At 73.6% G+C, this 56,881-nt stretch carries 48 protein-coding genes and 1 pseudogene (1 of these 49 running past the window's edge); 21 read left to right on the forward strand and 28 right to left on the reverse strand.

The annotated features are described in order from the left end of the window. Positions 1-127: 127 nt before the first annotated feature. Complete coding sequence (locus ACFV0O_RS24045) at positions 128-1,756, reverse strand: alpha/beta hydrolase (protein ID WP_380345148.1); 1,629 nt, start codon at positions 1,754-1,756, stop codon at positions 128-130. A 442-nt stretch (positions 1,757-2,198) separates the two neighbouring features. On the opposite strand from ACFV0O_RS24045, the gene ACFV0O_RS24050 reads away from it, so the two are divergent. After that, positions 2,199-2,402 (forward strand): cold-shock protein, encoded by a 204-nt coding sequence (locus tag ACFV0O_RS24050; RefSeq protein ID WP_360268486.1) that lies wholly within the window; start codon positions 2,199-2,201, stop codon positions 2,400-2,402. A gap of 186 nt (positions 2,403-2,588) precedes the next feature. Here ACFV0O_RS24050 and ACFV0O_RS24055 read toward each other — a convergent pair whose 3' ends face one another. Further along, positions 2,589-3,410, reverse strand: coding sequence for a hypothetical protein (locus tag ACFV0O_RS24055; RefSeq protein ID WP_380345150.1), 822 nt, complete (start codon positions 3,408-3,410; stop codon positions 2,589-2,591). Positions 3,411-3,548: 138 nt separating this feature from the next. Then, complete coding sequence (locus tag ACFV0O_RS24060; protein WP_380345152.1) at positions 3,549-3,749, reverse strand: hypothetical protein; 201 nt, start codon at positions 3,747-3,749, stop codon at positions 3,549-3,551. A gap of 102 nt (positions 3,750-3,851) precedes the next feature. Here ACFV0O_RS24060 and ACFV0O_RS24065 point away from each other — a divergent pair, with 102 nt between their 5' ends. After that, positions 3,852-6,686 carry a LuxR C-terminal-related transcriptional regulator gene (locus tag ACFV0O_RS24065; protein WP_380345154.1) on the forward strand — a complete coding sequence of 945 codons (2,835 nt, stop codon included), beginning with the start codon at positions 3,852-3,854 and terminating at the stop codon, positions 6,684-6,686. Between the two features lie 30 nt (positions 6,687-6,716). Here ACFV0O_RS24065 and ACFV0O_RS24070 read toward each other — a convergent pair whose 3' ends face one another. Together ACFV0O_RS24070 and ACFV0O_RS24075 are read right to left on the reverse strand one after the other, a co-directional pair. After that, positions 6,717-7,841, reverse strand: a complete 1,125-nt coding sequence (locus ACFV0O_RS24070) for a GNAT family N-acetyltransferase (RefSeq protein ID WP_380345156.1) — start codon at positions 7,839-7,841, stop codon at positions 6,717-6,719. 220 nt (positions 7,842-8,061) lie between these two features. Further along, the gene (locus tag ACFV0O_RS24075) at positions 8,062-10,539 is read right to left on the reverse strand and encodes a DUF3376 domain-containing protein (protein WP_380345158.1); all 2,478 of its coding nucleotides are present in this window, start codon (positions 10,537-10,539) and stop codon (positions 8,062-8,064) included. 324 nt (positions 10,540-10,863) lie between these two features. Here ACFV0O_RS24075 and ACFV0O_RS24080 point away from each other — a divergent pair, with 324 nt between their 5' ends. From ACFV0O_RS24080 to ACFV0O_RS24090, 3 genes are all read left to right on the forward strand, one after another. After that, on the forward strand, positions 10,864-11,919 hold the full coding sequence (locus tag ACFV0O_RS24080; RefSeq protein ID WP_380345160.1) for a hypothetical protein: 1,056 nt from the start codon (positions 10,864-10,866) through the stop codon (positions 11,917-11,919). A gap of 308 nt (positions 11,920-12,227) precedes the next feature. Further along, positions 12,228-12,599, forward strand: coding sequence for a fibronectin type III domain-containing protein (locus ACFV0O_RS24085; RefSeq protein ID WP_380345162.1), 372 nt, complete (start codon positions 12,228-12,230; stop codon positions 12,597-12,599). A gap of 805 nt (positions 12,600-13,404) precedes the next feature. Beyond that, complete coding sequence (locus ACFV0O_RS24090) at positions 13,405-14,715, forward strand: hypothetical protein (RefSeq protein ID WP_380345164.1); 1,311 nt, start codon at positions 13,405-13,407, stop codon at positions 14,713-14,715. Between the two features lie 251 nt (positions 14,716-14,966). On the opposite strand, the gene ACFV0O_RS24095 is transcribed toward ACFV0O_RS24090, so the two are convergent. Further along, complete coding sequence (locus ACFV0O_RS24095; RefSeq protein WP_380345165.1) at positions 14,967-15,146, reverse strand: hypothetical protein; 180 nt, start codon at positions 15,144-15,146, stop codon at positions 14,967-14,969. 368 nt (positions 15,147-15,514) lie between these two features. Between ACFV0O_RS24095 and ACFV0O_RS24100 the strand changes: the two genes are divergently transcribed. After that, the gene (locus ACFV0O_RS24100) at positions 15,515-16,156 is read left to right on the forward strand and encodes a DedA family protein (protein ID WP_380345167.1); all 642 of its coding nucleotides are present in this window, start codon (positions 15,515-15,517) and stop codon (positions 16,154-16,156) included. A gap of 837 nt (positions 16,157-16,993) precedes the next feature. Beyond that, the gene (locus tag ACFV0O_RS24105; RefSeq protein WP_380345169.1) at positions 16,994-19,303 is read left to right on the forward strand and encodes a CRISPR-associated endonuclease Cas3''; all 2,310 of its coding nucleotides are present in this window, start codon (positions 16,994-16,996) and stop codon (positions 19,301-19,303) included. Positions 19,304-19,630: 327 nt separating this feature from the next. Here the strand turns inward: ACFV0O_RS24105 and ACFV0O_RS24110 are convergent, their stop codons facing one another. Beyond that, positions 19,631-19,954: a hypothetical protein gene (locus tag ACFV0O_RS24110; protein ID WP_380345171.1), complete on the reverse strand. Its 324-nt coding sequence runs from the start codon at positions 19,952-19,954 to the stop codon at positions 19,631-19,633. 148 nt (positions 19,955-20,102) lie between these two features. Between ACFV0O_RS24110 and ACFV0O_RS24115 the strand changes: the two are divergent. Continuing rightward, positions 20,103-20,648: pseudogene (locus tag ACFV0O_RS24115) on the forward strand (transposase family protein); the annotation flags it as partial. 63 nt (positions 20,649-20,711) lie between these two features. Here ACFV0O_RS24115 and ACFV0O_RS24120 read toward each other — a convergent pair. Both ACFV0O_RS24120 and ACFV0O_RS24125 read right to left on the reverse strand, forming a co-directional pair. Beyond that, positions 20,712-21,281 (reverse strand): SMI1/KNR4 family protein, encoded by a 570-nt coding sequence (locus tag ACFV0O_RS24120; RefSeq protein ID WP_380345172.1) that lies wholly within the window; start codon positions 21,279-21,281, stop codon positions 20,712-20,714. Between the two features lie 500 nt (positions 21,282-21,781). Further along, entirely contained in the window at positions 21,782-22,675 is an 894-nt protein-coding gene (locus ACFV0O_RS24125) for a LysR family transcriptional regulator (RefSeq protein ID WP_380345174.1), read from the reverse strand. A gap of 102 nt (positions 22,676-22,777) precedes the next feature. Between ACFV0O_RS24125 and ACFV0O_RS24130 the strand changes: the two genes are divergently transcribed. Both ACFV0O_RS24130 and ACFV0O_RS24135 read left to right on the forward strand, forming a co-directional pair. Beyond that, complete coding sequence (locus tag ACFV0O_RS24130) at positions 22,778-23,866, forward strand: alcohol dehydrogenase catalytic domain-containing protein (protein ID WP_380345176.1); 1,089 nt, start codon at positions 22,778-22,780, stop codon at positions 23,864-23,866. 404 nt (positions 23,867-24,270) lie between these two features. Then, positions 24,271-25,980, forward strand: coding sequence for an Imm49 family immunity protein (locus ACFV0O_RS24135; protein WP_380345178.1), 1,710 nt, complete (start codon positions 24,271-24,273; stop codon positions 25,978-25,980). A 164-nt stretch (positions 25,981-26,144) separates the two neighbouring features. On the opposite strand, the gene ACFV0O_RS24140 is transcribed toward ACFV0O_RS24135, so the two are convergent. Together ACFV0O_RS24140 and ACFV0O_RS24145 are read right to left on the reverse strand one after the other, a co-directional pair. Then, complete coding sequence (locus tag ACFV0O_RS24140; protein WP_380345180.1) at positions 26,145-26,849, reverse strand: DUF5995 family protein; 705 nt, start codon at positions 26,847-26,849, stop codon at positions 26,145-26,147. 1,073 nt (positions 26,850-27,922) lie between these two features. Then, positions 27,923-29,131: a phosphodiester glycosidase family protein gene (locus ACFV0O_RS24145; protein ID WP_380345182.1), complete on the reverse strand. Its 1,209-nt coding sequence runs from the start codon at positions 29,129-29,131 to the stop codon at positions 27,923-27,925. A 907-nt stretch (positions 29,132-30,038) separates the two neighbouring features. On the opposite strand from ACFV0O_RS24145, the gene ACFV0O_RS24150 reads away from it, so the two are divergent. Together ACFV0O_RS24150 and ACFV0O_RS24155 are read left to right on the forward strand one after the other, a co-directional pair. Continuing rightward, positions 30,039-30,386 carry a hypothetical protein gene (locus ACFV0O_RS24150; protein WP_380345184.1) on the forward strand — a complete coding sequence of 116 codons (348 nt, stop codon included), beginning with the start codon at positions 30,039-30,041 and terminating at the stop codon, positions 30,384-30,386. 149 nt (positions 30,387-30,535) lie between these two features. Further along, positions 30,536-30,940 carry a hypothetical protein gene (locus ACFV0O_RS24155; RefSeq protein WP_360267467.1) on the forward strand — a complete coding sequence of 135 codons (405 nt, stop codon included), beginning with the start codon at positions 30,536-30,538 and terminating at the stop codon, positions 30,938-30,940. 329 nt (positions 30,941-31,269) lie between these two features. Here the strand turns inward: ACFV0O_RS24155 and ACFV0O_RS24160 are convergent, their stop codons facing one another. Then, positions 31,270-31,644: a peptidoglycan-binding protein gene (locus tag ACFV0O_RS24160; protein ID WP_380345186.1), complete on the reverse strand. Its 375-nt coding sequence runs from the start codon at positions 31,642-31,644 to the stop codon at positions 31,270-31,272. Positions 31,645-31,673: 29 nt separating this feature from the next. On the opposite strand from ACFV0O_RS24160, the gene ACFV0O_RS24165 reads away from it, so the two are divergent. Then, positions 31,674-34,157, forward strand: coding sequence for a hypothetical protein (locus ACFV0O_RS24165; protein WP_380345188.1), 2,484 nt, complete (start codon positions 31,674-31,676; stop codon positions 34,155-34,157). 549 nt (positions 34,158-34,706) lie between these two features. Here ACFV0O_RS24165 and ACFV0O_RS24170 read toward each other — a convergent pair. The 6 genes from ACFV0O_RS24170 to ACFV0O_RS24195 all read right to left on the reverse strand — a co-directional run bounded on the left by ACFV0O_RS24170 (position 34,707) and on the right by ACFV0O_RS24195 (position 40,410). Further along, positions 34,707-35,396 carry a hypothetical protein gene (locus ACFV0O_RS24170; RefSeq protein ID WP_380345190.1) on the reverse strand — a complete coding sequence of 230 codons (690 nt, stop codon included), beginning with the start codon at positions 35,394-35,396 and terminating at the stop codon, positions 34,707-34,709. Between the two features lie 346 nt (positions 35,397-35,742). Then, complete coding sequence (locus ACFV0O_RS24175) at positions 35,743-36,495, reverse strand: aminoglycoside phosphotransferase family protein (RefSeq protein WP_380345192.1); 753 nt, start codon at positions 36,493-36,495, stop codon at positions 35,743-35,745. Between the two features lie 186 nt (positions 36,496-36,681). Next, positions 36,682-37,410 carry a DUF1275 family protein gene (locus tag ACFV0O_RS24180; protein ID WP_380345194.1) on the reverse strand — a complete coding sequence of 243 codons (729 nt, stop codon included), beginning with the start codon at positions 37,408-37,410 and terminating at the stop codon, positions 36,682-36,684. Between the two features lie 356 nt (positions 37,411-37,766). Further along, positions 37,767-38,612: an alpha/beta fold hydrolase gene (locus ACFV0O_RS24185; protein ID WP_380345196.1), complete on the reverse strand. Its 846-nt coding sequence runs from the start codon at positions 38,610-38,612 to the stop codon at positions 37,767-37,769. Between the two features lie 168 nt (positions 38,613-38,780). Then, positions 38,781-39,413 (reverse strand): dihydrofolate reductase family protein, encoded by a 633-nt coding sequence (locus tag ACFV0O_RS24190; protein ID WP_380345198.1) that lies wholly within the window; start codon positions 39,411-39,413, stop codon positions 38,781-38,783. A 214-nt stretch (positions 39,414-39,627) separates the two neighbouring features. After that, positions 39,628-40,410: a hypothetical protein gene (locus ACFV0O_RS24195; RefSeq protein WP_380345200.1), complete on the reverse strand. Its 783-nt coding sequence runs from the start codon at positions 40,408-40,410 to the stop codon at positions 39,628-39,630. Between the two features lie 181 nt (positions 40,411-40,591). Here ACFV0O_RS24195 and thpR point away from each other — a divergent pair, with 181 nt between their 5' ends. Then, the gene (gene thpR, locus ACFV0O_RS24200; RefSeq protein WP_380345202.1) at positions 40,592-41,209 is read left to right on the forward strand and encodes an RNA 2',3'-cyclic phosphodiesterase; all 618 of its coding nucleotides are present in this window, start codon (positions 40,592-40,594) and stop codon (positions 41,207-41,209) included. A gap of 97 nt (positions 41,210-41,306) precedes the next feature. Here thpR and ACFV0O_RS24205 read toward each other — a convergent pair whose 3' ends face one another. Continuing rightward, a complete protein-coding gene (locus tag ACFV0O_RS24205; protein ID WP_380345204.1) occupies positions 41,307-42,041 on the reverse strand; it encodes a L,D-transpeptidase family protein in 735 nt (244 codons plus the stop codon). Positions 42,042-42,250: 209 nt separating this feature from the next. Between ACFV0O_RS24205 and ACFV0O_RS24210 the strand changes: the two genes are divergently transcribed. Continuing rightward, entirely contained in the window at positions 42,251-42,469 is a 219-nt protein-coding gene (locus ACFV0O_RS24210; protein WP_380345206.1) for a hypothetical protein, read from the forward strand. A gap of 85 nt (positions 42,470-42,554) precedes the next feature. Beyond that, positions 42,555-43,118 carry a hypothetical protein gene (locus ACFV0O_RS24215; RefSeq protein WP_380345208.1) on the forward strand — a complete coding sequence of 188 codons (564 nt, stop codon included), beginning with the start codon at positions 42,555-42,557 and terminating at the stop codon, positions 43,116-43,118. 123 nt (positions 43,119-43,241) lie between these two features. On the opposite strand, the gene ACFV0O_RS24220 is transcribed toward ACFV0O_RS24215, so the two are convergent. From ACFV0O_RS24220 to ACFV0O_RS24240, 5 genes are all read right to left on the reverse strand, one after another. Then, on the reverse strand, positions 43,242-43,757 hold the full coding sequence (locus ACFV0O_RS24220; protein ID WP_380345210.1) for a GNAT family N-acetyltransferase: 516 nt from the start codon (positions 43,755-43,757) through the stop codon (positions 43,242-43,244). Positions 43,758-43,882: 125 nt separating this feature from the next. After that, positions 43,883-44,551: a VC0807 family protein gene (locus ACFV0O_RS24225; RefSeq protein WP_380345212.1), complete on the reverse strand. Its 669-nt coding sequence runs from the start codon at positions 44,549-44,551 to the stop codon at positions 43,883-43,885. A gap of 325 nt (positions 44,552-44,876) precedes the next feature. Continuing rightward, positions 44,877-45,305 carry a hypothetical protein gene (locus tag ACFV0O_RS24230; protein ID WP_380345214.1) on the reverse strand — a complete coding sequence of 143 codons (429 nt, stop codon included), beginning with the start codon at positions 45,303-45,305 and terminating at the stop codon, positions 44,877-44,879. Between the two features lie 233 nt (positions 45,306-45,538). Further along, on the reverse strand, positions 45,539-46,021 hold the full coding sequence (locus tag ACFV0O_RS24235; protein WP_380345216.1) for a hypothetical protein: 483 nt from the start codon (positions 46,019-46,021) through the stop codon (positions 45,539-45,541). A gap of 107 nt (positions 46,022-46,128) precedes the next feature. Then, positions 46,129-46,398, reverse strand: coding sequence for a hypothetical protein (locus ACFV0O_RS24240; protein ID WP_380345218.1), 270 nt, complete (start codon positions 46,396-46,398; stop codon positions 46,129-46,131). A 679-nt stretch (positions 46,399-47,077) separates the two neighbouring features. On the opposite strand from ACFV0O_RS24240, the gene ACFV0O_RS24245 reads away from it, so the two are divergent. Then, complete coding sequence (locus ACFV0O_RS24245) at positions 47,078-47,638, forward strand: ribosome-inactivating family protein (protein ID WP_380345220.1); 561 nt, start codon at positions 47,078-47,080, stop codon at positions 47,636-47,638. 102 nt (positions 47,639-47,740) lie between these two features. Here ACFV0O_RS24245 and ACFV0O_RS24250 read toward each other — a convergent pair whose 3' ends face one another. Further along, positions 47,741-48,031, reverse strand: a complete 291-nt coding sequence (locus ACFV0O_RS24250; protein WP_380345221.1) for a DUF4287 domain-containing protein — start codon at positions 48,029-48,031, stop codon at positions 47,741-47,743. Between the two features lie 288 nt (positions 48,032-48,319). Between ACFV0O_RS24250 and ACFV0O_RS24255 the strand changes: the two genes are divergently transcribed. After that, the gene (locus ACFV0O_RS24255; RefSeq protein WP_380345223.1) at positions 48,320-48,622 is read left to right on the forward strand and encodes a putative quinol monooxygenase; all 303 of its coding nucleotides are present in this window, start codon (positions 48,320-48,322) and stop codon (positions 48,620-48,622) included. A 402-nt stretch (positions 48,623-49,024) separates the two neighbouring features. On the opposite strand, the gene ACFV0O_RS24260 is transcribed toward ACFV0O_RS24255, so the two are convergent. Next, entirely contained in the window at positions 49,025-49,960 is a 936-nt protein-coding gene (locus ACFV0O_RS24260; protein WP_380345225.1) for a LysR family transcriptional regulator, read from the reverse strand. A 109-nt stretch (positions 49,961-50,069) separates the two neighbouring features. On the opposite strand from ACFV0O_RS24260, the gene ACFV0O_RS24265 reads away from it, so the two are divergent. Continuing rightward, positions 50,070-51,113 (forward strand): zinc-dependent alcohol dehydrogenase family protein, encoded by a 1,044-nt coding sequence (locus tag ACFV0O_RS24265; RefSeq protein ID WP_380345227.1) that lies wholly within the window; start codon positions 50,070-50,072, stop codon positions 51,111-51,113. Between the two features lie 473 nt (positions 51,114-51,586). Next, complete coding sequence (locus ACFV0O_RS24270; RefSeq protein WP_380345229.1) at positions 51,587-52,861, forward strand: Ig-like domain repeat protein; 1,275 nt, start codon at positions 51,587-51,589, stop codon at positions 52,859-52,861. 147 nt (positions 52,862-53,008) lie between these two features. Here ACFV0O_RS24270 and htpG read toward each other — a convergent pair whose 3' ends face one another. Then, positions 53,009-54,949, reverse strand: coding sequence for a molecular chaperone HtpG (gene htpG / locus ACFV0O_RS24275; RefSeq protein WP_380345231.1), 1,941 nt, complete (start codon positions 54,947-54,949; stop codon positions 53,009-53,011). Between the two features lie 260 nt (positions 54,950-55,209). Then, on the reverse strand, positions 55,210-55,896 hold the full coding sequence (locus tag ACFV0O_RS24280; protein ID WP_380345232.1) for a type III effector protein: 687 nt from the start codon (positions 55,894-55,896) through the stop codon (positions 55,210-55,212). 584 nt (positions 55,897-56,480) lie between these two features. Between ACFV0O_RS24280 and ACFV0O_RS24285 the strand changes: the two genes are divergently transcribed. After that, a protein-coding gene (locus tag ACFV0O_RS24285) for a hypothetical protein (RefSeq protein ID WP_380345234.1) crosses the window boundary here: on the forward strand, positions 56,481-56,881 show its 5' portion. 82 nt of this gene lie beyond the right edge of the window; only the first 401 of its 483 coding nucleotides appear in the window; the start codon lies at positions 56,481-56,483; its stop codon lies off the right edge, out of view.

Genomic DNA, 56,881 nt, shown 5'->3' on the forward strand with positions numbered 1-56,881 from the left:
GCGGGGGGGGCGGGGTTTGCGCGGGGCCTTACGGGTCTTCGGTGCGCAAATTAGCACCTCCCGCCGGGGGGGCGCGCGCGCCGCCCCCCCCCCGGGGGGGGGGGCCCGCGGCAGGGCGGACGCGCGATCAGCCGCCGAACGGCCGGTGGTCGGGTGCGCAGACCGTACCGGGGGCGGGCAGGACACCGTCGATCAGGTAGCGGGCCTCGTGCCGGGCGGCACAGTCACTGGGGTTGGCCAGCACGGTGTGGCCGTAGCCGTCGACGGTCAGCAGCTGCGCGCGGGCGAGCGAACGGGCCATCGCGCGGGACCCTTCGTAGGGCATGGCCGGGTCGCCGGTGTTGGCGACGACCAGGATCGGTCGCGCGGTCGGGTGGTTCCAGGGGCCGTCGTACCGGTCGCGGTCACGGGCCGGCCAGTCGGCGCAGCGCTCGTCCGCCCAGGCGAAGTACGGGCCGACCTCGCCGGAGCGGGCCCGCGCGGACGCCGCCAGGGCCGGGTAGTCGGCCCGGGCCGGCGGATCGGCACTGTCCGAGCACGCCACCGCGAGCGCCTGGTCCGGCGACCGGTGGAGGACGGGCGGCAGCGGCGCGGACGGTGCGGCGGGCGCCTCGGTCGCGGCCCACAGCGTCTGGAGCGTCGCGCCGAGCCCGGTCCAGCCGGTGCCGAGGAAGCCCGGGACGGGATTCGCGGCGTACAGCGAGAGGATCGTCGCCTCCACGGCCGCGCCGGCGGTGAAGGTCGCGCCACCGACCGCGACCGGCCGCACACGCAGCCGGCGGAGCAACTCGTCGTACCTGGCTCGGGTGGCGGCAGCCGTCCCGGCGGAGAACGCGCAGGCCCCGGAGCCGACCTGGGCGCACTGGTCGAGGAAGGCGTCGAGGACGCGGCCGGCGGCCAGGTCACTGCCGTTGCGCAGCAGGGCGCCCGTGGTGGCGGCTTGCCCGCCGTGGCCGGTCGACCAGGCCACCGGGTCCGGGGCGCTGTCGAGGATCACGGCGCGGACCCGGTCGGGGAACAGGCCGGCGTAGGCGGCGCCGAGGTAGCTGCCGTACGAGGTGCCCAGGTAGGTGAGGCGACGGTCGCCGACCGCGCGGCGGAGCAGGTCCATGTCCCGGGCGACGTTCGCCGTGGAGACGTGCGGCAGCAGGTCCGGGTTGCGGGCCGCGCACTGCCGGGCGAGGCGCTGGTACGCGGTGACCCAGGCCGACTGCTGGTCCGCATCCTCGGGGTAGCCGGCGGCGGTGCCGGCCAGCAGGGCCTGCTCGTCCGCCGGGTCGTCGAAGCACCGGACGGGAGCGCTGCCGCCGGTGCCGCGCGGGTCGAAGCTGACGATGTCGAAGCGCTTGCGCACCTCCTCGGGGAACCGGTCGAGCATCACGGGCAGGGCCGCGGTGCCGGGCACGGCCGGGCCGCCGGGGTTGTAGAACAGCGAGCCGATCCGGTGCGCCGGGTCGTCCGCCGGGTGGCGGATGACGGAGAGGTCGATCCCGGCGCCGCGCGGGTCGTCGTGGTCGAGCGGCACCCGGGCGGTCGCGCACTCGAAGCCGTCCCCGCACGTGGCCCACGCGAGCCGCGGTACCGGGGCGGTGTCGGGCGCGGCGACGGCGGTCGCCGGACACACGGCGGCCAGCAGCGCGGCCGCGGCGGCGCCCGCGCCGAGCCTCCACGAGGCCGCGCGTCGGGTGGCGGTGCGGGACGCCCCGGGGCGGCGCGGACCGGGGGCGGAGCCGGTGGGAGGGGAGGTGCGAGTCACGCGAGAGCCCTTTCGTCAACGGGCCGGGCGGTCGTCCGCGCTCCTCGGTCGCGGCGCACCCCCGGCTCGTCCGACGGTTCCGCACCCCGCTGGCAATGCGCTGGCAGACCGCTGGCACCCCCGGGCAGACCCCGGGCAGACCCCTGGCAGACGACTGGCAGACCCCGGGCGGCGGGTCTGACGCCGTCCGGAAACGCGCCGGCAGCGCCCGTCGAACCGGGAGGTGTGGCGGCGGATCTGCCCGGCGCGGGGTCCGGTTCTCATCCCTGGCCGTTCGATCCACCGCGGTGTAACGTTTTGATCAAGCAGTCGTGGTTCCGAAGTTCTCGCCCGCGGTTACGTGCCGTGGGCGTTCTTGCTGTTCAGCGCGTCTCCGGACCAAGGCGATCACCTCCGGGCCCGCACCAGTGGAGCCCGATCAGTGCCCACGAAGGAGAAGCGCATGGCTACCGGCACGGTGAAGTGGTTCAACGCCGAGAAGGGCTTCGGCTTCATCGAGCAGGACGGCGGCGGGCCCGACGTCTTCGCTCACTACTCGAACATCGACGCCCAGGGCTTCCGTGAACTCCAGGAAGGCCAGAAGGTGGCCTTCGACGTCGTGCAGGGCCAGAGAGGCCTGCAGGCGGAGCACATCCGCCCTGCCTGACCCCGCGCACACGAACGGGCGCCCCGCACACACCCGTGCGCGGGGCGCCCGTCCGTCTCCACCGGCACGGAGGCCGCGTACCGCTTCCTCCGCGGCTCCCGGGTGCAGGGCGGTCAGCTCCACGTTCCGGACCTGACGGACCTGACGGACCTGACGGACCTGACGGGTCCGACGTGCCGGGTCCCGCTACGACGGCCGGCCGGCCGCCTCGGGACCGGCCGGCCTGGTGAGGAAGTGCTGCCGCACCCGGTCGGTGACGACCCGCCGCAGTGTCGGCTGCACCACCTCCGAGGTCGGGAGCGCATCCCACCTCGTGTACGGCCACCACCGATCGTGCGCAGCCAGCAGCATCCGTTCGCCGCCGGCGAGGTCACCCTCGACGGCGTACCAGCCGGCGAGCCACAGGCAGAGGTAGTACTGCTCCGGGAGTTCGCCGAGCGACCCGACCAGCGCGCGGCCGCGGGCGAAGTCGTTGGTTTGGGCGATCGCCTCCCAGGCGACCCGCTTCTCCCGCGGCTCCAGCGCCGCGAAGTCGCGGTCCAGCAGCCACTCGCCGATCACGCCCTCCCGGGGGACGAGCGGCCCGCCCCAGTCGTAGTGGCACGGCAGCAACTCCTCGACCGGCCGGTGATCGAGCTGCTCGGCCAGCCAGAGCAGCCGGTCCCGCAGGATCCGGCCTTCCGGGACGCGGTCGGCCGCGGCGCGCAGCCGGGGCTGTGCGGGCACGTCCGCGTACAGCTGGGCGACCAGGAACGCCTCGTCGAACGGCATGTCCTGGTCGCACAGGGCGCCGCCGCCCGGGCCTTGACGTCCGATCAGCAGCTCCGCCAGCTCGCCGGCCTCCGCGAAGCGGTCCTCCCAGCAGAGGATCTGGACGGCCGCCGCTCCGGCCTTCCACGCCGGGTCGGGTCGCGCGGCGGGATCGGTGGCCGACGCGAGCAGTTCGGGGAGCAGCTCCCGGTGTCCGCCGTGCCGCGCTCGGGAGATCAGACGTTCCGCAGATGTCACCGCACCACCCAAGCACAGTCGGCTCCGGCCACCTGAAGCGCGTCCTCGGTGGCCGGCGTCCGAACCCGGCGGTCCTGCTCCGCGGGGGGTGCCGAGGCCGGGGGTCCGTCCGGTCGGACGGGCCCCCGGACACCGGGATCAGCGCAGGACGCCGAGGTCCTTCGGGGTGGTGACGCCGTCGAAGGTCAGCAGGTGCCGGTCGGCGGGGACGGCGTACAGGTCGGGCTGTCCGTCGCCGTTGCCGTCACCCGGGGCGCCCGGGGCGAACCGGGGTCGGCACTCCGGTGACGGCCACTTCGGCGCTCCGAGCGGGGACCCCGAAGTCCGGCGGGACGGCATCGGTGCCTGATGAGAGGATCACCGGGGCGGTCTCCGGCCGCCCCCGTACGGCGCCGGGTGGCCCGGGCGGAGGACGATCGGTACACGGGAGCAGGGCACATCGTGCGGGGGCGCAACACGGAGCGGGACCGGATCGGGCGACTGCTGGCGGACGCCCGGCAGGGGACCGGCGGCGCGCTGCTGCTCCACGGCGAGGCCGGGATCGGCAAGACCGCCCTGCTCGACTGGGCCACCGGGCAGGCCGACGGCGCGCGCGTGCTGAGCGTCGAGGGCATCGAGTCGGAGATGGAGCTGGCCTACGGCGGGCTGCACCAGTTGTTCCTGCCCGTGCTGGACCTCGTCGACGCGCTGCCGGGGCCGCAGGCGGCCGCCCTGCGGGCGGTCTTCGGGCTGACGGCCGACGGCGTCCGCGACGGCTTCACCGTCGGCCTCGCCGTCCTCACGCTGCTGTCGGAGGCCGCCGCCGACGGCCCGCTGCTCTGCCTGGTCGACGACGCCCAGTGGGTCGACCAGCCCTCGGTGGACATGCTGACCTTCGCCGCCCGCCGACTTCGGGCGGAAGGCGTCGTGATGCTGTTCGCGGTCCGCGACGGCGCGCCGGGCGCGACCGTGAAGGGACTCCCCGGGCTGCTCGTCGAGGGACTGGAACGCACCGCCGCCGCCGAGCTGCTTCCGGGTCTTCCTCCGTACGTCGTGGACCGGGTGATCGAGGAGGCCGGCGGCAACCCGTTGGCCCTGATCGAGCTGTCGGCCTCGCTCACCCCGGCCCAACGGGCCGGTCGGATCGGCCCGTTGGCGCTGCCGGAGGCGGCCACCGGGAGGCCGAGCCGCATCCAGGACGGGTTCCTGGAGCAGATCCGGCGGCTGCCGGAGGCCACCCGACAGGTGCTGCTGGTCGCCGCCGCCGACGACACCGGCAGTCTCGCCGTGGTGCTGCGGGCCGCCCGGGAGCCGGGCACGGCCCTGGACCATCTCGAACCCGCCGAACGGGCCGGGCTGGTGGTCCTGTCCGGGGAACTGCTGCGCTTCCGGCATCCGCTGGTGCGCTACGCCGCCTACCGGAGCGCCCCGCTCGCCCGGCGGATCGCCGCGCACCGGGCGCTCGCCGAGGCCCTGGGGGCGGTCGGCCAGGCCCACCGGCGGGCCTGGCACCTGGCCGCCGCGTCGACGGGACCGGACGAGCAGGTCGCCGAGGAACTGGAGCGGGTCGCCGAGTGGGCCGGGAACCGGCAGGCGATGGCGTCCGCGTCCGCCGCGTACGAACGCGCGGCGCAGCTCACCGCGGATCCGGACCGGCGGGCGCGCCGCCTGGTCCAGGCGGCCCGGAAGGCCGCCGACGCCGGCCAGGACGAGCGGTGCGGTGCGCTGGCCGACCAGGTGCGGCTGCCGCTGGCGGACCCGGGTGTGGCGGCGGACTTCGCGCGCGCCCGGGCGGCGGTCGAGCTGGGCTACCGCAGCCCGGACCGGGCCGCCCGGATCCTGCTCGACAGCGCCGACCCGACCGGTGTCGACCTGACCCGCGTCGACCCGACCCGCGTCGACCTGACCGGTGTTGACCCGACCCGCGTCGACCTGACCGGTGTCGACCCGACCCGCGTCGACCTGACCGGTGTCGACCCGACCTGCGTCGACCCGACCCGCGTCGACCTGACCCGCGTCGACCGCCCGGACACGACGGCCTCACTGCTGACCGACGCGGTCCACGCGGCCTGGTCCGGCGGGAACGCCGCGCTGATCGAGGAGGTCGCCTCCCGCGCCCCCGACCTGCCCGTACTGGCCGTGCCCGCCCGGCTGTTCGGCGGTGAGGTGCCCGGCGCGCTCGACGCGCTGCGGCAGCTCGTGGAGCGCAGCCGGGACGCCGGCACCGGCGTGATGGACCGGCTGATGACCGGGATCTACTGTCAGCTGACGGGGGATCACCAGGCCGCGCGGCAGGCCGCTGCCGGAGCGGTCGCCCACTGCCGGGAGCAGGGCATCAGCGGTTGGCTGCCCACCACGCTGGACCTGCTGGTCAGGGCGGAGCTGGCGCTCGGCCACCACGACGAGGCGACGGCCCGGGGCACCGAGGCGCTCGGGCTGGCCGAGTACTACGACCTCGCCCACCGGGCCGCCCACCTGCGCGCCGTCCTGGCGATGGCGGCGGCCCTCCGGGGCGAGGAGGAGCAGGTCCGTGCGCTGACCGACGAGGCCCTGGCCTACGCCCGGCCGCGTGGCGTGGGCCGGGCCACGGCGGACGCCCGGTGGGCGCTGGGCCTGCTCGAACTCGGCCTGGGCCGGGCGGAAGCGGCCCTGGAGGAGTTGGAGGCGGCCCGGCGCGAGGTGGCCCATCCGCTGCTCTCGCTGCCCCTGCTGCCGGACCTGGTGGAGGCGGCCGTCCGGGCGGGCCGCCCGGAGCGGGCGGCGGACGCCGCCCGGCAGCTCGACGCGTGGGCCACCGCGCTGGGACGGCCCGCGCTCGCCGCCCTGGCCGCCCGGTGCCGGGCGCTGACCGGCCCCGACGGCGCGGCCGAGGAGCACTTCACCACGGCACTGGCCCTGCACGAGGGCGGCAGTGCGTTCGACCGGGCCCGCACCGCGCTGCTGTACGGGGAGTGGCTGCGTCGCCTGCGCCGCCGGATCGACGCCCGGGACCGGCTGCGCGCCGCCCGGGAGGACTTCGAACGGCTCGGTGCCCGGCCCTGGGCGGACCGGGCCAGGGCGGAGCTGGGCGCCGCCGGGGGAGAGACCGCGCTGACCACCCGCCAGGACGGGCCGATCAGCCTGCTCAGCCCGCAGGAGCGCGAGGTGGTCCGGCTGGCCGCGACCGGGGCGAGCAACCGGGAGATCGCCGCGCAGCTGTTCCTCAGCCCCCGCACGGTCGGGCACCACCTGTACCGGGCCTTCCCCAAGCTGGGCATCGGCTCCCGCACCGAACTGGCCGGCCTGCTGGCCTCGTGAGGCGGGCCGGGCCCGGCGCCGGGCCGGGGTTCAGGAGGCGGGGGCCGACTCCGGCGCCGACCAGACCAGCCGGGTCTGGGCGATCCGGTAGCCGGCCCGGGCGAAGGCGGCCGCCATCGGCGCGTTGTCGGTGTCCGTGGTGGCCGTGATCAGCTCCGCCCCCGCCTGCGCCTGCACCCGGGTGATCTCGGCCAGCACCTCGTCGACGTACCCCTGACCGCGCAGCTCGGGGACCACCCCGAGGTAGCCGACGTTGCGGTTGTACGGCGTCGCCGACGGGAGGGCCAGCCCGGCGACCTCGCCGTCGAGGGTGCGGGCCAGCCGCCACCACGAGCGCTCCCCGGGGCAGCCGAGGTAGAAGTCCATCTCCTCCCGGGCCGTGGCCTCGGCGCCCATCAGCGCGAGGGTGCGGCGGGTCTCGCCGTCCAGGCTGCCGACCGCGATCCGGCGGAAGACGTCGAGGAACTCCTCGTCCGTGCCCTCGGTGAAGACCAGCCGTCCGCCGGCGGTGGGCAGCCCGGCCTCCGGGGTCCACTCCAGGCGCAGCCGTTCCACCACGTCGGTGAGCCCGGCGGCCAGCGCGGCGTCGCGGCGCCAGTCGGTGGCCGCGACCACGGCCGGGTCCTCGCGCCGGCCCGGAGGCAGCGTCAGGTTGTAGAGCGGGGGCTTGGCCGCGCCCTGCTCGGCGAAGGCCCGCAGGCCGGCGCGGATCAGCCCGGCCCCGACCGCCGCCCGGTCGGCGACCGAGGGATCGACGTACAGGCAGTCCAGCGCGACGGGGTGCTCGCTGCTCGCCTGCCCCCACCACAGGGCGCGGGCCACCACCCGGCCGTCCTGCTCGGCGATCCAGGTCCACTCCGGGCGGTACATGCCCTCCCCGAGCTCCTCCAGGTAGCGGTCGGCGTCGATCCATCCGACGGGCTCGTCCACCGTCACGGCGGTGACCCGGTCGAGGTCGGCTTCGGTGGTGGGGCGGAACAGCATCCGGGTCTCCTCGGTGTACGTGGTGACGGTGGCGCCGGTGTCGAAGACCCGGGAGTCGGTCAGGGTGAACCCGGTGGGGAGGAAGGGGGCCCGGGACAAGTCGAACCGGCCGTCGGGGCAGGCGATGTAGCCGTCGAGCGTGGTGTCGACGTAGGAGGTGAGCCGGCGCAAGGTCCTGCTTTCGTTCTGCTGCGGGGTGACGTCACCGACGCTACGGCGACGGCCGTCCGGCGGGCATCGGTCACCCCGACGTAATGTGACCGGTCACCGGCCCGCCGGTCACCGGTCATGGGGCGCCCACCGGCGGCCCCGCCGCCCTGCTCCGCGCCCCGGCGGCCTGACGCCCCCGGCCCGGCGGTCGGACGGTCGGACGGGCGGTCGGGCCCGACGCCTACCGCACCAGCGGAAGCGCGATCGCGAGCGCGACCCCGGCTCCGAGCACCGCGCACAGGACCGCGAGGCCGATGCCGACCCGCCGGACCCCGGCGAGGTCACGGCGGACGGCCTGCCGCAGGTCGGTCGGCATCGGCCGGGTGTGGAGCTGGGCGCGAGTCCGCCGGAGCAGGAAGCGCAGCACCTTCTGCGAGAACCCGGCGGGCCGGTGGTCGGCGTCGAGTGCGGCCCGCAGGGCGGGCCTGACCCGGTGCAGGACGCGCTGGGTGGAGCCCTGGCGCTCGGTCACCGGGGGCTCGCTCAGCACCAGCCGGAGGGCGGACTCGGTGGTCTTCCTCAGTGCGTGCGTGCCCTCCTCGGTCCTGATGAAGTCGTCCAGGAGGACGGAGTCCTCCCCCTTGAGCTGGTCGAGGTTGGCTTCCATCTGCTCGCCGTCGATCTCCCCGGCGAGGATGGCGGTGTGGAGGTCCTTCTCCCACCGCCGGCGCTCGGACGAGGAGTGCTCGATCAGGACGCGCAGGAGGTGGTGCGCCGCGTCGAGGCGTCCCCAGGTGAAGTCGGAGGCCCGCCAGGCCTCGTTGACGAAGGCGCCGAAGTGGTTGAGCCGCAGCCCGTACAGCTTGCGCGCGCCGATGTCGGCGTACTGGTCCTTCCAGAAGAGCGGACCGAGGTCGTCCGGGCCGAGCCGCAGGAACCTGAACCGTGGGGTGAGCGGCTCGACGACCCGGGAGACGGGGGCGAAGGCGTCGGTGAGCACCTCGACGGCCAGGCAGCAGGAGACCAGCTCCTCCGGCGTGTCCCAGCGGGTGTCGCCCATCAGCCGCAGGGCCTCGTGGTACGCGCGGGCGGCGGTCCGCACGGCCGCGCCGAGCGTCTCCGGGAGCTTCATCTCCTCGAAGACCCTGCAGACCTCGTCGGCGACGCCGACGTCGGAGTCCTGGGCGTGCGCGAGCTCGCAGAGGTCGGCCCGGACGGCATCCATCACGGCGAGGGTGATGCGCAGCTGCTCGCTGATCTCGCCCACCGTGGGGCGGAACCGGTCCTGCCGCTGCGGGCAGGCACGGACCCGGTCGTGCAGGGCGACCATCAGCAGCCGGATGACCCGCTCGGCCGGGCTGATCCCCCACCGCCAGTGGTCGTGGAAGGGCGTGGCGACGGCGTCCACGGGTTCGGCGCGGGCGGGCGGGAGCCAGCTGACGCACTGGTCCAGGACGCGTTCGGGGTTGGCCTGGGGCAGTGAGACCAGCGAGGTGGCACGCTGGGAGCTCGCCATCATCTGCCGGGCGTCCCAGATCACGGCTGCGGCCCGGCCGCGGCGGTACTCGTCGATGAGCGCGGAGGCGTGGTACAGCAGCTGATCGGCGAGTTCCCCGGCGCCCTGGCCGCTCAGGCGCTCGAACAGCCGGTCCTGGACGTCACCGACGCTGGTCCTCAGGCGGTTGGAGAGGTCCTCGGCGCTGGAACGGAGGTTGCTCTCGCGGGGGTAGGCCATCGCGTTCGTCGCGGCCTCGGTCCACAGGATGTCGTGACACGCCGTCTGGCCGATCTTCTCCTGCGGAACCAGTCCGGAGGAGGGGGCGACGTAGACCAGGATGCGCTCCACCTGACCGTCCATGCGGCGGGAACCGATGGCGTCCAGCACGGGCCGGAACGGCTCGTTGGTCAGCACCCCGCCGTCCATGACGCAACTGGTCGGGATGCCCTTGGGCTGCTCGCGGTACTCGCGCATCGGGAACTCGTGGACGGGGGCGAAGGCGACCGGGAACCCGGCGGTGGCGCGGGCGGCCTGCACCAGGGCGGAGTTCCGCTCGCCGATGTCGCCGGCGAAGTCCGTGCGCGGGCGCCTCTCGATCCGCCAGGCGCGGTCGGGCCCGCGCCGGTAGGTCAGCCACTGCGGGTCGTGCTGGAAGCGGTAGATCCGGCGGTGGTCCCGGACGTCGAACTCGCCGCCGTAGCCGTCGGCGTAGGTTTGCGGCCGGCCGTCCAGCGCGGTCGCGGTGAGGAAGAGCGTGACCGGCTCGGCCTGCCCGGAGTCCTGACCCATGTCCCGGACCACCTTGGCCAGGGTCTCCTCGATCACCTCGCCGCGCATCAGACTGCCGGAGGCGTCGGTGGCCAGCAGCCGGTCCAGCTCGGCCGCCTCGCGCCAGGTCTTGCGGAGGTCGGCCTGCCCGGCGCCGCGGCCGATCGAGGCGGCCAGCAGCATGCCGTTCAGCCCGCCGGCCGAGGTGCCGGCGATGACGTCGATCAGGACGCGCTTGCCCTTCTCCGCGGTGAGCCGCTGCCAGAGGAGGAACGACGACCGGTCCTTGAGGTCGACGGACTCCACGGGGTCGCCGCGGGAGGCCCGCCGCAGCAGGTCGAGCTCATGGGTCACACCGCCCATCCAGACGGCGAGGCTGACCCCGCCGTTGAGGACCAGGGCGAGGCGAACCTCTTCCGCGGTGCCGACCGTGTCGCTGCGCGTGTCTGCCATGGCGGACAGAATAGGGACCATCTGTCAACGAACTACCCGGCTGGCGCGTCGAACCGACCCCATCGGGTCACCGGACTGCTCCGATCGCCGCAGGTGGCGATCGGGACGATAGGCCGGACGGGACTCCGCAGCTGCCACCCCACCACCCGAGCACAGTCGGCTCCGGCCACCCGAAGCGCGCCCCCGGTGGGCGGCGCCCGACACCCCGGGCCCTCCGGTCGTCCACAGGGGCCGGACCGTCCGGAGATCGCTCCCCCGGCCGGGGGAGGCGGATCGTCCCGGCCGTCGATGCCGCACAGTGGCGGTCGGTGCGAGCTTCGAGGCATGACTGGTGATGGACGGACGTTGACGTGGTGGCAGGCATGGCCGCGGTGGGCCGGCCGGGCGACGGTGCTGTGGGCAACGGTGTACGGCGCCTTCGGCCTTGCGTGCACCCTGAGCGGGACTCCGCTGCTGCACTACGGAGTCATCCGGGGAGCCGCAGCCCTCGACGCGGTCTTCGTGGCGGTGGCCGTACTGGCGGCCCTGGTCTGCGGGGCGGTGGTGCGCCACGGGCTGCGGCCGGCCCTGCGGGTGCTGCTGTGGGTGCTCTGCGGGCTGACCGGGATCGCCGCGTTCGGTCTGCTGATGAACGTGATCACGCTGATGACCGGCGAAGGAGTGGACAGCCCGGCAGCCGCGGCGAACCAGGCGCTGACGGCCGTCGGCGCACTCCTGCTGGCGGCGACCGCCCGGGCCGACCACCGCCCGACCGGCGGCGCCCTCGTGCCCGCACCCTCCCCCGCACCTCGGCCGGTCCAACTCGCCGCCGTCGCCGGCACCGTGGCCTTCCTCCCGTACGCCGGGATGAAACTGGTGTGGGCCACGGGCGGCACCTTCGCCGGGATCAGCAGCGAGGAGAACATCGCGGTCTCCGAACGCAACGGGGCCTCGGGGATCTGGCTCACCCTCGAATCCCGGGGCCTGGACGTCACCGTGCTGCTGGCCGCACTCGGCGTCTTCCTGCTGTGGGGACTGGTCCGCCCATGGGGTCAGGTCTTCCCGCGCTGGACGCTCCTCCTGCACCGCCGACGTGTTCCCCGCTGGCTCCCACTGACCCCGGCCCTGATCGGCGCCGCCACCCTCACCCCGTACGGACTGCTCGGGCTCGGCTACTGCACCCTCGCCGCGACCGGCGTGGTGACGATGCGGCAAGGCGACGCCCCTTCCCCGGAGGACGCGCTGCAGATGGGCTGGATCGGCATGATCGCGTTCGCCGCGTACGGAGTCGCGCTGACCATCGCCGCCCGCTCGTACTGGCACCGGACGCGTCCGGTGGCCCAGGAACCCGCACACCCGGTGACATCAGCGGCCGGCCGGTCCCCGGCTGCCGGTTCCTGACGTCCCGGCGTCATGAGCACGACGATCAGCGGCCCCGGCGGTAGCGGCTTCCGGCAGGACCTCCAGGAGATCAACAGGCTTGGGTGGCGGGATTGCTGTGGTTCCGGGCCCCTGCCGAAAACGGCAATTCTGTGGTGTCCTGGAGATAGCCGAACATGAATGTGGAGAATCAGGGCTCCACGTGCTACGCGAACCGGCTCGGACGCGCAGTTACGGTGACTCCACGAAGTCAGAACCCTGGACCGGCCTGAATTTACCTACTGTGCGTGATGGTGGAGGCGTCGGCGGAACACCGAGGAATTGTGATCATGCATCCGAAGAAGAGTGGAAGAACCTACCTGATGTTGACAGCGGCAGCCGCCATTGCGACTGTCACCATCCCTGCCGGGTCGGCATCGGCGCAATCCGCCCCGGCGCCGCCCTCAAACCTCAGGGTCACTCCGACGGCGAACAATACCTTTCTTCTCACATGGCAAGACAACTCGAACAATGAATCCGGCTTCGAGATCACCGACGGCATCTCGTTCCGCCTGGCCGGCGCGAATGCGACAGCAGACAACTGGCACGTCACTCCGAACACGTACAAGTGCTTCCGGGTTCGCGCGTACAACGCTGCCGGCGCTTCGGCGTGGTACCCGAGTGCCGCACCGTATTACGTGTGCGGAACAACACCTGCCTAGCGCCTCGCGCTCCGGTCGGCGGGCCACGCTGACCGGGTGTTCGGGCGCGGGTGTGGTCGACCGTGCCGTGTACGTGGCCGCTCCTTGCCGTGATCGCAGAGCCGTGAGCACCTGCTGGTGCGGGCGTCAGCGGTATGCCGGTGACGGCGAGCCGAGGTCCCGGTGTCCCGTCAGAACGAAGTCGAGCCACCGCTCGTACCAGGAAATGGAGTTGGAGTCGGAGGGGAAGTGAGGGGAGGCGCCGCGCAGGCGCCGTCGTGACGACCGCCGACAAGCGGAAGGTGTCCTCACGACGCCGCCGGCCCCTGCCCGCGACGGAGCGAGTTCACACCTGCTCAGGGCATCCCGGTCGGATGCCCGTCGGCGCACCGGCTCGGCGGTCGCCGGCCGAACAATCGGCTTGCGGCGGGCGATGGCATTCGGACATGATCCTCCCCATGCGCGACCTCAACAGGAAGGGCGGCCACCGCCCGAGCAGGTGAGCCCCATCCGCCGCCGACGACCGGCGGCCGGCTCCCTCGCCACCACTCACCGGGCACCCGTAGCCGGCTCCGCCGCCACGGCCCGGCCGCCGCCCCTGTTCCGCGCGCCCTGCCACGGACAGCACCACGGTCGCGGCCGCGTGCACCACCGCGACCCGCGTGCGTGACCGTGCACGCGCCGGCGCCGCCGCCGGTCGCACCGGTGCCACGCACCCCGCCCCCGCACCCCGCACGCCCGTGGCCTGTGCCGGTCACCGCCCGCTGCCTCTGATCCCCGACGACGACACCGACCCACCCTGACAACCCGCCCCGGAGGAAACCCTGTGACGACGACCTCGCTCGACACCGCCTGGAGCCTCGTGGAGTCCGGTGACCCGGGCGCCGCGATGCGCGAACTGCGCTCGGTCGCACGCGACTTGCCGGCTGCCCAGGTGGCCCCGCTGGTCGAGCGGCTGGCCGCCGACGGCGGCTTCGACGACCTCGTCGAGGCCGCCCGCGCCCTGGCCGCCAAGCCCGCCCACCCCGGCGCGCTCTACCAGTACGGCTACGCCTGCGTCGGGCGCGGCGCCGCCTTCCTCGCCGTCCCCGCCCTCACCGAGGCGCTGCGCGCGGCCGACGCACCGCCACGCGGCCTGCTCGCCAAGGTCCGCGGCCGCACCGACCAGCGGCTCCCGATCATCGCCGAACTCGCCATCGCCCTTGAGGACGAGGAGCGCCACGCCGAAGCCGCCGGCCTGCTGCGCGACCACGACGCGCTGCTCCGCGACTGGCCCGAGCGCTACCTGCTCGCCTACAACACCCTGATGGCCGGCGACGCCACCGCGGCCCGCACCGCCTTCGACCGCCTGCCGGCCGAAGCCGGCCAGTGGCAACCGGCCGCCGACCGGCTGCGCCGCTCCCTCGACCGCGCCGCGTCCGTCGCCGCCACCGCGCAGCCCGGCGACCCCGACCCGCTCCACCACCAGGCCCTGCGCGCCTGGCACTTCACCCTCACCGGCGGCCTGCTCACCAGCCTGTCCCCGTACGGCTGGGACGCGGGCATGACCGGCCGCTACGCCTTCCTCCAGGACAGCTACGCGCTCTGCCGGCAAGGCCTGGAACGGCTGCGGCTGATCCTGGAGGCGACCGGGACACGCCCGCAGTCGGTCTCCCTGCTGCCCGGCCGCGCGGACCGCGCGCTCGGCCTGGCCGCCGCAGACCTGTTCCGCCTGCCCGCCCAGCCCTACCGCCCGGGCACGGCGAACACCGTGGTGGTGGCCTACGACCTGAGCGAGGCGGACGGCGACCTGCTCTCCCTCCTGAACGAACGCGCACCGGGCGAGGTGCTGTACGAGCACGCGACCTGCTGGACCGAGACGCCCGGCGTCACCGCCGACGTCTGCGGCGTGCTCGGCCAGACCGTCCTCGCGCCCTGGGAGCCGCTCGGCGGCGAGCCGGACGAGCGGACCGCCGAGGAACTGGCGGCCGACATCCGCACCGCCGACCCGACCCCGGACCCCGGCGACGGCGAGACCCCGGCCGACCCCGACGAGGCCCTGGCCGCCTTCGCCCGCGCGGTCGCCCCCCGCTGGCTGACCGGCCCCCGCGACCGCTGCCGCTCCGCCGGCCCGGTGCGCAGCTCCCGCTTCGCCTGAGCGACGGGAGGTCAGGCCTGGCAGCGGACGAGTGTCAGCCGGAGGCCTGGTGACTGCCCTGATGTGACCGGGGCCGCCGCAGCCGAGCGGCGGCCCCGATCTGCCGGGCGGTGGTGCTGTGGGAGAGGCCGGGGGCGTGTCGGTCCGGCAGCCGTCCAGGACGAAGCCGCCCGCGACGCCGGGCCGATGGGGAGCCGTGGACGAATTTCTTGCGGGCCCGCTCGTCCGTTCCGGAGGTCGTCCGGCGCGCGTCAGTTCCACGGCTCCCGGTAGGGGTTCTCGCCCAGCAGCTTCGCCGCGGCCACACAGAGGTCCTCGCCGTAGAGCTGGTTGCCGCCCCCTTCGGAGCCCCACAGGTCGGACGCGGCCTGGGCCACCGCGCGCCAGGAGTAGTCCTCATCGCATCGCCACGTGCGGATCTGATCAGCCATCTCCGGCGTGATCGTCGCCGGATCCACGGTGTCGTGTGTCATTCCGCCGACCCTAGGGACGTCGCAGGGACCGCGGCCACCGGATTACGCCCTCGTCTGCCCGTCCGTCGGTCCGCCCGTCGCACGGCCGCCCGCTCACCGTGATCCACCCGGCCGTCGCCGGCCCTTCAGTCCTGCTCGGGAAGCCGAGCGCTCCGGGTGACGGCGGATACCTGTGAGTGACGGCAGGTGGCGGTGGGTGACGGCGTCGTCGGTTCCCGGGGCAGTGTCGTCGGCCGCCCCGCCGCCTCCCCGCCCGACGGGGCCGGTCGGGGGACAAGCGTTACATTGGAGCGAAAAGAGGCACGATCGCCGACGGGGTGTGGCCGATGCACTCGATCACCGACTGGCTGCGCGGCCTGTCCGGCCCGGTCGTGTACGCGGTCATCGGTGGCATGGTCTTCGCCGAGGACGCCCTGTTCTTCAGCTTCTTCATCCCCGGCGAGACCGCTGCCGTCCTCGGCGGCTTCCTCGCCCACCAGGGCCGTGTCTCGCTCGGCTGGATGGTCCTGGTCGTGGTCTGCGCGGCCGTCCTCGGCGATTCCGCCGGCTACGAGATCGGCCGCCACCTCGGCCCGCCGATCCTTCGCACCCGCCCGCTGCGACGTCATGTCAAGCAGGTCGGCACGGCGCAGGACCTGATCCGCCGGCGCGGACCGGCCGCCGTCTTCGTGGGCCGGTTCGTCGCCTTCTTCCGGCCGCTGGTGCCCTCGCTGGCGGGGATGTCCCGTATGCCGTACCGCCGGTTCCTGCTCTACAACGCCCTCGGGGGGATCGCCTGGGGCGTCGGCTTCACCCTCCTCGGCTACTTCGCCGGGGCCGCCTACACCAGGGTGGAGGGCACGGTCGGCCGGGTCGCCGCGATCGCGATCGCCGTGATCATCGCTGCTGCCCTCCTGCTCTGGTACCTGCGGCGGCACCGCTCGCGGGGCAGTGAGCCGTCGGACGACGGCGACGGGCGGAATCCCTGAACCGTGCCGCCCCGACCGGCCGTACGGACGGAACGGTCCGTGCCGGGCCGACGGCCGTGGCTGCGACCTGTCCACCGTGCCGGGCGCCGTCGGCGTGCACCGGACCGGCGCCGTCACGGTCGTCAGGCGCTCCCGGCCCGCTTCCGGCCCGCTCCCGGCCCCCGATCGGTCGCGTGCTGCTCCGCTCCGGCCGCCGCTGACCAGGTCAGCGGTGAAGTCCCGGGCCGCCCCGACACCGGGGGACTGGGCAGGCCCAGCGCGAGCGCCCCGCCCGCAGCGACGGCACCGCCCCCGCCCGGCGCGCCGCCCGTCTCCTCCGGGCGGCCGCGGGCCGGCAGCGGCCTGCGGGGCCGGTGCCCGTCGCGGAGGTGTTCCACGCCTTGGTCGTCGTCCACGGCGGGAGGCCGGGCATCGGCGGCGGAGGCCTGTGCCATCACTGGCCCCCGACCGTCGGCCACGCCGCCGCCCCGCCGGTACCTGGGCCGAACCCTCACCCTTCGAGCAGTTGTGGCCCGGTACCCGCGACGGCCGTCGACGTCCGGGTCGGCTCCGCCCCGCCGTACCGCACGACCAGGAGTACGGCGACCGCCGTGCCCACGCCGTGCCCCGCACCGCCCGCAGGCCCGCGACCCTCCGTGGTGCGGCGTGACCGCAGGGTGAAGTGGACGGAGGCACGGGCAGGCACGGTGCCTCCACCGGGTTCGGTGTCGGGTATCGGGCCTCGGGCCGTCGGGTGGTCAGCTCCGGCCGACGTGATCGACCCGAGGCCGGGACGACCGGCTGCCCGCCCCCGTCCCCGTCCTACCCACCGGGCCCGCTTGGCCGTAGGTTGGGCCGATGACGGCCGAGTTCGAGACCTTCACGCGCACCGCCACCGGCTTCACCCCCTACCCCTACCAGTCGGCGCTGGCCGCCGACGGCCTGCCCACGCTGCTCGAAGCGCCCACCGGGGCCGGCAAGACCGTGGCCGCCGTGCTGCCGTGGCTGTACCGGCGGCTGATCGCCGCGCCGGGGGCCACGCCGCGTCGGCTGGTGTTCGTGCTGCCCCGGCACAGCCTCGCCGGGCAGGCCTTCGGCCGGATCGGGACGTGGCTGGAGCGGCTGGGCCTCACGGGTGAGGTGGGGCTGCACCTGCTCGCGGGCGCCGCGGCGCAGGAGGGCGGCTGGCGGCGGCGCCCCGAGCGCAGCGCGATCCTGGTCGGCACCCACGACATGGTGCTCAGCCGGGCGTTGATGCGCGGCTACGCGGACGCGCGGACGATGGCGCCGGTCTCGTACGCGCTGCTGCACACCGACGCCCAGTGGGTGTTCGACGAGGCGCACCTGCTCGGTCCGGGCCTGTCCACCGGCAGGCAACTCCAGCTTCTCAGAGACGAGTTGGGAACGGCGGCGGCGACCGGGACGATGTGGATGTCGTCGGTGCGGGGGCCGGGCGGTCTCGGCGGGAGGACGGTGCACGCACCGGACACGACCGGGACGGTGCGGCGCATCGGCCGTCTCGACCTCCCGCCCGGACGGTACGTCGCCGCCCTCGTCGAGGCCGTCACCGCCGCGCACGTGCCGGGCACCCGGACCGTCGTGGTGATCGACTCCCCGGCACGGGCGCGGGCCGTGCACGCCGGCCTGGCCGCCCGGGGGCGCGAGGCGCTGCTGCTGCACCCGCACTTCCGGGCCGCCGACCTCGACCGTGTCCTGGCCGCCGCCGAGGGCGGGAACGACCTCGTCCTCGTCGCCACCCCCGCCGTGGAGGCCGGGCTCGACCTCTCCAGCCGCACACTGGTCACCGAACTCGCGCCCTGGGCCTCGCTCGTGCAGCGCGCCGGTCGCTGCAACCGCCACGGCGAGCACCCGGACGGCGGCGACCTGCTGTGGTGCACGCCCCCCGAGGGCGGCGATGCGGCCACCGCGCGCTGGCTGACCGCCCACGAGGGCCGGGCCGTCACCCCCGGCGAGCTGCTGGCGGCCCGCGTCGACACGCCGCCCGCACTGGCCGGGCCGCCCGCACCGGCTGGGCCAGGGCGCGAGGACGTTCTGGCCCTCTTCGATTCACCTGCCGAGGACACCGTCGGCGGCACCGGCAAGGACGCCAGCAAGGACACCGTCGGCGTGGACCATTGGATCTGCGACCCGTCGCAGACCGGCTCGCTCCCGGCGCTGGTCGCCTGGCGCGCCTGGGACGCCGCCGGGCCGGGCGAGAGCGGGCCGGGCGGGGACGGGCCGGGCGAGGACGAGCCGGATCCGGGCGGCGCCGAACTCTGCCCGGTGCCGCTCGACGAACTCCGGCGGCTGCCCGCCGGGCGGGCCTGGCTGCGCGACACCCTGGACCGCCGGTGGCGCCCCGCGCGGCCGGGGGACCTGCGGCCCGGCGTCCGGCTGCTCCTGGACACCCGCACCGGCGGCTACCTCCCGGACCGCGGCTGGAGCCCGGAGAGTCCGGTCCCCGTGGCGTGCGAGGCCGCCGCCCCCGGGCGGCCCGCCTATGGCTGCACGGCCTGGGTCGGCCTCGACCAGCACCTCCAGGAGACCGCGCAGGAGGCGCAGTCGCTGCTGGCCGCGCTGCCCGCGCTGCCGACCGACCTGCGGGAGGCCGTCGTCGAGGCGGCCCGCTTCCACGACCTCGGCAAGTGCCACGACGCTTTCCAGGCCAAGCTGCGGGCCGGCCGCACCGACCCGCCCGGCGGTCTGCTCGCCAAGTCCAGGAACGGCGCAGACGCCGACCTCCTGCCGCCGTACCGCTCTCCGCGCCCCCACCTGCGGCACGAGTTCGTCAGCGCCCTCCTGCTCTGGCAGGGCGGCCATGACCCGCTCGTCACCTACCTCGCCGCCGCCCACCACGGCCACGTCCGGCTCACCGTGCGCCCGCGCGGCGACGAGGCCCCGCTGCTGCTCGGCGTCGCGGACGGCGACCGTACCCCGTCCGTCCGGCTGTCCACCGGCGAGCACTTCCCTGCCCGGACCCTGCACACCGCCGCCTTCCCGGCGGCCTGGACCGCGCAGGCCGTGTCCCTGCGTGACGCCCCCGGCCTCGGCCCGTTCCGCCTCGCCTTCCTCGAAACCCTGGTACGCGTCGCCGACTGGCGCGCCAGCGCCCGCCATGACGGTCCCCTGGCCCCGGTGTCGGCCCCGGTGCCGGCCCCGGCGGGGTAGGCGGAAGCGGGGAGCAGGTCCTCGGCGGACGCCGCATGTCCGGTGCTGGAGCGCAGGCGACGGCGACCCTGGACGACGAGTGCATGTCCGCCGTGCCCGTCGAACCTCGCCCACTGAACGACTCCGAGCGAGCCGTACCGAGTCATGTCCGCTCGGCAGACTCCGTCGGCGCCGCGGCGCTGCGCGCCCGACTGGACCGAACCGAAGGGGGATCCGGCTCACGGCCGAGTGAGGTCATGGCACCGGCACCGGCACCGGCGCTCGCCCGCTGCGCGCCCCGACATGCAGCACCCCCGAGGGGCTGCCCGGAAAGCCGTGCGCACCGACTCAGATGAAGGCGATGACGAGTACGACCGCCGCCAGCAGGAGGACCACCGTCAGCGCCGGCGCACCGGGGCGCCCGTCGGGGCCGGAAGTGACGGCGATCCACGAGACGAGGGGGACCGCCGGCGACAGGGCGGCCGCCAACCACCCCACCGTGCCGCTGGGAACCCCGGCGACCTCGGCCCACCAGACGGTCGTGAACATCACCACCAGCCAGGCGGTCGCGGTCAACACCACCCAGGCCGCGCGCGCGGTCCACCGCTCGACCCGGTCGGCCGCATGGAAGTTGGCGCGGGTCATCGTCAGGATCCGGGTCAGGTTCGCCACCGGACCATCCTGTCGAACAACACCGCCGGGCACCAGGACTCGACGTTCATCGCCGACGGCGGTGGAGACCTGGGTAGCCACCCACCGAGACTGCCTTCGCATGCACGCCACCACGGCGATGACCGGGACCACGCCGTTGCCAACGACCGTCACGGCCGTCGTCGATCACCTGTCCCGCCGGGCACCCGGTCTGCTGCGCGTCCTGCGCGAGACGGATCCTGATCACGTCCTGCTCGACGGGACGCTCGCCGAGTGCGACCGGGTCGGCGACAGTCGGGCCGACTTCTCCCAGAAGCACCGCCGTCACGGCGTGAACGTGCAGGTTGTGGCCGATCCCACCGGCAAGCTGCTGTGGATCTCACCCGCCCTGCCCGGCCGCACCAACGACCTGACCGCGGCCCGCAGCCACCGCATCATCCGGATCTGCGAACGCCAGGGCGTTCCCGTGCTCGCCGACCGTGCCTACATCGGGGCCGGCCCCTGGGTAACCACACCCATCAGACGTCTTCCCGGCCAAGACCTCACCACAACCCAGCGGGCGATCAACCGAGCCCTGTCAGCGGCACGAGCACCGGTGGAACGAAGCATCGCGCGACTCAAGTCCTGGCAGATCCTCCGCCGGGCCCGCTGCAGCCCCAACCGGATGACTTTCATCGCCGCAGCCATCTTCACCTTGGAACGTCAATGCTGCTGAATCCCATTGCCGTTCCAGGGTGGGGACGGATTGGCCATGGCCGTCATCCAGTTGGGAGCCGTCTCACGACCAGACAAGTCGACCTTCGGTGAACCTACAGACCGGTGAGCTTCCATCGGCGATCCTCGTCAGCGTCTCCGCCACGGAGTCGAAATACTGGGCCATCGATTCGTACTCGCCCGTGACCGTGGGGTCACCCACGAACCAGCTGCCGACGCGCCCGTCCCGCACATCGACGAACTTTCCCATCCAGCCGTCCTGGTCCGACAGGAACGGGATCCACTCATTCCGCCAGAACGGGGAGTCCGGCTGGTCCGGAGGGTCGAATCCGCAGGACGTGGAGCGGTTCGCGTGGAGCCTCTCCATCGCCCGGATGCCCAGAAAGAAGCTTCCCTCGTCGGGGAACCCGTCGAAGCCGCAGCATGCCACTTCGTCGTCGACGTCTCCCTCTGGCAGATCCAGATTGTTCTGCAACAGCCACGTCCGCAGGTCCCCATGCAGGGAGATCCCCATCCGTTCCTCGGCTGCCGCGAGCATCTGCTCCGTAGCGGGCCCCGGCAGATCTGCGTGATCGGCCGGTGCGTGCTCCCGAAGAAGAGTCATCACACGCGACCAACTCTCAGTCACACTCATCGCCCTTTGCCCTCCGTCCTCTCTACAGGGATGTCTCCGCCCGACCACGCCACTGTGGGTTGGGAAGTATCGGCCGAAGAACCTTGCAGGGATGGTACTTCGAGCGTGTGTTCCTCCTCTCCCCGTGATCATCTTCCCGTCCCGAAGTGCGGGGTCGGCCCCTCAGTGAAGTGACCGCCCGCGACTTTTCACAGACAACCCACTGTGTCCGGCGGGCCCAGCCGATGAGCTTCCAGGACTCAAGCGAGGGCCACGGCGTCACCCTGGGGTGGCGAAGCTGAAAACGCTCAGTCAGCCCTCCACGGAAAGTGAGCCAGAACCCGAGTTTCGACGTCACTGGGGTACTTGCGCGGGCAGCAGCGGGGTGCTCCCGCTGAAGGGGCCCTGGCCGACGCCGGGGTGCTCCCGCTGAAGGGGCCCTGGCCGACGCCGGGGTGCACGTGCTGGCGCGCGCCCTCGGCGGGCGACGGCACCGAATCTGACCGCCTCGGCGGCACGTATCAGGTGGTCGAGGCGATTGCTCGGGTGACGGCGGTGATCGCCGGGGTGGGGCGGCCGGGAAGTCGAGCCACGAGAACCCGGCGGATCTCGGGAGGTGCGCCTTCGACGTGCAGCAGGCTCACCCCGGGCGGCAGCACCGGCGAGAGCCGCGAGGGCACAGTTGTCACCCCGAAACCACTGGCAACCAGTTGGAGCTTCGTCAGCCAGTCGCGCGTGGAGTGGATGACGCGCGGCCGTCCGGGCAGGCCGGGCCAGACGCCGAGCAGTGGCTCGGCGTGCGACGCCGGGGTGGCGATCCACGGAGCGTCGACCAGTTCATCGACGTGCACCGTGGTACGGCCGGCGAACTCTCCGGCCGAAGAACCCGCCACGACCAGTTCGGTGTCCGCAACGGTCTCGACGTGCAGGCGCGGCGACTCGCCGTCCAAAGGCCGGTGGGGCGGACGGGACGTCAGCACGGCGAGGTCGATCGAGCCCGCGCGCAGTGCCCGGATCAGGGAGGGCGTGGTGCCCTCGGTGGTCGTGACCGTGATCTGCGGGTCGGTCGCCGCGAGGCGGGTGAGTGAGGGAGGCAGGATGGCCGCGCCCGCGCTCAGGAACAGCCCGAGCCGCACCAGTTCGGTCCGCGGGACGGTGCCGGTGAGGTCGCGCTCGGCCGCGGTCAGGCAGTCCAGGATCGTGCGAGCGTGGCGCAGCAGGGTCAGACCCGCGGGGGTGAGCCGCACTCCGTCCGGGCGGCGTTCGAACAGGGCGGTGCCCGCGCTTTGTTCGAGGGAGGCGGCCTGGCGTGAGACCGCAGACTGGGTGTAGCCGAGCCGGGTGGCTGCTGCGGTGAAGCTGCCGGACTCGGCGATCTGCCGCAGGACCCGCAGGCCTGTGCTGGAGATGTCCATGCGGCCTACGCATACCACGGATGCGTGATCGTCGCTTCCCGCATGTCCGCCGGGCTCCTAGGGTCGATCCCGTCGAGCACGGACGAACACGGAGGTCATCACGTGCGAGCAGCAGTTCTGACGCGGTTCGGCGCCCCGCTCACGGTGCGGGAGGTGCCCGACCCCGAGGCCGGCGGCGGTGAGGCGGTGGTCGAGGTCCTCGCCGCCAGCGTGGCGCCCTACGCGGCCGAGGTCTTCAGCGGCAAGCGGAACTACCCCCTGGTCCCTCCCGTCGTGCCCGGGACCGGCGGTGTGGGACGGGTCGTCCACGTGGGCCCGGACGCCACCCGGCTGCGCCCCGGCGATCTGGTGTGGTGCGACTGTACGGTGCGCTCGCGGGACGACGCCCTGACGCCCGACATCACGCTCCAGGGCTGGAGCTCTCGCGGTGAGGGCGGCGCGCGGCTCGCCCGGTACCTGCACGACGGATCGTTCGCCGAGCTCATGCGGGTTCCGACGGAGAACGTGTTCCCGCTGCCCGCGGCGGCGGGGGAGGACCCGGCCCGCTGGGCCGCGCTCGGCGTGCACGTCATCCCTTACGGCGGGCTGCTGGCCGGCGGGCTCGCAGCCGGTGAGACGCTGCTCGTCAGCGGGGCCACCGGCAACCTCGGCAGCAGTGCGGTCGCGGTCGCGCTCGCCATGGGGGCGGGCCGTGTGGTCGCCCCAGGCCGCAACCGGGCCGCGCTCGATCTGCTCGCCGACCGGTTCGGTCCGCTCGTGCGCCCAGTCCCGCTCACCGGGGACGAGGCCGGCGACCGCGCGGCGATGTCCGCGGCGGCCGACGGCCCGATCGACATGGCGATCGACCTGCTCCCGCCGAGCGCACCCAGCTTGGCAGCGCGCACGGCAGCCATGACCGTGCGCGAATACGGCCGCGTCGTCCTCATGGGCGGCATCGGCATGCTCGGTGGCGACGACCTCGCACTCCCGTATCCATGGATCATGCGCAACTCGATCACCGTACGCGGGCAGTGGATGTACCCGCGTACAGCGAACGTCGGCATCATCCGGCTCCTTGCCTCGGGCCGCCTCGACCTTGCCCCCGAACGGGTCCGGTCGTTCGACCTCGCTGCCGTCAACGACGCCATCACGTACGCCGCCGCGCACGCCAGCCCGTTCGACCGCACCAGCCTCACCCCATCGGCTCGCTGACAAGACCGACTGATCCCCACACGTCAGCACCACGCCCCCGCCATACAGCTGTTGCCATTTCTCGTGAACAACCACGAGTCTCAAGATCACCAACTGCTGCCCGCACGGACGAACAATCGCTGCTATGTGAAGCCGCCCCGGACGGCTCGCCCGGCGGGGAACCGGAGGCCTGACGCGTCCCCGGCCACACCGGCGGCGAGGGCACCACCGGGACCGCCCGGTCCGGCGAGCCGGACCGCCGGGCGACCTGGGTGCGGCGTCCGGTGAGGGCGGCCACCGTGCCGACCGCCGTCCCGGGCGCCCGGGACGGTGTGCGGTGTGTGGGGTGTGGTGTGACCCGCGGACCGTGATGTCAGACCCACTGCCTAGGCTGGGGCCAGGCCAGTGATCAAGGGGGCAGGACCGTGCGGATCGAACGTCACCAGGTGGACGCGGCGAGGGTGGAGAAGGCCCGTGAGGACTTCGTGAACCGGATCGGGAGGCAGGTCCACTCCTACTCCCGCGCCGGCCTGATGACCACCACCGAGTGGCAGCTGATCTCCGAGTCCTTCCTCGACTACCTCGGAGCCCTCTCCACGACCCGGCCCGACCTGGACTCCGCGGAGGCCAAGGCCGTCCTCAAGGACGCTGCCGAGGCCGCCGCCGGCGCCGTCACCTTCGCCGCCTACTACCCGCACGACCGCTTCCACGTCTTCCTCGACTACCCGAACTTCGGAATGAGCTACGACCCCGAGTACGGGCAGGAACGCGACCCCCGCCACCGGGTCACCGCCGGGGAGTGGCTCGACGCCTTCTGTCTCGCCATCGTCGCGGACAAGGTCTTCGCCCACGGCGAGGCCTTCTCCTGGGCCCGGCAGTTGATGCCCGACGGGCCGGTCACGCCCACCCGCGAGCTCGTCGACGGGTTCGCGGCGCACTTCTTCGAGGAGGTCGACTTCCCCGACCCCGCCGAAGCTGCCGCAGCCTCCAACGCCTCCGCAGCAACCGCAGCCCCCGCTGCCGGACCGCAGCCCGGCCTGCGGGCTCTGCGCGCCCTCACCGACGGGGACCGCGAGGCCTTCGACGCCGCCCTGCTCGCGCTTCTCCAGGACGGCCCGCACGGCACCGGACCCGACAGCCTCCTGCCGCTGGTCCCGATCGCCCTCGCCGCGCTCGCGTACCGCACCCACGGCTGGACCCCGGCGGTCGACACCGACTACCTCCCCCACGCCCTGGTCACCGGCTTCGAGACTCCCGGCCCGCGCGTCCACGGCCTCGGCCGCGACCCGCGCCCCGACGCCGTGGCCCGTCTCGCCGCAGGGCCCGTCGACCTCGACCGGCCGACCCCGGCCCGGCCGCTCAGCCCGGACAGCGAGGCACGGTTCGAACGGCGCACCCTGGAGGCCATCACGCCCAAGGAGGGCGAGCCGCTGGACGCGTGGGAGCTCACCGGCGCCCTGCGCTACCAGACGTACCTCCTCTCGGCGCGTGCCTCGGAGACCTCCGACGCCACCGACGCCCAGCTCGCCAACCTGCGGCTCGGTTCCGGCCTCGGGGCCGCCGCGTTCCGGGCCGCCCTCGCCGAGCCGGGCACCGAGGTCGAGGTGACGATCGACGGCCGCCCGCTCCGCTTCCCGGCCTGCCGGGACACGGACTTCGGCCCGGTCTTCTGGGAGACGGCCCTCTCGTACGCCCTGATCACCGGAAGCTCCGAGGACCTGGAGCCGCTCGTCCTGGCCGGCCCCACGATCGCCGCCGAGGACCGTTCCGCGTTCGCCTCGTACCGCACCGCCCTGCACGACCACCTGCGCGGCGCCGACCCGCTCCCGGCCACCGAACGGGCCCTGAAGGCGGTGGAGCGGGCCAGGGACCAGGGCTTCCTCCCGCCCCCGGTCGTCCTGTTCTCGCAGCTCGTCGAGGGCGATGAGACCAGCTTCAACCTCGCCCTGCTGGACGCCCTGGAAGCCCACCGCGACCACCACTGCGTCGCCGACCGGGCCACCGACACCACGGCCGCGCTCAGCCTCGACATCCTCGCCCTCGCCTGCCACGCCCGCCGCACCCGCGGCTGGGCCGTCCACCTCCGGTCGCCCTACCTCCCGCCGCGCCTGCTCGCGGCTGCCGGGCGTGCCTGAGGTCGACGGACGGCCGCTCCGTCGCCGTGGCGCCCCCGCGGTCGGGCCGGCCGCCGCGCTGCGCCCTGCTCGCGCTCCCGGAGCGCGGGCAGGGAGGGTGATCGGTTGAGGGCAGTGCCCTTGCCCCGGGTGTGCCGGGGTGGTGCGGTACCGGGGTGGTGCGGTCACTCGGCCGGGGGCGGGACGACCGGAGTGAGGATCAGCAGGCCCGCGGTTCCGACCGCGCGGGAGACGAAGTCGAGCTTCGCCTGGTAGACGGGGCCCATGGTGCGCACGGCCCAGAGGTCGTTGGCGTTGGCCCAGGAGACCTCGCGGGCCGAGGAGATGCTGAAGGAGGAGACGAAGTGCTTGAGGCTCTCGGCGTCCTTCGTGGCGAGCTTGACGACCTGTAGCTCGAAGTCGGCCCGGATCTCGGCCTCGACGCTTGCGAGCAGGTCGTTGACCTTCTCGTAGTCCTCGTGGACGGGCGGGGTCCGGGGCGAGGTGTGCCGCTCCTTGCAGGTCTCGACCACGGCCACGGCGAGGTCGTGGTTGATGTGCGCGTTCATTCCCGCCAGGGCGAACTGGATCGGCCAGATCGTCCGGTTGCCGCGCCGTTCGAAGAGCGGCTGCCAACAGGGCTCCACCGACCGTCCGGCCTTCGCGGCGTCGATGTCGGCGAGGTAGAGCCCGGCGAAGATCACGTCCATCCGCTCAAGGAACTCGCTGTCCTTGAAGGTGCCGGCGGTGACGTGCTCCTTGACCAGTTTCGTCACCTTCAGGTACACGCGGTTGAAGCAGGCGACGCCGTCGTGGGGGTCGAGTTCGGCGTCGATCTCCTCCATGCGGTCGATCACCGCGTCGATCGTTCCGGGCAGTTGAGTGGTCATGACGTCCTTCTTTCGCGACTCGGGGTGGCGTGGGCGTGCGCTTGTGCGCAGGGGAGGCCCCGTGGACGACAGGCCTCCCGTGCGCGGCCTCCCGTGCGCGGCCTGTCGGCTCGGGCCGGTTCGGGCCGTGACGTGGATGCCGCCGCGGGCGGTGGCACCGTCCGCGTGGGGGACTTCCTCGTGTTCGGCGACGTGGGCGGAGCCGGGCGCGGAGACCGTCGACCGCCGGTCGGAGACGCACCGCCCGGTGCTGAGCACCGGCCGGAGACGTGTCGGCCGGGGAGCAGCAGCCCGGCTGGTGAAGCGTTGCGATGCCGGCGGGGCGTTGCTCGCGGTACCCGGGCCCTTCCTGCCCGACGGGCGGGAACACGGCCCGGCGCGCAGGCCTTCGGGGCAGCGCGGGCGGGCGGAACCGGCCCGCTGCTCACCACCGGTGTCGGCGGCCGACGGCCCGGAAGGTCCGCGCCCCGACGACATTGTCTGCATGCAATCTTGCGGATGTCCACGCGGAGAATCGCACTGCGTCACGGACCCCGGCCTGCGCGCGCCGGACCGGGACGTCGGCGGTGCCGCACCGCCGGGCCGCCGCGTGCGCCGTCGACACCGGCAGGCCGGGAGAGAAGGACACCGCCGCTGTCGAACCCGCCGCGTCGAGCGGAGCCGCGTGGGTGCCGCACCCGTCCGGGTGGCCGACGTACGGGGCGTGATCGACGCGCGGGGCGTGATCAGCGCTGGGGGAGGGGGCGGATCGTCGCGCTGTCCTGCCCGCTGACGAACGCCTTCTCGCCGACGACCACACGCACGGGGGTACGTCGATGCCACGGGCCCCCACGGGCCGGCCGCGTTCGTGACCCCCGCCCCCCGACGGCAGGACCGCACCGGCGGAGGCCCCACCGCCTGCGCCGCCCCACCCGACGCCGAGTCCCGGGTCGGGCCGTTCATGAGAGGGTCCGGTGGCCCTCGACGGTCTGGATCATCGGCCACGGAGACACACGGACTCGGAGGTCTCCTCCGCCGTCCGCACGGCCTGGCGGTGGGTTGCGGCTGCCAATAGGAGGGCCGGACCGCCGGCGCTACCCGGCGAAGATGCCCAGCGCGTTGGGGACCGGTCGTTCCTGGCCGTGGTCGAGGTGGTTGCGCACTGTCAGCTCGCCGGTGGCGCGGTCGCGGGCGACGAGTGTGGCGGAGGCGCCGCCGTCCAGGTAGACGCCGTCCGGGCAGCCCAGATCGCGCACCGCTTCGGCGAGTTCCGTCAGCGTCAGGCCCGTCGAGGTGCCCTCGCGTCCGTCCGTGGACAGCAGCGTCAGTACCCGCCCGCCGTCCGCGAGGCCGACCGCGCTGCGCGGTTCGACGGCCGTGGTGTCCAACCCGGCCGGCGCCGCCCCGCCGCGCAGCAGCCGGTAGGCGCCCAGCGCGAAGCGGAAGGGCACCGGCTCGTCCGACGCGAGACGGTAGTCCACGGCGACCGGCGTGCCGACGGGCAGGCCCGCCAGCACGCGGGCACCCGCCTCACGGCCGAGCAGCACCGTGCTCCCCGCGGGGATCGGACCGGTGCCCGGGGTGGCGGAGACCGCCGCCACCCTGCCCCGGCGGACCGTCACCTCCCACGTGTCCGCGGTGCAGGGGGCACTGCGGGACTCGTCGTTCCCGCACGCGGCGCGGGCCCGCGAGACCTCGCCCCAGTCGGAGGTGAACACACCGATCGAACCGACCGGGAGGGCGTACTGGTTCAGCCCGCCCAGCGGCCACACACCGCCCGCGGCCAGCAGATCGCCCCGCAGCACCAGGCGTCCCAGGCGGGCCACGCCGTCCACCCCGACCCCGAGCACGTCCTGGTCCGTGCCACCCGGCGGTGGCCACCATCCGAACCGCTGCGCCTGCGGCACCGCCGCTTTCAACGCCCGCCCCCGGTACACGGCAGGACCGGAGGCCGCCCCGGTGGCCGCCACACCCGGGTGCTGCTCCTCGCTGATGTCGAAGAAGTCCCCGTTCACCGCCGCCACCGCACCGCGCGCGCCGGCCAGCCGGGTCAGCGGGGCCCGGGCCGCCACCGCGCCGGGGAAGAGCAGGTCCGCCCGCACGCCGGGCCCGCGCAGGTCGGCGCGGACGGCGTACACCCGCGCGTCGCCGTGCGGGGTGCTCACCGTCAGCTCCCGGTACCCGACCCCGGGCGCGAGTTCCGCCCAGCCCGGGGCGGCCTCGGCACGAACCGGCGAGGCGACCAGACCCGCCGGGCCCACGGCCAGCACCAGGGCGACCGCACACCGCAGAACAGTCTTCATGCCCACCATGCTGACGACCCCCACCACGGCACCCCCGCAGCGCCGTCGGCGCGTCGCACCGCCGTCACGAGATGTGACGCGCCGACCCGTCATCCGTCCAGGACGTCCCTCCGGACGTTGCCGCCTCGGCCCGGATCCGGAACCACGTCCGCAACGACGCGGTCGCACGACGAAGGCCGTCGTGCGGAGTCGTGACCCACCCCGGCTCCCAGCCGTCGTGGTCGTGGAGCAGCAAGAGCAGCACCGGATGTCGATGGCCGCCGACGTCCTGCGCGACCTCGACCCCGGCGAGACGGCGAGCAACGAGACGCACCAGGACGGCGGGTACCCGGCCGCGCAGTTCAGCCTCCGGGAGGCCGTCGGGGAGCCTTCCGGACGATCGTCGGCCTCAAGCCGCCGCTGGACGCGCTCGCCGCTCGGCTGGGCCCGAGCGTGCAGCGCAGTCGGGGGCAACTCGGCGAGGTGGACGCCGCGTTGTCCACGATCGACCGGCGGCACTTCGCGCTCGGCCCCATGCCGTACGGGCAGAGCGAGACGTGGGGGTGGCTGCAGACGGAGCCCACCGGGGACCGCTTTCCCGTGCACGGGAAAGCCGTTGGCCGGCGAGGCCTGCTTCAGGCGGGCCGGCCGCTGCCGTGGTACTGGGAGCCGTGTCCGGGCCGCCGCTGAACACCACGGGCGGTGTCCCGCCGGGCCTTCGCGGCGCGCGGGCACGGGTGACCGGTACCGGTCTCGGGCCTCCGGATTCCGGGTGTTCGCGCGGGTCCAGGTGGTGACAGGGACTGAAGCGACCGGGATTCGGGAGCGGGCTGCGCCCCGGATGGCCGGGGGCCGCTGGGTATCTGATCCGTCCTGGCTGAGTAGTCGCGCTCATGTGTGGTCCGGCTCGGCACGGTGGGATCGGTCCATGGACAACACCCCGGCCGTTCCCGCATCGTCACCGCACGACCGCCACGCGTGGAGGTTTCCGCTCGCCGCGACGGTGCTGCTGGCGCTCTGCCGGATCCTCTACTGGTTCTGCGTACTCGTGCGCGCGGTCGAGGTCGACCAGTGCGTGCCTCGGGGTTCCTGCGGGCGGGACTGGGGTCCGCAGTACGACGCCGCCTACGGCCTGATGGGCGCACAGGTGGCGCTCGTCGCGGCTGCCTGGGTCCTGCCGCCCCGGATGCGCTGGGCGCCGTGGCGCTCCGTCGCATCCGCGGTGAGCGTGATGTGTGGTCTGGCGTGCAGTGTGGTGATCCAGAACTTCGGCTGAGGGTGCGTCCCACCGCCTGGTCCGTCGGCCGTCGGCGTCCGGCCGCGGTGGTCTCGACCAGGAGCACCCGAGCAGGGGTGCCCGAGCGACACGCGCCGAGTAGCATGTGGCGCCACGGCAGAAGAGGGGTTGCGACCATGGGGGGCGGCGTGACGGAGTCCACGGGGTTCGGGTGTGCGGCGTGCTGCGCCGAGGACGCCGCGGTGGCGAGGGCGCACCACCAGAGTCACACCGGGGTCCGGGTCGAGCAGATGATCCAGGACGACTCGCACTTCATCGTCTCGGTCCAGCGCTGCGGCCTCTGCTCGCAGGCCTTCGTCAGCGTGTTCACCGAGTACGTCGACTGGGTCGCCTCGCGGGACGCGCAGTACCGGACCGTGCTGCCGATCACCGACGCCGAAGCGGAGGAGCTGAAGACGGGGCGGTTGAGCCCGCACCGCGCCGGGGCCCTGGGGCACGGTCGCCGCCACCTGCAGAGCGACTGGCCGAGCGAGGCCGACGAGCCGTCCGTGTACTGGGACAGTGGCGTGTTCGAGGTGCGCGAGGGGCGCTGACCCGGCCGGGCTCCGCGAGCCGGACGCCTGCACCCGACCGGGCGGTTCGTTGGCGCTCCGGCGTCCGCGACGGTGAAGTCGGGTGCAAGGCGGCGGAGTTCGTCCGGAATCCCACCGGTGATGTCGGACGGACCGCGGATCCGACACCGTGGTGGGACGCCTCGGTGGTGGACCGCCGACGTCCGACCGGTGAGTTCCGGCGGTGGTGCGGTGCACTCTTCGACGAAGGAGCGCACCGTGCGCACGGTCATCGTCGTCCGGGGCAGGTCCTGCTCGGCGGACGAGCACTGCCTGCCCCGGGGACGGGAGCGGCCGGCGTGGGGGGACCGCTACGGGGTCGGAATGTAGTCGAAGCAGTCGGTGTACCAGCGCGGCTGGCTGTACGTCATCTCCCACAGGGCGCCACCGGTCTCCCTGCCGACGACGCCGTCGATGTCCAGCCGGCCGTGCGCCCGCTGGAAGTCCTCCACCAAGCCCTTGGTGGCGGGCCCGAACTTGCCGTCGACGGCGATGCTGTGCCCGAGTCCGGCCCGGTTGAGCAGGATCTGAACGCACTCGACCCCGTGACCGGAGGACCCGTACCGCAGGGTGGGGGCCATGTGGTCCGCCTGCGCGGTCCCGCTGAGGCCGATCACCGTCGTCACCGAGAGAGCCAGGACCGCGGCAACCCGCGCGGTCCTCGAACCGATCTTCACGTAGGACACCCACCCTTGAGTCTGCATCGAATGCGGTGATGGAGGCGCGACAGCGCCCACCACCGGCGCCCGTGGCCGCCGGCTGCGGGAGCGACGTCAGCCGGCAGACCCGGGCCGACGGAACCTCCGCCGTCCTGTCCGACCAGCGCCTGCGCTACGACGGCCAGGCGTACGGCGCCGCGCCCACCAAGGGCGACGTCACGCTCGCCCAGACGCTCAAGTCGCAGACCGGCAACAGCGCGGCCTTCCTGGACAACGCCTTCGCGTACGACGTCTACGGACGCACCCTGACCGCCACCACCCTGGCCTCCACCACGGTCGTCGACGTCACGGGCGCGACCGGCCCGGTCACCACCGCCTCGCCGGAGGCCCGGACCACCACCACGGCCTCCACCCCGGCCACCGGCCGACCCACCAGGACCGCGGTGACCACCCCGCCCGCCAAGGCCGGGGACGCCACCACCGCCCGGACCACCACCACCGACCACGACCTGCTGCGCGGCCTGACGACCGACACCCTCGACGCCGACAACCGCCGCACCGACATCCAGTACGACGCCCTCGGCCGCACCCTCAAGGTCTGGCAGCCCAACCGGTCGAAGACCGCCGGACAGGTCCCCAACCACGCGTTCGAGTACACCGTCGCGGACGGCAGGATCGTCGCCGTCGCCGCCAAGACGCTCAACAGCGACGGAAGCCGGCAGACCGGCTACACGCTCTACGACGGACTCGGCCGCGCCCGGCAGAGCCAGGACCCGGCGGACAACGGCGGCCGCGTGCTGACCGACACCTTCTACGACGAGCGCGGCCAGGCCGTCCTCGGCTACACGCCGTACTACGCCGCCGGCGCGCCGTCCACGACCCTGCGCAACGTCGACGACACCACCGGGGTGGAGACCCAGACCGCCACCGCCTACGACGGCCTCGGACGGGTCGTCAGCACCACGGCCCTCGCGGGCAACGGCGTCGGCACCCCGCTCTCCACCACGACCACCGAGTACGGCGGCGACCGGGTCACCGTCACCCCGCCCACCGGCGGCGCCCCCACCACCACCATCAGCGAGGCGGCCGGCCGCACCACCGAACTGCGCCAGTACACGTCGGGGACCCCGACCGGCGCCTACGACACGACCGGCTACGGCTACGACCCCGCCGGCAAGCTCACCAGGCTGACCGACCCGGCCGGAACCACCTGGACCTGGCTCTACGACCAGCTCGGCCGGCCGACCAAGGCCGTCGACCCCGACAGCGGAACCACCGTCAAGACGTACGGCAACCGCGGCGAGCTGACCAGCACCACCGAGGGCCGCGGCAGGACGATCGCCAGCGTCTACGACAACCTCGGCCGCCTGACCGAGACCCGGGAGGGATCGGCCACCGGCCCGCTGCTGACGCCGCAGGCCTGGGACCCGTCCGGCAACAAGGGCGTGCCGGCCTCCAGCACCCGCTACAGCACCGTCGGCGGCACCACCTACCGGTACAAGACCGCCTACTCGCTGTTCGACGCCCTCGGCCGCTCCACCCGGACGACCGTCACCGTCCCGTCCGTCCCCGGTCAGGAGGGCCTCGCCGGCACCTACGTCAGCGGCAGCATCTACCGCCTCGACGGCCTGCCGCAGAGCATCAGCTACCCGGCAGCCGGCAACCTGCCCGCGGAGTCCGTCACCATGACGTACGACGCGCTGCGCCGGCAGACCGCCGTCGAAGGCCTGGGCAAGTACCTCACCGACCAGACCTACAACCTCACCGGCAAGCCGCTGCAGTCCACGCTCGGCAACGGCACCGCCGGCAAGGACGTGTACGTCACCAACGCCTACGAGTGGGGCACCCAGCGCCTCGCCTCCAGCCGCACCGACCGGTACGGCGTCACCGGAGCCACCCGTGCCACCGGCTACACCTACGACCAGGCCGGCAACGTCACCTCGGTCACCGACACCTCGCGGTCCGGCACCGACCGGCAGTGCTTCCGGTACGACCGGCTGGCCCGCCTGACCGAGGCCTACACCCCCGGCACCGGCACCTGCCCGGCCCCCGGCGGCACCCAACTCGGCGGCCCGGCCCCGTACTGGACCAGCTGGACGTACAACACCAACGGCACCCGGGCCACCGAGACCCGGCACGACCCGGCCGGAAACACCGCCCAGGACGCCACCACCACCTACGCCTACCCCGCCGCCACCGCGGCCCGCCCGCACACCCTGACGTCCACCAGCACCGTCACCGGAACCAACGGCACCCTCGTACCGGAGAGCTACGACTACGACGGCGCCGAGGCCGGCCACGTGACCGTGGTGCTCTCGCGCGGCGGGCTGGTCAGGTCAGCTGGTTGCACAGGAGGCCCAGTGCGACGACCGCACCGAGGAGCAGCCAGCCGCTGGAGGAGACCTGGGAGCCACCGAGGAAGAGGGTCGCGGCGACCACCGCCGCCAGGCCGGTGGCTCCGCCGACCACGGCGGACGCACGCCGGACACCGCGTACCGGCACGGGCCGACGCACCGCGAGGAGCACGGCCGCCGCGGTGACGGCGGCCAGCAGGTAGAGCGTCGCGTCCACCCACCAGGCGGGTGCCCATGATCTGCCGCGCCAGAGCACCAGTGGGCAGAGCAGCAGCGGGCACTCGGCCATCAGCCCGAGCAGCACGGTCGTGCTGCGGTCGGCGTGCTTCGATCGAGCCTTGTCGTTCATGTCGGACCCCCGTCTCGGCGCGTCACTATACAGAGCCGGAGCGGGCCCGTTGCGGGGCTGACCGCAGCCACCGGGGTTCCGTCAGGCCGGCGCCTCCTGCGGGGCCGAGTACGGTCGTCGGGTGCCGGCGGCGGCTTGTGTCACGCCCGTGGGAGTCGTGTCGTCGACCGGTGGTGTTGTCGGGTCGAAGCGGTTCACGGACCGGCTGCGCCACCTGTGGCCGGGCAGCCGGCCGGGCGGGACGATTCCATCCGAACCGGGCAGGCCACGGTCCGTCAGGGACGTCGGCGGCCGGCGCATCGCTCGCCGGCCGAGGCCGGAGCACCCGACGGCCGGCCCGATCTCGCAGGTCCCGAGGCGCACCTGTCCGCCGGGCCCGCCGGCGGTCACCTGGTGATGTCACCGTCCGGCAGGTCCCGGACGGTGACCGCCGTGCGCGGCCGGCCCAGCAACCGGGCCACGACGTCGCCGATCCGCTGCGCGTCGCCCGTCGGCTCGGGAGCCGAGCCATCGGTGTACCGCTCGATGGCCTTCTCGAAGTACGAGGGGTTCCAGGCCCCGACCGCCCCACTGACGTCGACGGCCTTCACCGGTCGACGACCGACGGCGCGTGCGACGGCGGGAAGGATCTCGTCCGAGCTGTACTTCCCCGGGACCTGGAACAGGCTCGCGTGGCCGCCGACCTTTCCGCCGTCCCGGAGGTAGACCGTGACGACCAGGCAGCTGGTCACCGCCGGGTACGTGATCGTCCCGTGCGGACCCACCTCGCGGACCTCGCCCTCCGTGATCGAGACGCCCGTCGCGGTGGACGCCTGCCGCACCGCCCCGGGCGTCCCGTCCGGCACGGCCCCGGCCGGCGGACCGGGCACCCGGTCCGTCAGATCCGACGCGGTGCCGAACGCGACGGCGACGGAGTCGGCCGCGTCGGTGCGGACCGTCCCGTGCGTCGCCCCGCCGGACCCCGCTCGGCCGGTCGACGCTCCGCCGCCGCCACCCGCTGCACAGGCCGCCAGGAGCAGTGCGGCGCCGACGGCCAGACCTGCCTTCCCCGCGCGCTCGGACACCACGAAGCCCATACCCCACACCCCAGGAGACCGGATCTGCGCGCACCCGTTCGACGCGCGGCCGCGCGCGTGCGCGGCGACACATGGTCCCGAGTACGAACGATCCCGTCAACTCCGGTCCCTGTGACCACTCTGAAGGGCTGTCACCCGGCTGTGGGCCGCGGCCGACGCGAGAGGTCCGATCACCCGGGACATGAGCGTGCACCCCGCAGCCGCCCGGACCCATCGGCATCCTGCAGGCGCCCGCAGAAGGGGGATCCACACCGGGACGAACCCGGCCGAGGCCGGGCCTGGCCGCCCCAACCCGACGACCGGCACGGCGAGTTCGACCTGATCAGTCGATCAGTCGATCAGTCGATCAGTCGACCAGGTGGCGGTTGGCCCGGCTCCATGCGACGCGGGCCCGGAGTTCGTCCAGGTGCCCTTCCGCGACCCAGGTGGCCATCGGCTCGTGGCCCTGTTCAGCCAGGCGCCGGACGGCGTCGACGCCCTGCTCCTGGACGGTGAGCACGGCATCGACCAGGCCCGCCGTGTCACTGAGGCCGTAGGCGGCGGCGAACACCTCGAGGCGATGACGCCGGTCGGGCGGCCGCGGGTAGCGCAGCCACCGCAGGCACTGGGCGTCGTCGCGGAACGGCGCCGCGTATTCGAGCGCGTACGCCACGTCGTGCAGCCGTGGTGCCGGACGCGCGTGATCCCAGTCGATGATTCCCGTCGGCCGGGCACCGCGCCACACGGTGTTCCACGGGCCGAAGTCGCCGTGACAGACCACCTCGTCGCCGACCGGTCCGGCGGTGGTGGTGGACCAGTACGTGGTGTCCGGGGGCCGGTAGCCGGCCACGGCGTCGTGGTAGTCGCGCAGGAGGCGGGCGAAGGTGATCAGGCCTCGGTCGTCGACGACCTTGGCCCAGCCGTCGGGACCGGATTCGCCGCTGATCCAGGTCAGTACCTCGCGGCCCTGGTCATCGAAGCCGAGCACCCGGGGCGCATGGTCGTAGCCGACGGCCTCCAGATGGCGGAGCAGGCCGTGAACCGCCGGGGTCCACGGTCCGGTCGGCCGGTGCACCGTGTTGCCGATGCGCTCGACCCGACCGAACTGTCGTGTAGTCACCGGGCAACCGTGACGGGGAGACTGCCGTGACGCAACCGGTTATCGGGCCGGGACAGGTCGGGGCGCGGCCGGGCCGAGGAGTCCGCACGGACTCCGCCGCCCAGCGGACGCGTCCACCGGGGTCGTCCCGGACCGGACCGGCCCGCCCGCCGACGGGAGCGGCTCCGGTCCAGGTCCGCTCCCGGGTCAGGCCGGGGCCGGCTGCGGGCGCTCGGGCGGTCGCAGCTGGACGGTGCGGGCGTACACGGCGGTCACGCAGGCCTCGAAGGCGGCGACGGCGAGCAGCGCGGGCCCGGCGCCCAGCCGCAGCAGCAGGGCGCCGGCCGCCCCGCCGGCGAACATGCCGAGGACGGTGGCACTGCGCCGGGCCCGGACCAGCACCTGGTGCGGTGAGGGTGCGGCGTGGATCGACAGCAGGTCGGCCAGCAGCTTGACCAGGGTGATCTGCGCGACCGTGGTCGGCATGTCGGGCACCCCGGCCTCCAGCATCCCGCGGCTGCGCCAGCCCATGGCGCCCGCGACCAGCGCGGCGACGAGGGCCTCGGAGCTCCCGGGCAGTGCGCCGGTGCCGCCGACCGCGGTGGCGTATCCGCCGGCGGCGGCGAGCACCGCGGCCTCGGCGACGAGGACGCGGACGAACCAGCGCCGCCCCCGTCCGCGCGCCCGGGCGATGGCGGTGTTGGCGGCCGCGGCCCCGACCACGAACGCGGCCACCGCCTCGGCGGGGCGGGCGACCGGCACCCCGGCGGTCCCCACGGCCCCGAAGCCCAGCAGCAGGACGTTTCCGGTGGCGAGCGCCGCGAAGGCGTGGCCGAGGCCGAGGAAGGTGACGGCGTCGACCGCGCCGGCGCTCACGGTCAGGGCGGACATGACCAGGCTGATGCGGACCTGACCGCGGGTGGGATCGGCGGACACGCCGCCAGTGTGCCCGGGGCGCCGGCCCCGCACGGTCCGTGACACACCGTCGGCCGCCGGCGCGCGGCCGGGCCGATCGGGAACCGCTCGACGGGGGCTGCCGGAAGGCGACGGTGGCTTCCTGCCCGGTGCCGCGCGGGCCTCGCGTCAGGGTGCGGTGGCGTTCGGCCGGCGGGCGACGCCGTCGAGGGCCCGACGGCGTCGCGCCCGACCGACGCCGCCTACGCCACGGTTCCCGTGGGGCCGGCCGCCGTTCCGATCCTGTCGGTCTGCGCGGCGGAGACCTGGGCGACCAGCAGGATCGCCAGGACCGCGGCGGCGACGTCGACGAGCAGCCCTTCCTGATCCGCCGTCCGCTATCCGAGGGTGCGCATCGCTTCGGCGAGTTCGTCGATCGCGGTGTCGGGGATCGCGGTGGCGGCGTGTTCGAGGACGAGCAGTCGTGCCTGGGGGATGGCGTGGGCGAGCGCTTCGCCGTTGCCGAGGGGGAAGAACGGGTCGTGACGGCCGTGGGCGACGAGGGTGGGGATCGCGATCCCGGGCAGGCGTTCGCGCCAGCGGGGTGCGCAGTCGAGTACGGAGAAGACCGTGCCGATCTGGTTGGCCAGGTGGATCGGGGGTGTGGCGTCGTCGGGGGTGCGGTCCCAGATGCGGGCCGCGGTGGCGCGCGCGGTGGCGGGGTCGTCGCCGAGGATCCGTGCGCCGGCGGCGGCGTGGTCCGCGACGGCTTCGCGGTCGGCCCAGTCGGGCATCGTACGTGCGAACAGCCGGTTCATCGTGGCCCGGTCGTGGTCGGGGAGGTCGTCGTCGGGCGGGCCGGGGGCGACCGGCCGGGTGCCGACGAGGGTGAGTGCGCAGAACGCGTCCGGGTGGTCGAGTACGGCGACTTGGGCGACCGTTCCGCCGGCGCCGATTCCCGCGAGGTGGGCGGGCCGCCCGCCGAGGGCGTCGGTGAGGGCCGCCGCGTCGGCGGCGAGGTCGCGCAGGGTGTAGGCGGGTGCCTGCGGGTCGGCGGTCGTGGATTCCCCGCTGTCGCGCAGGTCGTAGCGCACCACGCGGCGTCCGCCGGCGGCGAGGCGCTCGCACAGCGCGTCGGGCCAGGAGAGCATCGTGGGTGAGCCTGCGAGCAGGACGAGCGGCGCGTCGTCGTCGCCGAAGGATTCGATGCCCAGGGTGATCCCGTGGACGGTGACTTTGCTCATCGGATTGTCGGCTTTCGTCGGAGGTCGGGTGTGCCGCGGTTCGCGGTACCCCTTCGAGAGTGCGCCGCGTCGTGCCGGGGTGCGCGGCGCTTCGGCGGTGACCGGGGTGTGTCGGGGTGGGCCCCGGTGCCCGGCCCGCCGAAGCGCCGGTGCCATGGCGCGGTGGTCTCAGCCGTCCTGCCCGAGGCCGCGGTCGGGCGCGTTCATGTCGCCGGTGGTGGGGGTGCCGTCGGCGAGCCCGTAGCGCAGGTACACCGTGCCGTTGGGGCCGGCTGCCGGGGGCTGGAGGAGCGTGACGTTCGTGGGCACCGCGCCGTCCTCGAACACCTTCTTCCCGACGCCCAGCACGATCGGGTGCACCCACAGGTCGAGCCGGTCGAACAGCCTCTCCCGCAGGAGGGTCTGCACCAGGTTCAGGCTGCCGACGACCTTCACGTGCTCGTGCCGGTCCCGGACCTCCCGCACCGCGGCCGCCAGGTCCGGGCCGAGCAGGGCGGACCCGGCCCACGGAAGCTCGGGCGTGCTACGGGAGGCCACGTACTTCGGGATCCGGTTGAACAACTCGGCGAACCCGCCCTCCTGGTGCGGCCAGTGGGCGGCGAAGATGTCGTACGTCCGCCGGCCGAGCAGAAGGGCGTCGGTGCCCTCGTACGCGGCGGCGATCTGTGCCCCGGTGGTCTCGTTCAGCAGGGGTACCTGCCAGCCGCCGAACGGGAACCCGACCGGATCCTCGTCGGGGCCGCCGGGCGCCTGCCCGACCAGGTCGAGGGTGGTGAACAGCTCGATGTGGATGAGGCCCATGTCTGTACTCCCGATGAGTCGGCCGTACCTGTCGGGATGTAGACCGGCCGGGGCCGCAAAACTCATCGCCCCGCGGGCACCCGGCTTTCGCACCTGGCGTCCGCCTCGCCCGGAACACCGCCGCACGGGCCCGCACCCCTCACGGAACGAGCGCCGTTCGCAGGCCTTCCACCAGGAGCAGGGCCGGTCGCGCGGTCCCACGACCCGGCATCGATCAGCTCACGGAGCGCCGCCGCATCGTGGTGCCGAACTCGGGGCGGACCGGCCGTCCCGTCCGCAGGGGAAGGGGATCGCGCAGCCTGGCCACGTACCGCCGGTACGCCCGCACCTCGGCCGAGACGCCCTCCACGGCGGCGAGGCGGTCAGGGAACATCACCCCTCCCGCGTGCAGTCGGGCATCCGTCCCGAACCGGTTGCCGTGCAGCCGGCCGGTCACCAGCCGGCCCTGGGTCCGGGGAAGCACCTTCGACCGGCCCGCCACCACCGGGCCGCGGTTGACCTGGAACCAGACTTCGCGCCGGTTGCCGAACAGCACGACACTCTCGCGCAGATCACGCACGTCGGTGTACACGTCGAAGTCCCAGTCGCCCGGAGCTCCCCCCGAGCCGTAGCACCCACGAAGGTGGTGCATGAACCGGGGCAGGCCGACCGGGGCACCGAACGGAATCACCGCGTCGGCAAAGGGCTCACCGGCGATGAAGTAGATCCTGAACTCCAAGCCGTACAGGCGCCCGCGGACCTTGTTCCTGATCCACAGCGAGAACGTCTCCGCGTCGCCGTAGCCGGACCGGTCCTCGGCGCGGACATGCCGGCTCAGGTGCCTGAACGACAGCGTCTCCGGATCGGCCACCAGGTCAGGGATCCGTTCGACCGAGCCGTGCAGCAGATAGAGGCACATCAGGTCCACCGGATGCGTGTCGTGCGCCAGCCGGGTAAGGAATCCGTCGGAAAAACTGTCCCGCAATGGTGTCTCCAGCCGTCCCGCCCTCTGCCACATCGTGGGCCCGGGGTGAATCTACGGCCTTCGGGGCCGGCGGAACAGCAGGTATCGGCACACCGTGGACTCCCTCTGACGGGAACGCGCAAGCCGTCGCCGGACTCACCGCCCACGATCGCTGGTTGTCGTCACTGCAGGTCCGCGTTGCGTGGGAGCCCGCGGGGGGTGCTAGAAATCCCTGGTGGATGTTTCCCCCGAGTCGCCGACGTTGCGTGTGTTCGTGGCGTTGGCACCGCCCGATGACGCCAAGGAGGAGTTGGCCCGCGCCCTGCAGCCCGCGTACACGATGTATCCGGGGCTGCGGTGGAACCGGATCGAGGACTGGCACATCACCTTGGCGTTCCTCGGTGAACTGCCGCGTACGGCGGTGCCGTTGCTGCAGTCCGTGCTGGCGGGCCAGGCGTCGTCGCGCCCTGCTCTGCGGCTGGGCCTGCGCGGGGGAGGCCACTTCGACGGGCGACTGCTGTGGAGCGGGATCGGCGGGGACCTGGAGGGCCTGCACCTGCTGGCCGCCGACGTCCGGAAGCTGGTCCGGTCCTGCGGGATCGACTTCGCCGAGCGCCCGCTGCGCCCGCATCTGACGTTGGCGCGGTCGCGCCGTGAGGATCCGGTCAGCGTGCCGCGGGCGGCGGCCGGGCTCGCCGGGTTCGTGGGTCGGCCGTGGCCGGCGGAGCGCCTCCACCTGGTCGGCAGCAACATCGCCCGGGGCCCGGGGCCGATCCGCTACCGCGACATCGAGGCCTGGCGGTTCGGCACCGCGGCGCGCGCTGCGGACGACAACGCCTCCGCCGGGTCGTAGCCCGCGGACGGGCCCCCTCGCCCGCCTCGGCCCGAGCCCGATCCGTTCGGCGCGGGCCCGGACGCCGGCGGGCCGTGTGCGGCACGGGGCGCGGGGGCTATCCGATGGCGATGACGGGGTGGTCGGCGGGGTTGATCCAGCGCATCGTGCGGTTCATGAAGGTGGCCGGGACGGCGACGCAGCCGGCGGTGGGGCCGGCCTGGGGGCCGAGGTCGTGGAGGAAGATCCCGGCGCCGCGGCCCTTGACGGCGGGGGAGGTGTTGAAGTCGATGACCAGGGCGTTGTCGTACTGGACGGGGTAGTTGATGAGGTGTTCGCTGCCGAGGGGGCCTTGTTCGGTGAGGTGGAAGCCGCCCTGGGTGTCGGTGCGCATCTGGTTGTAGTGGGCGGAGGTGGGGTCCTGGACCCACCAGTCGTGGGCGGTGACCTGGTGGTAGGGCATGGTCGTGCCGGGGTCGGGGGCGATGCCGAAGGCCTGGGTGAGGGTGTAGGTGCCGGTGGGTGTGGTGCCGGTGCCCTGGACGCGGGTGAGGCCGTCGTGGAGGCCACCGGAGCCGACGCGTGCGTCGGTGGTGGAGTCGAGGGAGTGCCAGAGGCCGTCGCGTCGTTCCCAGAGGGTCACGGTGGCGCGGGTGCCGTCCGCGTGGACCGTGATCACCTGGTCGGCCGGGCCGGCCGCCACGGGTACGGGGAACGGGGCGTCGTCGGCCCACGCCCTGGGGGCGGTGCCCGCGCTGCTTGCCGTGAGGGCGATGCCGAGCGAGAGGGCCACGCTCGCGCAGCGGAGTGCCGTGGCACGACGGGCGGCGGACGGTGTCCGGGAGACGGCCATGAAGGGGTCCTTACCTGGTGCGGACGACGGGGGCGAGGGGGTGCGCGGGCCGGCGGCGGGCGGCAGGTGCCATCGGTCGGTGCACCGACCGGCCGACCCGGCTCGGGGCGGGGCGGGGCCCCGGCACCGGCCGGTACGGACCGTGCCAGCGCCATGATCGGCTTGCCGGGGCAGCGGTGCCAGTACCGACACCACCGGGCCCGGGCGCAGTGTCCACCGTCGACCCGCAGCCCCGGCACGGCCACGGGACCCGCACCCACTGCCAGGACGGGTACGGGGCCCACCCCGCCCTGGAGCCAGGGACCACGATCTGCACCGATGCCGCGCTGACCCCCGGTCACGGCGACGACCACCACGAGGCCACCGTCGCACCCGGCCGGGGCGGACGCGGAGCGAGCGCGGTCGTGGTCACGGCCTTCGAGTCGTGAGCGAAGGGCGGCAGGTCGGCGGCGCACAGGATCAGCAGCGTGGTGGCGGGTAGCCTGGACGCACGTTCGATGAGGAGTATGGCGAATGACGTTCTGGAACCAGTGGCGGGTGGTCGTCGACGAGGCCGACCGGGCCCAGTGGGTGTGGGAGCCGCTGAAGAGTGTGGGCCCGCTGCGGTTCGGTATGGCGCACGACGACGCCACGCAGGCAGTCGCGGGCTACCTGGAGCCTTCCCCGCGCAGCACGAACCACTACGGCGACGTGGTGAGTCACGAGTTCGCCCTCACCCACGCTCCGGGCGGCCCCGCGCTCACGGCCTACTACGACGCGGGCCGCCTGACCTGCGTGGCCGTCAACGCACGGCGCGGGCCCCAGGTCACCCTCGACGGGCTCCGGCTGGTCGGCCGCGTACCGTCCGAACTCGAAGCCGCCTTCATCGAGTACACGACCACTCACGGCCACGAGCTGCGCTACGGCCCGCACGCGGACCCCGGTACCGAGACGCTCGGGGTGGTCCTCCGCGCCCAGCGCGCCGGGGATGTCGTACTCAGCCGGCCCGTGTTCGTCGCCCACGACTGGGCCGATCGATGCGTTCACGTCCCGGAAAGCCGCATCCCTGACAGCGAATGGACCGACCGCCACTACTGACCGGGCTCTGCCCGGGATATGGGCGCTGCCCGGAGCCGAGAACCGGTGGGCGACGTGGGCCGGGACATCGGCCGCCGTGCCGACGACCTCACCAGCGGGTGATCACCCGGCCGCCCCGTACCCTCAGGCGGTGCCGACGGTCTCGGTCCGGACGTCGTACGGGCGCAGGCCCCGGTTCTCGTAGTTGCGCAGGGCGTTCGGGTGATCGTCGGTGTCGGTGTGCAGCCAGACCCGCCGGACGGACTCGGCGCCGAGCGGTTCGGTGGCCCATGCCTGGCGCAGCGCGAGCGTCAGCGCGTAGCCGCCGAGGCCGCGGCCGACGTGCTCCGGGACGAGCCCGAAGGTGGTGATCTCCACGTCGCCGTCCGGGTGCGGCTCCAGGTTGGCGACGCCGGCGGGTTCTCCGTCGTGCGTCAGCAGCCAGTACTGGCGCCGGGGGTGCTCGGTCAGGTGTGACGCCCAGTCGGCTGCGGTGCGGGCGGTGCTGCGCCAGCCGTGCGGCGCCCCGACGCGTGCCTGGACGGCCTGTACCTCGGGGGACGAGCCGTCGGCCGGGACGAGGGCCAGCGCGGCGACCGGCCGGGACGGGCGCAGTTCGGCCGGGTCGGTCATCTCCAGGTACATGACGGTCTTCTCCATGCGGCGAGACTACAAACCCCGGCCCGCCCTGCCTGTCGGTGGGTCAGCGGACGCGGCCGCCCGGGCCCGGGGGCGCACCGTTCCACCACGCCGCCCGGTGTGGCCGGGGCACGGCAGGCGGGCGTTCAGCCGGCCGCCGAGCGGGCCGTACCGGAGGTGAGCCGCCAGAGCCCGGCCACCTCGTAGTAGATGCCGTTCACCACCTGCAACAGCAGCAGCGTGACCGGCCAGAGCAGCGCGCCGAGGCCGGGTACCACGTCCACCGGCAGGGAGTAGGCCATCACGACCCGCGCGGCCGCATCGAGCAGCATCGCCACGCCCCAGATCGCCGTCGACACCCGCCAGATCCGCCGGAAGGCCGGCTCGCGTTCCCACAGCACGTCCCAGGAGGTGCCGTCGGAGCGGAACCGTCCCTCCAGCAGGGGGCGGCCGCCGTGGAAGACCAGCGGGCGCCTGGCCCTGATCGAGATCAGGAACCAGAGCCCGGCGACGCCGGTCAGCCAGCCGTCCTTGGCCAGCAGGAACCGGGGGCTGCCGCCGACCAGTGCGGCCGCGACGCCGAGCAGCATGGTCCCGGCGACGAAGCCCGCCATGCCCTCCAGGCTGCGGGTGCGCAGCCACTGCACCGCCGTGGTGAGCGCCGGCAGGAGGGCCCCGGCCAGCAGCGCGACGAACACGCTGACACCGGCGGCGCGCAGGCCGTAGTACAGCGCGATCGGGACCACGACGTCCCGGACGACACCGAGCAGCAGACGCCGGCCGCTCGGCTGCGGCGGAACCTCCGGGGTCGTCACCGCCGGCACCGCCGTGTGGTCATGACGTCCTCCGGGTCGCGAGAAGGGCCGGGGCGGTGGCCGCTCGGACGCAGTCGTCCACGTCCGGGCGGGGCGGCCGTCGCCGCTCCGCCCGGCCGGGCCGCCGGGCCGGTTCCGGACGCCGTCCGGACGGCACCCGGACGGCGGCGACTGCCGTGTGTCACCTGCACAGGTTGCCTCTTCCTCGCCGGACGACGGCTGAAGGCCGCGACCCCGCCGCCGTGTCCGACGATCGCGGTGTCCGCGGCGACGTTCGGAGCGGGAGCGGGAGCGGGAGCAGGCGCGGTGCCGGGAGCGGGAGCGGTCAGCTGGTCTCCGCCCCCGGCACGGGAGGGTTTCCGATCGTCACGTCGCCCATCCGCCCCGCCGCCACCGCGTGGTCGTGGGCCGCCACGTTGCCGACGGCGATCCCCCTCCCGGAGGCCGAGACGCCGCCCACGCCGGCCTGCCCGGCGGAGGCCACCAGCTCCCGCAGGCCGACGGCCACCGCATCGCGCTCGGCGCCGCCGGTCTCCTCCAGCAGGTCGCGGAACCGGGTCTGCCACGCCAGGGCCGCCCGCTCCCGCAGTTGCTCCAGCTCGCCAGGACCGACGTCCGTCACCTCCGCGGCCGTACGGTCCAGCCGTTCCAGGACCACGGCCGAGGAGTCCGCCCCGGCCCTGCCGCGGCCGAACAGCCGCGCCACCCGGCCGCGGAAGCCGGTCCACGCATCCGTTCCGGCTGCCTGTGCCACAGCCGTTCCGGCAGCCGTCGCCAACGTGATCAACGCAGCATCCACCGACGCCCCCGAGGTAGCTCTCCGGCGGACACGCCCGTCCGCCCGTCACGTCGCAGCGTAGTGACGGCGCACACCGCATGCGGCAGATCCGGCGGATATGACCCGCCCGCCCGGGTGTCGGGTGTAGGGAACCGGCCCGGCCTCCGCCGTCGCGGTCCGGGCGGGGCCGACCCGTCCTGCCCGGCCGGTCAGTCCTGCATGCGCAGGTAGTCCTCCAAGGCGACCTCGCCCATGCTCTCCGTGAGGATCGGCCGGAGCAGCGCGGCGGTTGCTCCGGCGACCGCTCCCAGTGGCGCCACCAGGGAGCGGTCGACTCCCGACAGGTCACCGGTGCAGAGGTACGCACCCGCGATGGCGCTCGTCAGGACGTCCTTGGGGTCGACCGCGGGGGACCCGGAATCCGCCGTGCCCGGGACCACCGAGACGATAGCCACGGCCAGCGGACTCGCATCGGGCCGCCCCGCGATCTTGGCAGCCACGTCGGCTGCGGCGCCGTCACCCAGAAAGACGAGTCGGACGAATTCTCCCAGCTCGTCGACCTCCTGCTCGCCGAGCGGGCCGATGGCCCCGAGCCGGAGCAGGTGGTAGCGAATCCTGTGGATACCTGCGTCCTCCATGAAGAATTGCCTGGACTCGTTCACGGCCTGCCCGGCGTCCCTGAAATCAGACATCTTTCGCACTCACTTGGGAAATGGCCTCCGGGGCCGTTCGCCTCCGGAGGCCGTCCGGGGTCGCCCCGCCTCGCGACAGGACGACCATTCGGGTATTCGGGTCGGACTCACCCGATTGCGTAGATGACCCGGTAGTGGAGATCGTTCGGCCAGTCGCTTCCGTCGGTCCTCTTGATGGAAATACGGAAAGCGATCTGACCGTTCACCGGAACCACGTTGTGGACTGTCATGACAGCATCTCCGGCCTGCGGTATCCCCTCGAAGCCCAGCTCGCAGATGGAGGCGACGATACCCTTGGCAGGGTTGGCATTGGATTCGTTGAAGTTCTGCCAGAACTCACCTCGCCCGGTGGAGTCCGCAGAATTGAAGAAAACCATGGGTACCTCCCGGATGAAACCGGCCGAAACCCGCAGAGCACGCAGGGGGTGGCACCTTGCGTCACAACGTATCCGCCGGATCCTTGACGCGGTCGGGCCTCGGAGGGTTCGACCCTGTGGGGATCGCTCTGCTTTCGGCGCCTGACATAACAGTAGTCCTGCGTCTTGCCGCTCCGCTAGTATCTTTCTCCCCCGGGAGAAAGCGCCGAGGATTCTGTGGCCCGGGCCCGGTGACGGTCTGTAGGGCATTCCGTGTTCGCCGCGCGGAAGGTGCGCGCGGTGCCGGTCCACTCCCGGTGACCGGTTTCCGACAATCCCGGTCCACGACCGCTGGGGCTGCCCGGCGAGGTCCGGGACGGTGACGGAGGGTCGGCGCGCGGCCGGCGACCGGACGGTCACGGCGAGTGGCAGCAGGGCCCCGACGGGACCGCGACGGCAGCCGGGCGAAGCGGGCCCCTCGGGTCCGGCGCTGCGCGGAACAGGTGCACGTCGAGCAGTGCGGCCGAGCAGCCTCATCGGGCCCGTGCTCGCGGCGCTGCCCGGAGACGGGCCGGCTCCTGCTGTCGATCCAGCTCGCCGTCCCGGACCGGCGCGGTGCCGTGCAGCACGTCACCCTGTACTCCAGGCCACCGACCTGTACCTCGTCGGGTTCAGCCCCGGCTACTCGCGCAACGCCTAGATGTTCAACGACCGGCAGGAGGACACCTACGCCAACTTCCTTCCGCCCGACCACACTCCCCGCAATCTCCGGTTCGGCGGGACGTACAACTCGTTGACCAACGTCGAGGGCGCCGACACCCGCTACACGATGCGGATCGGGTACGACAACATCTGGGACCGGATCCTCCACCTGGCCACGACGCCGGAGGACGAGTTCGTCGGGACGAACGCCCGGACCAACGCGCGGACCGCCTCGGCACTGCTCCAGATGATCAACATGTTCTCGGAGGCGGCCCGCTTCCCCGACGTCCAGCGGCACTACCACGACGCGTTCCGGAACCGCGACGCCGTCACCCAGGGCCTCACCCCGTTCGAGCAGGAAGCCGAGAACGGCTGGGGAGGCCTCTCGAACACGTTCTTCCGGCTCAACCAGGACCCGACCGCCTCGTGCACGCTGAGGGTGGGACTCACCTCGGTGGTGTCCAACAACCGGGCCCGGATCCGCGCACTGGTCGCCCTGCCGACCGGATCCACCAGGATCATCGGAACCCGGTTCAACAAGAACCGGAACCAGGTCTGAGAGACCGCCGGGACCGGTCCGCCCCCCCGAACGGGCAGCGGGCCGGTCCTCCGGCGTCCCGGCCGGGCCGGGACGGTCGCACGGTTCAGCGGCTCCTGGCGGTCACGCGGGCCGGCTCGCCCTGCCGTCCAGCCAGAGCGTGTCGGAGGCGTCGCGGTGAGAGCCCGTCGTGCCCACGTGCTTGGCGTCGATCTTCGCGCCGTGCTTCAGGACGTGGACGAGGGCCATGCCGTGTCCCCGGCCCAGGCCGTAGTCCTCCTTGAGCCACGAGAGGATCACCCCTGCCTTCGTGGACGGGTCGTCGAAGCCGCGCTGTTCGGCCAGTGCGATGAACTCCCTCGGCGTCAGACCCGTCTTGGTCTCGATCGTGTCCAGGTATGCCTGAAAGGACATGTGCTCTCTCCCATGCGTCGTGATGCTCCGGGTGTTCGGGGTGTAGACCGGAACGCGGAGCAGAACTCATCGCTCCACGGCCGAGAAGATTCTGCGGGCGGGTGGGACGACGGGGCCAGCAGCACCTGCGGCTGACCGTCGACCGCGCGCGCCGTACGCCGCCGGGACGGTGAACGAGCCGCTGCGGCGGGGCCGTCTGCGGGGGCGCGCCCCCGCACCGTGTTACCGATTGCTCCGGGGCCGCCCCCGCCGGGGCCGCTCGGACACCTCAGGATCGGAGTGCACGTCATGGAATCGAACGTCGGTCTGCTGGCCCGCATCGAAGCCCGGCCGGAGCATGCGGACGCCGTCGAGGCGCTCCTGCGTGGAGCCCTGGACGCGGCCCGCGCCGAAGCGCAGACCGTGACCTGGTTCGCGTTCCGGGAGAGCCCGACCGTCTTCGGGATCTTCGACACCTTCACCGACGAGGCCGGCCGCACCGCCCACCTGAACGGACCGATCGCCGCCGCCCTCATGGAGATCGTTCCCACGTTGCTGGCGGGCGCCCCGGACATCCGCCCCGTCGACGTCCTGGCCGTCAAGCCCGTGTGACACCGCGGACGCGGACGTCCTGCGCCAGGGCGGTGCCGCCCGGCCGGGCGCACGAGGGGCGACCGCGCCCGCGCGGGGCCGCGTCCCGAGCGTCGGGCTCAGCTGCGTTCCTCGGGTCCCGGCGGGTGCCCGCCCGGCACGCTTCGAGCGGGACGGGCCGGTAGGGCCGGACGGGCCGCCCGCAGCGGTCGCTGCGAGCGCCGCGGCCATGGCGAGCGGGGCGACGAGCAGGACGACGGTTGTGTTCACGCGCGCCTCCGACGACGAGGGAACCCGGGACGACGGGTCTCCTGCCCCGGGGCCCGCACCCCGTGCTGCGGCGCACCCGAACAGCCGACGAGGTGTCCGCCTCGCCGGCGTGCGCCTCTCCGGGACGTGTCCCTTCCGTGCGCGCGGGACGCGTCAGGACACGGCCGGGCCGTGCTGCCCGTCCGCCTCCCGCAGGAGTGTGCGCAGGGTGTCGAGGCAGGCGGTGATGGCGGGTTCGTCCGCCGTGTCGTGGCGGGTGGCGATCCCGATCGTGCGGGCGAGGGCGGTGTCGGTCACCGGCAGCGCGGTGAGGGCGGGCGGCAGGTGGGCGGCGGCCATGCGGGGGGCGAGGACGGTGTGGCCCCCGCTCGCGGCGAGGGCGATCATGGCGGTGAAGTCGGTGCAGACGTGTCGGACCCGGGGAGTGAACCCGGCGGAGCGACAGGCGTGGAGTACGGCCTCTCCGCACGCGCTCTGCGCCGGGGCGGTGATCCACGGCGTGTCGGCGAGCTCCGCCAGGTCGACGGGGGCGCGGTCCGCCCGGACGGCCGGGTGGTCGCGGGGCAGGACCGCGACCAGCGGGTCGGTGCACAGCGTCCGGGTTGCCACGCCCGGGAGCGGCGGAGCGGCCAGGTTGTCGTACCGGTAGACGAGGGCGGCGTCCGCGCGGCGCTGGAGCAGCAGGCGTAGGGCGGCCTCGGGTTCGGCCTCGGTGATGTGGAGCCGCAGGTCCGGGTGGGCGGCTTCCAGGGCCGTGGCGAGCGGGGCGGCCACCGGGGCCAGGGCGCTGGGGAAGCACGCGAGGCGCAGGGGACCCGCGGGGTGCCGGGCCGCGGCGAGCAGGCGGACGCGGGCGTGTTCGAGTGCGGCGAGCACGTGCTCGGTGTCGCTGGTCAGCCGACGGCCCGCGGCGGTGAGGTGGACCGAGCGGCCGGTGCGTTCCAGCAGGCGGGTACGGGTCTCCTCCTCCAGGAGCCGCAGCTGCTGCGAGACGGCGGAGGGGGTGACGCCGTGGAGGTCGGCGACGGCGGTGACCGTGCCGTGCACCTCCAGGTCACGGAGCAGGACGAGGCGCCTCACATCGAGCATCAGTCCATCTTAAGGTCAGGTTGTAGGAGATGTAGCTGGACGCGGGTGTCCCCGCCCGGCGACCCTGGCTGTCGTCTTCCCCGTCGTCGAGCAGTGCCAGGAGTGCCTCGTGCGTGCCACCGTCATCCACGGCCCCCGTGACGTCCGGATCGAGGAGGTGCCGGACCCGGTGCTCCGGCACCCGACCGACGCCGTGGTGCGGGTGGTGAGCGCCTGCATCTGCGGCAGTGACCTGTGGGCCTACCGGGGTGTGGCGTCCCGGGTGGCCGGCCAGCGGATCGGCCACGAGTTCCTCGGCATCGTCGAGGAGACCGGCTCCGAGGTGACCGGGGTCACCCGCGGTGACTTCGTGGTCGCGCCGTTCGTCTGGTCCGACGGTGTCTGCGACTACTGCCACGACGGCCTGCACACATCCTGCCCGCAGGGCGGTTTCTGGGGTGAGGTCGGGTCCGACGGCGGCCAGGGCGAAGCCGTCCGCGTCCCGTTCGCCGACGGCACCCTGGTCAAGCTGCCGAAGGAGGCGGCCGGCGAGGAGAAGCTGCTGCCCGGCCTGCTCGCGCTGTCCGACGTGATGAGCACCGGCCACCACGCCGCCGTCACCGCCGGTGTCCGGCCGGGCAGTACCGTCGTGGTGGTCGGCGACGGCGCGGTCGGCCTGTGCGGGGTGCTCGCCGCGCAGCGCCTCGGCGCCGGCCGGATCATCGCGCTGGGCCGCCACGAGGCGCGCACCGCGATCGCCCGGACCTTCGGCGCCACCGATGTGGTGGCCGAGCGCGGAGAGGCCGCGGTCGAGGCGGTCAGGGAACTGACCGGCGGTCAGGGCGCGCACGCCGTCCTGGAGGCGGTCGGCACCGAGGAATCGATGCGCACCGCGATCTCCGTCACCCGTGACGGTGGCGCGGTCGGCTTCGTCGGCGTGCCGCACGGCGGCAGTGCCGGAGTCGACATCTCCCGGATGTTCGACGGCAACATCTCGCTGCGCGGCGGCGTGGCCCCCGCTCGTGCGTACATCCCGGAGCTGCTGCCCGACGTGCTGTCCGGCGCCATCGATCCCGGTCTGGTCTTCGACCGCACCGTCGGCCTCGACGGAGTGCCGGACGGCTACCGGGCGATGGACGAGCGAACCGCGCTGAAGGTGCGCATCACCTTCTGAGGGCCGGACACCGGGCGCATCGGCGACCCGGGGCGTCCCGACACACCGCGCCGGGTGCGATCCGGCCGGTGCCCGGGTGGTGTGGTGGACGCGCAGGCCGGGCCGTCGAGCGGGTGGCCTCCGGGTGCCGATGTGGCGGTGGGCAGGCACTGCTCGACCACTGGTGGTACCCGGCGGGCACGGCCGGGGCACGGCTCATGGGACCGTACGGCCTGCGTGACGCCGACGGGTTCCTCGGGGAGGAGCCGGGCGACGAGCCCGGCACGGTGATCCGGCAGGTCGTGGCGGACACACGCTGAGCCGTGACCGACGCCACCGGCGAACCGGCGAACCGGCGCAGGCGTGTGCAGGCCCGCCGGGGTGACGCCGGTGGTGTGTCAGGCCACGTGCGACCGGCGACCTGCGCTGCCTGGCTCAGGGTGGAGGCGGCAACTTCCTGCCGACAAGGTCCCCTCCTCTTCAGGGAGCAGATTGTGACGTCCACACTGCCGCCAGCCGGCGGTCAGCCGGGCTCGGGCGCAGGCGTGCCCGGCACCGGTTCGGTGGCCCGCCGGAGCCGGGCACTGGCCATCGCGGCCGGCCTGTTCTGTACGGCTGGCATCGCTCCGCTGGCGCTGACCGCGCCCGCCCACGCGCAGGGCACCTGCACGGTGTCCGGCCCCACCACCACCTGCACGTTCGTGTTCACCGGCGCCGAGCAGACGTTCACCGTCCCGGCCGGTGTCACGCAGGCCGACGTCACGGCGACCGGTGCCGCCGGCGGCCTGGAGGACAACGGCGTCGGCGGCGGCCGGGGCGCTCAGGTGTCCGGCACGCTCACCGGGCTGGCCGGCGGGCAGACCCTCTACGTCGAAGTCGGCGGCGCCGCCAACACCGCCTCGTGCACCGGCGGCGCGCAGTGCACCGGCGGCTTCAACGGCGGCGGCAGTACCCACTTCGGCGGCGGAGGAGGCGGCGCCTCCGACGTCCGCACCCAACCCGGTACCACGCCGCTCACCACCACCGACTCCCGGCTCATCGTGGCTGCGGGCGGCGGCGGAGCCGGCTGGGCCGGCCAGTGCACCGGAAGCAAGGGCGGAGACGCCGGCCAGCCGGGCACCGACGCGACCTGCAACGGGGGCGCGGGTGGCGGTGCGGGCACGTCCACGCACGGCGGGGTCGGCGGCACCGGCGGGGGCGGGTTCTACGGCGGTGGGCCCGGCACGCTCGGTGCCGGCGGCACCGGCGGCGGCCCGGGTGCTTCCCTGACCGGTGGTGCGGGGGGCGGCGGCTACTACGGCGGTGGCGGCGGCGGCAACATCAACCCGTTCATCAGCCCGAGCGGGGGCGGAGGCGGCGGAGGCGGCGGCTCGTCCCTGGTCCCCGCCGGCGGCACCGGCCCCACGGTGACGAGCGCCGCCGCGGGCATCACCATCAGCTACACCACTCCGGGCAAGCCGGTGAACACGCGTCTGATCGCGCTGCCCCCGCAGGTCCGGCTCGGCCGCCCGGTGGTGCTCGACGACCTGGTCTGCCCCAGCGGTACCGGCGCCACGACCCCGCCCACCGGGACGGTGACGTTCACCGACACCACGACCGGCACGCCCCTGGGCACGGCACGGCTGGTCCTCAACCTCGGGAACTGCGGGGCCGCGGGGCGTGTCGTCTTCTTCGGAACCCCCGGAGTGCACGTCGTCACGGCCGTCTACAGCGGCGACTCGGTCTACCAGAGCGGCAGCCCGGAAACCGTCTCGGTGACGGTCTCCTGAGGGTCTCCTGACGGTTTCCCGACACCGTGACGGTCCCCCTGCCGGACGCTCCGGCAGGGGGACCTCTGCCGCTGTCACGGGCCGCTCCGTGCGGTGCGCGACGGCCGGCCCGGCACGCTCGGCCGTGCAGTCGCGCACCCGCAGCGGCTACAGGGCCTGGGAGAGGCGGTCGGTCAGGAGCCGGGTGAAGCGGGCCGGGTCGGGCAGGTCGCCGCCCTCGGCGAGCAGGGCGCTGCCGTGGACGAGCTCGGCGGTGTCCGCGAGCGCCGGGTCCTCGGGCTTCGTCCGGTGGGCCTGGTGGAGGGCGGTGATGAGCGGGTGGCCGGGGTTGAGTTCGAGGATGCGCTTGACCGGCGGCAGCTCCTGGCCCATGGCCCGGTACATCTTCTCCAGGGTGGGGGTCAGGTCGTGGGCGTCGCCGACCAGGCACGCGGCGGAGGTGGTGAGCCGGGTGGACAGGCGGACCTGCTTGACGTGAGCGGCCAGGGTGGTCTGCAGCCACCCGAGGAGGTCGGCGAAGTCCTGTTCGCGCTGGGCCTTCTCCGCCTTCGCCTCGTCACTGACGTCGCCGTCGGCGTCGTGGTCGAGGTCGACCTGCCCCTTGGCGATGGACTGGAACCGGTGGCCGTCGAAGGCGGGGACCTGGTCGGTCCAGACCTCGTCCACGGGGTCGGTGAGGATCAGGACCTCGTAGCCCTTGGCGGCGAAGGCCTCCATGTGCGGGGAGCTCTCCACCGTCTGGCGGTTCTCGCCGGTCAGGTAGTAGACGGTGTCCTGGCCGTCCTTCATCCGCGCGACGTACTCGCGCAGCGTGGTCGCCTTCTCCGGGTCGTTCGTCGAGGCGGCGCGGACCAGCTCCAGCAGCGCGTCGGTGTTGTCGCGGTCCTCCAGCAGGCCTTCCTTGATCACCCGGCCGAACTGCTCCCACAGCTCGGCGTAGGCGTCGGCCTTCGTGGTCTGCATGGTCTTCATCGCGCCGAGGACCTTCTTGACGAGGCGCCGGCGAACCGCGGTGATCTGGCGATCGTGCTGCAGGATCTCGCGTGAGACGTTCAGCGAGAGGTCGTGGGCGTCGACGACGCCCTTGACGAAGCGCAGGTAGTTCGGCATCAGCGCGTCGCAGTCGTCCATGATGAACACGCGCTTGACGTACAGCTGCACGCCCCGCTTGGTGTCGCGGGAGAACAGGTCGAACGGGGCGTGGGCGGGGATGAACAGCAGCGCCTCGTACTCGAAGGTGCCCTCGGCGCGCATGTGGACGGTCTCGGCCGGGGGCTGCCAGTCGTGGCTGATCTGCTGGTAGAACTCGCTGTACTCGGCCTCGGTCACCTCGCTGCGCGGGCGGGCCCACAGGGCCTTCATCGAGTTCAGCGTCTCCGGGCCGTCCGCGGCCGCTTCCCCGTCGCCCGGGTCCGTGTCCGCATCGGCGGCTTCGGCGGCCATCCGGATGGGCCAGCGGATGAAGTCCGAGTACTGCTTGACGATCTGACGGATCTTGCGTGCCGCCAGGTAGTCGCCGAGCCCGTCCTCGCTGTCCGCCGGCTTGAGGTGCAGCGTGACCGAGGTGCCCACCGGCAGGCCGTCGGCCTGCGCGATCGTGTAGGTGCCCTCACCGTCGGACTCCCACGCGGTGCCCTGCTCGGTGCCGGCGCGGCGGGTACGCAGGGTGACCTTGTCGGCGACCATGAACGCCGAGTAGAAGCCGACGCCGAACTGCCCGATCAGGCTCTGCGCCGCCTCCGCGTCCTTGGCCTCCTTGATCTTGGCCAGCAGGCCGGCGGTGCCGGACTTGGCGATGGTGCCGATCAGGTCGACGACGTCGTCGCGGGTCATGCCGATGCCGTTGTCCCGCACCGTCAGGGTGCGGGCCTCCTGGTCGACTTCCAGCGTGATGTGCAGGTCGGACGTGTCGACTGCGAGGTCGGTGTCGGTGAGGGATTCCAGACGGAGCTTGTCGAGGGCGTCGGAGGCGTTGGAGATCAGCTCGCGCAGGAAGATGTCCTTGTTCGAGTAGATCGAGTGGATCACCAGCTGCAGCAGCTGGCGGGTCTCCGCCTGGAACTCCAGCGTCTCGGTCGGGCTGGCCACGGGAGGCGTCTCCTTCGGGTGTACGTACGGGAAAGGGTTCGGGTCGGGTCGGGTCAACGGCCGGATCCGGACGGGTGTGCCGGGTCCGGACCGGGGTCTTCGGATGTGGTCGAGGGGCTGGTGGGACGGCTCGGGCGGCAACGGTCGCCGGGCGTGGCGCGGCGGGCACGGCCTGCTCGACCAGGGCCACCGCAGCGGGCCCGCCGGTCAGCTCCGGCACCGTCTCGCGCGCTGCGGGCCGCGGCCCGGCGGGCTCGCGGTCACGGGCCGACGGAGGGTCTGCGGCGCCGCCGGTCACTGTCGGTGCGCAGCTGCTCGGTTCGGGCGGTGAGCGCGTCGAGGCGGTCGGCGATCGTCGGGTGGTCCGCCTCCAGGAGGGGCCGGGTCCCGGCGAGCGGGGCGAGCAGGCGGGCGGGGTCGGGGTGGCCGAGTGCGTCCAGCAGGCGTTGTACGGCGGGTGCCGCCGAGCTGGCGAGGCCGTCCAGGGCGCTGATCTGTCCGGCGAGACGGCGCAGGTCCGCGGCGTTGTCGCGGGCCCAGGTGGTCACCGCGCGGTCGGCGGCGCGCTGGTCGCGTGCGGCCCGGACGCGCTGCTCGCCGGTGCTGCCCACCTCGGTGCCGGCGTCGCTGTCGGGGCGCATGCGCAGGTAGCGGCGCTCGGCGGCCTGTCGACTCCGCACGCCCATCGGTTCGGCGAGGTCGGTCCAGGTGGCGCCGGCGCCGCGGGCGGTCTCGATCAGGCCGGTCTCCCAGCCTGCGAGTTCCTCGCGGAGGTGGCGCAGCATCAGGAGCGCGGACAGGGCCTGCTGCGGGTCGCGCTGGTCCGCGGTGTCCGCAGGCGCGTGGCGGGCCGTGCGGGCGGTGGCGTCCATCGTGCCCAGCGCGGCGGCGGCGGCCAGGAACGAGGCCGGCCCTGTCCCGGCCGTGCCGGTGTCCCGCACCGTCATGCCGTCACCCTTCCGTTGACCGGTCCGCTGTCATCGCATGGACGACATGCTACAACGCGGTGTCGCGCCGTACCGGTCCCTGCAGCCCGGAACCGGAGCGATGTGCATGCGCGTGGGGATCACGCCCGTCGACCGAATGAACCGTGTCTGCCGACGCGTCATCTCACCGCCGCCCTCGACCTGTTCGCCGCCCTCGACGCCGACACGTCCACCGCCTGCCGCCGCTGCGGGACCGTCTCCCTCGTCCCGGCCGCCACCGCCTCGGCCGCCGGGCCGGTCGGCCCCCGGGGGACGGACGCCTCGTCGTCACACGAAATTCACGGGCCGGGGTCTACTCGCATAGACGGTGGTGGGTCATCCTGGTGCGGCACCGGTCCTCGAAGCCCGCTCCTCACGCAGGATCTGCGGGCGGGGGCGCTGCGCGGATCGTCCCTCGCGCCGGAGCACTGCCGCGTCACCGCACGTCGCACGATCCCGTGGTCCGGGGCCGGTCCTCTTTCGTCCGGTGCCGGGCCACCCGTCCGCCTGCCGAGGCCCGCCCGGATCCGGGGGCCGGGTCGGAGGTCCACCATCGTCACCGGGAGATGCAGATGAAGCCACGCACCGCAGCCACCGTCGTTGCCCTGGCCCTGGCCGGCCTCGCCGTCTCGGCGCCCACGGCCGGCGCCAGCGGTACCAAGCTGTCGCAGTCGACGGCCGCCGGTCAGTTCAGCAGCGCCGGCATCACGTGGAGTTCCAGCGGGGGATGTACCACCAGGTCCAACTCCACCTGCACCTCGTTCGAGCAGATCAACTCGGGCACGGTGAGCGCCATCATCACCCTCAAGCGGGCCAGCGGCTGTGCCATCAACATCACGGGCGGGACCGAGGTGGGCCACGCCTCCGGCACCTACAGCCACTACAACGGCTACAAGGTCGACATCGCCCGCAACTCCTGCATCGACGGCTACATCCAGAACAGCTTCACCTACATCGGCTACCGGGG

Source organism: Kitasatospora sp. NPDC059577, assembly GCF_042735475.1.
Taxonomy (GTDB): domain Bacteria; phylum Actinomycetota; class Actinomycetes; order Streptomycetales; family Streptomycetaceae; genus Kitasatospora.

Coding starts and splice junctions, on each gene's coding strand:
- ACFV0O_RS24050 (WP_360268486.1), top strand. CDS start 2,199: ATGGCTACCGGCACGGTGAAGTGGTTCAACGCCGAGAAGGGCTTCGGC.
- ACFV0O_RS24060 (WP_380345152.1), bottom strand. CDS start 3,749: ATGCCGTCCCGCCGGACTTCGGGGTCCCCGCTCGGAGCGCCGAAGTGG.
- ACFV0O_RS24075 (WP_380345158.1), bottom strand. CDS start 10,539: ATGGCAGACACGCGCAGCGACACGGTCGGCACCGCGGAAGAGGTTCGC.
- ACFV0O_RS24080 (WP_380345160.1), top strand. CDS start 10,864: ATGACTGGTGATGGACGGACGTTGACGTGGTGGCAGGCATGGCCGCGG.
- ACFV0O_RS24085 (WP_380345162.1), top strand. CDS start 12,228: ATGCATCCGAAGAAGAGTGGAAGAACCTACCTGATGTTGACAGCGGCA.
- ACFV0O_RS24095 (WP_380345165.1), bottom strand. CDS start 15,146: ATGGCTGATCAGATCCGCACGTGGCGATGCGATGAGGACTACTCCTGG.
- ACFV0O_RS24100 (WP_380345167.1), top strand. CDS start 15,515: ATGCACTCGATCACCGACTGGCTGCGCGGCCTGTCCGGCCCGGTCGTG.
- ACFV0O_RS24105 (WP_380345169.1), top strand. CDS start 16,994: ATGACGGCCGAGTTCGAGACCTTCACGCGCACCGCCACCGGCTTCACC.
- ACFV0O_RS24120 (WP_380345172.1), bottom strand. CDS start 21,281: ATGAGTGTGACTGAGAGTTGGTCGCGTGTGATGACTCTTCTTCGGGAG.
- ACFV0O_RS24125 (WP_380345174.1), bottom strand. CDS start 22,675: ATGGACATCTCCAGCACAGGCCTGCGGGTCCTGCGGCAGATCGCCGAG.
- ACFV0O_RS24140 (WP_380345180.1), bottom strand. CDS start 26,849: ATGACCACTCAACTGCCCGGAACGATCGACGCGGTGATCGACCGCATG.
- ACFV0O_RS24145 (WP_380345182.1), bottom strand. CDS start 29,131: ATGAAGACTGTTCTGCGGTGTGCGGTCGCCCTGGTGCTGGCCGTGGGC.
- ACFV0O_RS24150 (WP_380345184.1), top strand. CDS start 30,039: ATGGACAACACCCCGGCCGTTCCCGCATCGTCACCGCACGACCGCCAC.
- ACFV0O_RS24165 (WP_380345188.1), top strand. CDS start 31,674: ATGGAGGCGCGACAGCGCCCACCACCGGCGCCCGTGGCCGCCGGCTGC.
- ACFV0O_RS24170 (WP_380345190.1), bottom strand. CDS start 35,396: ATGGGCTTCGTGGTGTCCGAGCGCGCGGGGAAGGCAGGTCTGGCCGTC.
- ACFV0O_RS24185 (WP_380345196.1), bottom strand. CDS start 38,612: ATGAGCAAAGTCACCGTCCACGGGATCACCCTGGGCATCGAATCCTTC.
- ACFV0O_RS24190 (WP_380345198.1), bottom strand. CDS start 39,413: ATGGGCCTCATCCACATCGAGCTGTTCACCACCCTCGACCTGGTCGGG.
- ACFV0O_RS24195 (WP_380345200.1), bottom strand. CDS start 40,410: ATGTGGCAGAGGGCGGGACGGCTGGAGACACCATTGCGGGACAGTTTT.
- ACFV0O_RS24205 (WP_380345204.1), bottom strand. CDS start 42,041: ATGGCCGTCTCCCGGACACCGTCCGCCGCCCGTCGTGCCACGGCACTC.
- ACFV0O_RS24215 (WP_380345208.1), top strand. CDS start 42,555: ATGACGTTCTGGAACCAGTGGCGGGTGGTCGTCGACGAGGCCGACCGG.
- ACFV0O_RS24220 (WP_380345210.1), bottom strand. CDS start 43,757: ATGGAGAAGACCGTCATGTACCTGGAGATGACCGACCCGGCCGAACTG.
- ACFV0O_RS24235 (WP_380345216.1), bottom strand. CDS start 46,021: ATGTCTGATTTCAGGGACGCCGGGCAGGCCGTGAACGAGTCCAGGCAA.
- ACFV0O_RS24240 (WP_380345218.1), bottom strand. CDS start 46,398: ATGGTTTTCTTCAATTCTGCGGACTCCACCGGGCGAGGTGAGTTCTGG.
- ACFV0O_RS24245 (WP_380345220.1), top strand. CDS start 47,078: ATGTTCAACGACCGGCAGGAGGACACCTACGCCAACTTCCTTCCGCCC.
- ACFV0O_RS24250 (WP_380345221.1), bottom strand. CDS start 48,031: ATGTCCTTTCAGGCATACCTGGACACGATCGAGACCAAGACGGGTCTG.
- ACFV0O_RS24255 (WP_380345223.1), top strand. CDS start 48,320: ATGGAATCGAACGTCGGTCTGCTGGCCCGCATCGAAGCCCGGCCGGAG.
- ACFV0O_RS24260 (WP_380345225.1), bottom strand. CDS start 49,960: ATGCTCGATGTGAGGCGCCTCGTCCTGCTCCGTGACCTGGAGGTGCAC.
- ACFV0O_RS24280 (WP_380345232.1), bottom strand. CDS start 55,896: ATGACGGTGCGGGACACCGGCACGGCCGGGACAGGGCCGGCCTCGTTC.